The sequence below is a fragment of the Chitinophaga varians genome (assembly GCF_012641275.1).
In the GTDB taxonomy this organism is placed as follows: Bacteria; Bacteroidota; Bacteroidia; order Chitinophagales; family Chitinophagaceae; genus Chitinophaga; species Chitinophaga varians_A.
In genome coordinates this window covers 2,998,426-3,056,096 of sequence record NZ_JABAIA010000001.1, presented here as the reverse complement: position 1 = coordinate 3,056,096, position 57,671 = coordinate 2,998,426, and the positions used below count along the sequence as shown (strand labels likewise).

The following is a 57,671-nucleotide window of genomic DNA, read 5'->3' as shown; positions in this document are numbered from 1 at the left end:
TTATGGCCTGCCCTACTGTGAAAAAAGTAATCGTATGTACCCGTACCCGCACTCCGGTGAGCATGCTCAAAGGAAGAGACGTATGGTGGGAAGATGAAATCAAACAAGTGGAAACCATGGGCAACCCCTCCTGCCCTGCGGAAGAAATGGACGCGGAAGACATGCTCTTCATCCTCTATACTTCCGGTTCTACCGGCAAACCCAAAGGTGTGGTACATACCTGCGGCGGTTATATGGTGTATGCCAACTACAGCTTCGTTAATACCTTCCAATACAAACCGGGAGAAGTATTTTTCTGTACTGCCGACATCGGCTGGATCACCGGTCATAGCTATATCGTATATGGACCGCTCAGCGCAGGCGCTACCACTCTCATGTTTGAAGGGGTGCCTACCTATCCCGACGCCGGCAGGCTTTGGGAAATCGTGGACAAATTCCGCGTCGATACTCTCTATACCGCTCCCACCGCTATCCGTAGCCTGATGGGATATGGCCTCGGCCCTGTCAACCACAAAGACCTCAGCTCCCTCAAAAAGCTGGGCAGCGTGGGCGAACCTATCAACGAAGAAGCATGGCACTGGTTTAAGGATAATATCGGTAAAGGCCGCTGCCCGATCGTTGATACCTGGTGGCAAACAGAAACCGGTGGTATCATGATCACGCCCATAGCAGGCATCACCAAAGAAAAACCCGGCTTTGCCACCTTACCGCTGCCTGGGGTACAACCCATCCTGGTAGATGAAAACGGCCAGGAAGTGAAAGGCAACGGCGTGAACGGCAACCTCTGTATCAAATTCCCGTGGCCCGGCATGCTCCGTACTACCTACGGTGATCACGACCGCTTCCGCAAAACATATTTCTCTACCTACGAGAACCTCTACTTCACCGGCGACGGCTGTACCCGCGATGAAGACGGCTTCTATCGTATCACTGGCCGCGTAGACGACGTGCTCAACGTGAGCGGTCACCGTATCGGCACCGCTGAAGTGGAAAACGCCATCAACATGCACGCCGGCGTTATTGAAAGCGCAGTCGTAGGCTACCCGCACGATATCAAAGGCCAGGGCATCTACGCCTACGTGATCATGGAAAGAATGACACATGAACCGGAGCTGTCTAAAAAAGACATCGCACAAACAGTGTCCCGCATCATCGGCCCTATCGCCAAACCGGATAAGATCCAGTTTGTAAGCGGCCTGCCTAAAACACGTTCCGGTAAAATCATGCGCCGTATTCTGCGGAAAATAGCGGAAAACGACCTCGATAACCTCGGTGATACCTCTACCCTCCTCGACCCGGCCGTGGTAGATGAGATCAAAAAAGGTAAACTGTAGCTATTTACGAATTTTCTGATTTCGATATTTAAAATGCAGCGGAGATCACTGATCTTCGCTGCATTATTTTTATACCCACATATATCATAGACAAATAGTTAAATCCCATGCGGCGTTTCTTCAAAAAAGCCCTCTATGCCCTCCTGTTTCTTGTGCTGCTGTTCAATTGCATCACGGCTTTTCATGCCTATAAATTCACCCACTTCTCCGAAAACAACCGCCATCGCAACAAGCGGCCGGAAGAGATGAGCATCGGTGAAAAATTAAACATGATATTCTTCGGCGTCAGGCTCTCCAAATCCATTACCAGCGCACGCCCCAATATTGCTTATGACACCGTACAGCTGCTGACGGCCAACAGGCTGCACCTGGAAGGATGGTGGATGCCAGTAACACAGGCCAAAGGCACCGTTATTCTCTTTCACGGATATGGCGGCAACAAAGGTTCACACCTGCCGGAAGCTTATTGGTTCCGGCAACTGGGCTACAATACTTTTTTGATAGATTTCCGTGGTCATGGTAACAGTGACGGCACTGCCTGTACCATCGGATACAAAGAAGCGGAAGATGTGAAACTGGCATGGGACTATGTGCTGTCCCGTTCCAACAAGCCCGTCACCCTCTGGGGAATGAGCATGGGCGCGGCAGCCATCATGAAAGCAGTGCCGGAATTTCACCTCACTCCGCAGAAAATTATCCTCGAATCGCCATTCGCCACCCTTCTCGACGCCGTTAAAAGCCGTATGCGGGCTGTGCATCTGCCGGCAACACCGCTATCCCAGATGCTCACCTTCTGGGGCGGCCTGGAACTGGGCTTCTGGGGCTTCGGCCATAACCCGCAGGATTATGCCCGCCACATTCAGGTGCCGGTGCTTTACTGCTGGGGGCAACAGGACATCAGAGTTACATCCGATGAAACGAGACGGGTGTTCGGTCGCCTGGCTACCCAACAAAAACAACTGCATATTTTTAAGGATGCCGGGCATCAGTCCTTCTGTCAGAAAGATGGCGCTGTATGGAAACAGCTGGTGAAAGATTTTATGGCACAATAAAAAAGCGCGCACCATCCGAGTGGAGCGCGCTCTTCACAGGATCTGACCCGCCGTATATATTGGAGTCATGGTACATTGAACCTGTACCACTAGATGCCGTACACAATGATTGCAGTATAAAGGTACTCCCTTACGCTGCCATTGGAAAACACCTGCTACCCTCCGCAAAAACCTTTCCTTTTTAAGGACGAATCACTACGGGCGTACCTACTTTAACAATTTCATATAATTCATTTACGTCGCCATTCTTCATGCTTACACAGCCCAATGTCCAGTTGATACGGCTATCCACGTAATTATCCCGGATACCGGCGCCATATTCCACGCCGTGTATGCCAATACCTCCTCCCATACTCGCACCCTGGGACAAGCTCCCTTCGTTCTGGCGTTGAGAAAATTTCTGTTTTGAATCTTCATTAGGATAATCCAGCAACATAAAGCGGCTCCATCGGTTGTCGATCCTTTTGGCCTGGATATGGAACGTTCCTTCCGGTGTTTTGCGATCGCCTTCCACCAGCTTATCTCCCTGGTCTTTGTTGCCAAAAACCACTTTGTAAATTTTTCTCAGTGTTACATCTTCATACAGATACATCCGGTAATCACTTTTGTCTACCAGCAGGAAAATTTTGTCCGGATTAATATTGCTGGTGGTTAACCGTACATTGTACAGATCAACGCTGCTCCCAACAAACCCTGACAACGGCAGCAGCAATAGTATTACTGCGTACCCGTAAATTCGGCACTTTTTCATAGGGTGGTTAAATAATCCTGATAACGTCGCAGGGTAGTTATTTATTGCAGTGTTACAAAAAAAAGCGCAGCATACAAATGAGCTGTATGCTGCGCTGGCATTGCCTTTAAATGATATTAATAACCAAAAATATCTTCCAGGGAAAGTGTTTTCACCTCACCGATTTTTTTCAGATCGTCCATGTTGACTTTCTTGCCGGAAGCCACTACACAGTATGTATAAGGTTTGTGTGCGATGTTGGTATCGTGGAATTTCTTCACATCATCGAAATTCATTTTATCAATAGACTCGTACACCTGTTTGCGGATATCTGTGCTGAGGCCCAGTTTCTGCGCAGCCAGATAGCTGAAGATAATACCATCATTGGTGATACGTTCTGTTTCGATATCCTGCTTCATAGATTCCTTGGCGGTTTCCAGCAGCTTATCAGAACGCGGAATATCGTTCAGCAGGTCATTCATACCTTTAATAGCGTCGTTCATTTTATCCGCCTGGCTGCCTACATAGGCAATCTGGGAATAGCGCTCTCCCTTTTTGTCCGGAGATACGAACATTGCATAGGTAGAGTATGCCAGTGCTTTTGATTCACGAATGGTCTGGAATACGATAGATCCCATACCTCCGCCGAAATAGTTATTGAACAGGGAAATAATACCTGTATTGGCCGGATCATAAACTGATTCATTGCCAACCCAGTTTACTTCTGTCTGCACCATATCATAGTCGGCAAACAACACCTGGTTAGCTGTCTGTGAAGTTTTGCTGAATTTCACGGCAGCTGGTGCTTCCTTAAAGCTGGCAGGCAGCGTATGTAATTTCTGTACATCGGCTGCAGCAGTAGCCAGTGGCTGAGGGCCATAATAGATAATAGTATGCTTGTAAGAAGGCAGCTCGTGCAGCAGTCCTGTCAGTTCCGTAGCGGAAACAGCGTCCAGGTCTGCCTGGCTCAACTGATTGTTGAACGGATTGTTAGCGCCGTACATAGCGTAGTTCACCACCCCTTTCATGATGGCAGACTTGTTCAGTTTGGCATCAGAGCGGGACTTCTGTAACCGTCCCTTCAGGGCAACCAGTGCCTGGTCGTTAGGTTTACAGCTGGTCAATATGTGTTCAAACAAAGAAACTGCTTTATCAAAATTCTCCTGCAAACCACTGATAGTGATAGTGGTGTTTTCAGGAGAAGTGCTCACGTTAAAGTTGCACGCAATATTGTAAAACTCTTTGCTGATTTGCTCGGTAGTATACTTGTCTGTACCCAGGAACTGCAGGTATTGTGCTGCCAGGGCCAGTTTCTTGTTGTTCCAGGAGCCCATGTCAAAACGGTAGTACAAACGGAACAGGCCATTGTCCTTGTTCTGCACGTACATCATGTTGGTGGTGCCTACCGGGGCAGTCTGAATATCTTTCTCATAATCCAGCCATTGTGGTTTTACCGGTGTGGCAGGGATGGCAGATACTTTCTGCAGGAAAGCGGATTGCGCCTCACGGTTTACTTCTACCGGGGTGATCGCAGGTTTTTCCACTTTCTGGATGTTTTTATCCTCGCCTTTGCGTTTGTATACCGCCACATAGTTGTTGGCGAGGTATTTATTAGCGTAATCAACGATCTGCTTTTTAGTGATCTTACCCATGTCATCTACATAAGACACATCATGTACCCAATTGGTACCGCGGCTTTTAATGAAAGCGTCCATGATGGAAGTAGCGCGATTGTTGTTGCTTTCCAGGCCTTGCAGTTCAGCCAGTTTGGAGTTGTTCACGATTGCTTTTACCAGGGACTCGTCGAAAGATCCTTTTTTCAGGATGTCCAGTTGTCCGAGCAAAAGGTTTTTTACATCGTCCAGTGTCTGGCCCTGTTTGGCTTTACCGGACAAAATCAGGATGGAATAGTCTTTCAGTCCCAATACCTGCGCGCCGGCGCTCAGTGCTTTCTGTTGTTTGTTAAGGTTCAGGTCCAGCAGGCCGGCTTTACCGTTCTGCAGGATGCTGGAAAGTACGCCCAGGACCAGGCTGGACTGGGTGTCGAGTGCGCCGGGCAGACGGAAGGCGATATCAATGCTTTCAGCGTCCGGGCCAAACACTTCTTTCACAACAGGAGCTTTGAAGGGAGCTTCCGGAGCTGGTTTATATTCCGCTACCGGTTTCGCTTTCATATAACCGAACTGCTGGTCGATGGTTTTGATCACGTAGTCCGGGTCAAAGTCACCTGCCATAACAATGGCCATGTTATTAGGCACATAGTAAGTGTTATAGAAATTGCGGATAGCTTTGAGATTAGGGTTTTTCAGATGTTCTACCGTACCGATGGTAGATTGCTGACCATAGTTGTGGGTAGGGAACAGGGCAGCCAGCAGGGTTTCGTATACTTTACGGCCATCGTTGTCCAGTCCGCGGTTTTTTTCCTCGTACACCGCTTCCAGTTCTGTGTGGAAGAGACGGAACACGGGATCGCGGAACCTTTCCGCCTGTACGGTCAGGTATTTGTCGATCGCATTGGAGGGGATATCTTCCTCGTAGATGGTTTCTTCCACCCAGGTATGCGCGTTGGTGCCCTGAGCGCCCATGGCGGTCATCATTTTATCGTATTCGTTGGCGATCGCATATTTGGCCGCGATGCCGGAAACGCTGTCGATTTGATGATACACCACTTTCCGGGCTTCCTGGCCGGTGGTTTTATTGTATTTGTCGTACAGGCTTTCGATCTGGTCGATATAGGGTTTTTCCTTTGCCCAGTCGAGAGAGCCATACTGCTGGGTACCTTTAAAGAGCAGGTGCTCCAGGTAGTGGGCCAGGCCGGTATGGTCCTTCGGGTCGTTGTTGCTGCCGGCGCGGGTGCCGATCAGTGTCTGAATACGGGGTTCCTTTTTGTTGACACTTAAAATAACGGTGAGGCCATTTTTCAGGGTATAAAAACGGGCTTTCATGGGGTCGTCTGTTACGTACCGGTAGGGATACCCGCCGGAGGTAGCTTCTTTCCACTGAAATTTTCCCTGAGCCATGGCCGTTGGCAGACTTCCTGCAAACAACAACAGCGATACAGCTAGTTTACGCAGCTTCATAGAAATTTGTTAGGTTGGTTTGAAAATAGTCACCAAATATAACGGAAGGAAAAAAAATACAGCGGGCTCACAAAAGATAATTCTATGAGCGGTAACACAAGACAAGGTTCAACCGATTGAAAACCGGAAGGGGCAACAAGGTGACAAAGCCAATTATTTAATTAAATATCAGGGAGTTAGGTTGTTCATTAAAAGAGCGGCGCGCTTTCCTAACACGAGGCTGTTCCAGAGGGAATCCGCCTGGACAACGGCAGTATGGTGTTTTTTGGCCACTGCCGGCTTTACCATTGGTTTATGAACGGCAGAAACCTGCCGGATAGTGGCGGGAATTACCTTCTGCGGCACCGCAACAGGAATGCTGCTGAAGGAAGGCATATCAACTGGAAGCTGGCCTTCAGCAGATACTGCCGAAGCCTTTACACCGAGCAGGCGTTTATCACAGGAATGCACCCACGCAATACAACCAATGCATGCGAGCAGGGCGACAAAAGAGCGCATAGATAGAATTTTGGTCAGGTCAAAAAATTTAAAACCCGTTTAACCGCAACCCGATAGAAAACGGATATTGTTGTAATCCGTAATCATGCAAAGGCGTAAGGGCGAAGTTGCCGTACAGCTTTACCGGGCCATAACCCAGTTCGCTGGTCAGTCCGAAACGCCATTTGTTAAGGTTGAAATCATCGGTTTTCCTTACTTTTCCTCTCTCCTCACTGATCTGTTTGGTCCTGGATTTGATCAGATATCCGCCAGAGACGCCCAGGCTCACCTGAAACGCGCGATTAGGGCGGGCCGGGTTAGAATTAAAGTTTAGCATTACCGGGATCGATATATATTCGGCAAACAACTTATTCTTTGAGAATTCTACTGTATCCCTGATTATCCTGGTGATATAACCGGGTTGATAAGTAATATTCCGGGCGTATCTGAAATTATTCATTTCCAATCCCAGAGCATATAACAAGTTAAGTTTGTGTTTTGTTATATTAAGCCGCTGTTCAAATAACCAGATATTAAAATTGATCGATTTTCCGGTGATAAGTTTAAATTCAGCGGGTGTTAAAGGTTCACTTCCTTCTCTTGGCGCAAAAGTGGCCAGTCCCACAGCGGAGTAGTCATATGCTTTACCTGCGGGCATTGCACCATTATAAAAGCTGGTAGTATTGGGGTAATAAGAAATGTAGCTGGCGCCGCCATACTCACTCCTGTCAATGTAATTGTTAAATCCGATGTCGAAAACAAACCACCTGGTCTGCAGGTTTTTTTTCAGCCGTGCGCGGGCGTAAGCGGTGTCACTGTATATTTTGTAGGAATTGCGACCTTTTTCGTTCTTCCCTTTGATCAGGATGAGCCCCTTGATCCAGAAAGTGTCCGGAACGGGAGCAGCTGCCGGCGCTGTGGCCATATTGCCCTGATGGCTGGTATCAACGTTTTGCCCCTGCGCCCATCCCACACATAACATCAATATTAAACAGAGTAAAACTTTATGCTTCATAGTTTTATTTATTCCTTTTACGGGAGAAAAGTTTAGCAACATTCGTCACCTTGTCCAGAATACGGCTATCGCTTCCGCTGACGGACAGGATCAGTTCCCCTTTCACAGCGGCAGGAGCCGCCGCCGGGGCAGACACCTTAGCAGGCGAAGCCGGTATATTGGCTGCAATAACGGTTTCCCTGGCATGACTGGCGGAAGGTGTATTATCAGCCGGAGATGCCGCGGCCAGCGTCGTATTCTGCAAGTGTTTTTCCACCACTTCATCTGAAGTGTTGCGAGGCGATGGCAGGGTGGAAATTACCGGCACATCGGCTGGTACAGGGACTACGGCTACGGTATTGTTATTTTGTGACTGCGGGGATGCCTGGGAGGGTTTCTCCGGAACAACTTCCTTCTTCCTGGTGGCGGTGCGGTTAGCCGGCGTATGCGCCACTTCCGGTGGAGCAGGGATTGCATGCGCTTCAGCAGGTGTTTTTGTTTTCGCTGGTGCTGGCTGGGCTACAGGTGCCGGTGCTGGCTGGGCTACCGGCGGTTTCACCGCCTCATGCGTTACTGTACCTGCAATAGGCTGACTATCATGGTGATTACCAGCGGGCAATAACCAGATAAGCAGGCCTGCCAATACAGCGGCAGCGGTAGCACCCCACCAGTAAGGGGCCATTTTAATGGTTTTACGGGAGCTGCGATACAGGCTGGCTTTGTTTTCAAATATGATGGTATTGTCCGGTTCCAGCTTAACCACCTGCAGCAGTGCCATTTCCTGACGACCTTCCGGATGTTCCTTCAGCCAGGATTTTAACCGGACTGTTTCTTCCTCAGACAACTCTCCATCTACATAACTCAGCATCATAGAGGCATAATCATCTGCGGCAGCTGCCGGGGAGTGACGGTACAAGGCTGCCTTCTGATCAAATATCACGTGCTCGTCAGGCACCACACGGGCGCCTTTCAGCAGGTCCAGCTCAGCCTGTATATGAGGATGTTTTTGCAGAAACTGTTCGAGCGCAGCTTGTTCCGCGTCGTTCAGTTCGTCATCCACGTAACTGAGCAGGTAAGACTCATAATTTGATATGTTGATCTCTACAGCCAAAAAAAATTGCTTATTATTAACCAATTAACAATTATAAAAATTTATATGACGTTTTCCATCTTTACAAGATAATTTTTTAAATGTATCCTGGCCCGATGGAGGTAAACCTTTACCTGGGAAGGATTAAGCTGCATGATTTCACCAATTTCCTCATAGCTGTAACCCTCGTAATCTTTTAGCAGCACCAATGACCGTTGCACCTCACTCAGATTAGCCAATGCTTTGGCAATCACCTCTTTAGCATTATTAATCCGGTGGTCGGACACTTTCATCTCATCCTTGAATTCGTCTACCAGCGTCACCCGCTTTGTCTTACGTACATGGTCGATCATATTATGGTACGCCACTGTAAACAGGTACGACTTAGCCTTTTCAAAAGGCACGTCCTGGCAGTGCTTCCACAATATTTCGAATGCGTTCTGTACTACGTCCCTGGCGTCTTCCGCGTGATCCAGATTTTTGATGATAAAGCGGAATATATTGTCCGAATACAGATCCACACATTTATTGTACTCCTTTTCCGTCATTCCGGTGGTGCGGGATTTTAGTGCTAAGTTCCGACTTTTACTTTAATACCTATCATGGTCCCCATCCAGCTTACCCACACCTAATTGTCAGTAACATCCGATTTTTCGATTTGCACAGCAGGAACAGTTTCTTTTAAACTGATCATCAACCTATTACTTAATACACTATTTTTATATCTCTTTCACACAGGTTAAATTTTCAGTTTTCCACTACATGGCATCTTCAGGCATGATAGTATTATGACGGAATGCTGTTGGTAAATGTTACACCTTGGTCAAACTTTTTACTCCCTGGGCCGTTAACTGTGGATGCGACGGAGATTCGTAATACTTTTATCATCTATAACTTTGCAAAAGCGTTATTATCAAACATCGTACTTACTATGAATAAGAAGTTTACGTCCCGCTTACGGGAAGAACTGGAAGAAATCAACAAAGCCGGCCTGTACAAGAGAGAGCGTATCATTACATCTGAGCAGGGAGCTGAAATACAGGTGGGCGGTAAGACTGTCATAAATTTTTGCGCCAATAACTATCTGGGACTGTCTTCCCATCCGGCTGTGGTCAAAGCGGCAAAAGACGCTATCGACACGCATGGTTACGGTATGAGCAGTGTCCGCTTTATTTGCGGCACTCAGGACATTCACCGGGAACTGGAAGAAAAGATCTCCAAATTTTTGGGGACCGAAGACACGATCCTGTACGTAGCAGCCTTCGACGCCAATGGTGGCGTATTTGAGCCGCTGTTCGGCGAAGACGACGCCATCATCTCCGACGCCCTGAACCACGCTTCCATCATCGACGGCGTACGTTTGTGCAAAGCCAAACGTTTCCGTTATGAGCATAACAATATGGCCGACCTGGAAGCTAAACTGAAAGAAGCCCAGGACTGCCGCAGCCGTATCATTGTTACAGACGGTTCGTTCAGCATGGACGGCACCATTGCCCAGCTGGACAAAATCTGCGACCTGGCGGATAAATATGACGCCATCGTTATGTCTGATGAGAGCCATTCTTCCGGCTTCCTCGGCAAAACCGGCCGTGGTACCCACGAGTACCGCAACGTTATGGGCCGTGTAGACATCATCACCGGCACACTTGGTAAAGCTCTGGGCGGCGCTTCCGGCGGCTTCACCAGCGGTCCAAAAGAAGTGATCGATATCCTGCGCCAGCGCAGCCGTCCTTATCTGTTCTCCAACTCCGTGGCCCCCAGCATTGTAGGTGCTTCCATCGCCGTACTTGATATGCTGAGCGAAACCACTGAGCTGCGTGACAAACTTGAGTACAATACCCAGTATTTCCGCAACAAAATGACGGAAGCCGGTTTCGATATCAAGCCCGGTGATCACCCGATTGTACCTGTCATGCTGTACGATGCAGTACTAAGCCAGCAAATGGCGGAAAAACTGCTGGCAGAAGGTATCTACGTGATCGGTTTCTTCTTCCCTGTAGTGCCTAAAGGCCAGGCCCGTATCCGTGTACAGCTCAGCGCTGCCCACGAACAGGCCCATCTCGATAAAGCTATCGCCGCCTTCACCAAAGTGGGAAGGGAACTGGGCGTGATCAAATAATTTATGGGTTAAGCAATAAGTCTATTACATGGCAGGCAGCCATTTGAATAAGCAACCTTATTACAATTAAATATATATTGTAATATATCTTATTCAAATGGCTGTCTGCTTGTTGTCCGTAATCTTCTGTTCCTAATCTAATCTTCCCTACTTTTGCACCTGATTATTTACTAAATCATGATACCGATGAAACGATTTGGCTGGATACTGTTAGCACTGTGCCTTTTCATGGCCGCCTGCGCACCGAATAATGTCAAGGAAGAAAAAGGCTGGGAGAAATATTTCACCCAATACAAGGTGGAAGGCACCTTTATGTTATTCAACAATGCACAGGGAACATTCAGGGTGTATAACCTGGACCGCGCCAAAGAACGTTTTCTGCCCGCATCCACCTTCAAAATTTTCAACTCGCTGGTAGGCCTGCAGACCGGCGTCATCAAAGATACCGGCATGGTTATTCCATGGGACGGCGTTACCCGCAAATACCCCGCATGGAACCAGGACCTGAGCATGCAACAGGCCTTTAAAGTGTCTGCTGTGCCCTACTTCCAGGAAGTGGCCCGCCGGATTGGCAAAACCAATATGCAGGCGTGGCTTGACTCTGTCAAATATGGCAACATGAAAATCAGCCGTATCGACACTTTCTGGCTGGATAACTCGCTACAGATCTCTCCTGATGAGGAACTGGGCTTTGTCAAAAAACTGTATTTCGACCAGCTGCCCTTTGCTAAAACCAATATGCAGAGCGTGCGTGACGTGATGCTGATGGAAAAAACACCCAAATATGAGCTGTCCTACAAAACCGGCTGGGGCACCAACGGCGCCAAACAAATTGGCTGGATAGTAGGCTGGGTGGAAGAAAACAGGCATCCCTCCTTCTTTGTGCTGAACATAGAAACAGAAGATCCTAACTTCGACATGGTCAAAAACCGGATGGATATTCTCCGTAATATTCTCACCGAAGCCGGCTATTTCAAAGGAGAAATGTAATTGGCCCGCTATCTAAGATAATTTGGCCATTCAGTTATTTCAACCGGTACCTGAATGGCCAAACGATTTTAAATACCTGCCTGTATTTGGTTAAAAAAAACCTAAACCCCTCTTCCCGCTCTTGTAATACGTGACAAAAAAATTATTTTTGAGATCTTGCCAACGCAAGCGATCTTAAAACTGCATATGTTACGTTTTCAGCATAGTGAATATTTATGGGCACTGACGCTGTTACTGGTGCTGCAGCTGGCTTTCCTGGGTATATCCTGGTGGAAACGCCGCTCCATACGCCGTATCGGTGATCCGGCCCTTGTAGAAAAACTGTTTGCCGGCTATTCCCGTAAACTGTTCGTATTCAAGTTCCTTTTGATTTTCCTCGCCTTTTTCTTTGGCGTGCTGGGGCTCGCCAATCTGCAAAAGGGCAGCCGCATGGAAAAAATCACCCGGAAAGGCGTGGACGTTGTGATCGCGCTGGACGTGAGCAAGAGTATGCTGGCCAATGATATCCAGCCAGACAGGCTTACCCGTGCCAAACAGCTCATCAGCAAACTGATGGACAAACTCGACAATGACCGTGTAGGCCTTGTGGTATTTGCCGGCAATGCTTACCTGCAAATGCCGCTCACCATCGATTACTCTGCCGCCAAAATGTACCTGAGCACCGTATCTCCGGATATGATCCCTACACAGGGCACCGCCATCGGCCAGGCCATCCAGGTGTCTGATGAAGCCTTCAACAAAAAAGAACGCAAACATAAAGCGCTGGTAGTTATCTCCGATGGGGAAGACCATGACGAAACAGCCTTGCAAAAAACCCGGACAGCCTTTGATAACGGCGTGGTTACCAATACGATCGGTATTGGTTCCGTAGCCGGCTCCCCGCTTCCTGACCCCGAAACAGGCAGTTACAAAAAAGACCGCGAAGGCAATACCGTGATTTCCAAACTCAATGAAAATGAACTGAAAGGAATCGCCGCCGCCGGGAAAGGCATATACCAGCACCTGGACAACAATACAGACGATGTAGTGAATACACTGGTGAACAAGATCGACAGCATGGAGCAGAAAGAATTCGGAGAAAATGTATTCACAGACTATAACAGCTATTTTCAATACTTCCTGGGCATCTGCCTGGCGTTACTGTTGATTGAATTCTTCATTCCGGAAGTACGCCATCCACGTGTTCCCAGGGAAACCACAGTAGCCTAATTATCAACAGATCATGAACATTACTTTTATAAAACAGGGTTGCTTTATGGCTGCATTGCTGCTCACCGGCGTTACCGCGCTGGCACAGAATGGCGCCAGTAAGTTTATCCGCAAAGGCAATGAACTGTATCAAAAGCAGCTGTTCAGCGACGCTGAGGCCAACTACAAAAAGGCGCTCGAGCAAAACGGGCAGTCTGCCGTAGGCAGCTATAACCTGGGCAACTCCCTCTATCAGCAGAAAAGATACGATGATGCCCGCACCCAGTATGCCAATAGCCTGAAAATCGCGGACAACAGCCGCATCAAGTCAGACGCGGACTACAACATCGGCAATACCTTTATGGAAGCTAAAAAGTGGGAAGAAAGCATCAAATCCTACAAACAGGCCCTGAAAATAAATCCTGCTGATGAAGATGCCCGCTATAACCTCGCTTACGCGCAGGCCATGCTGAAAAAACAACAGCAGGATAACAAAGACAATAAAGACAACAAGGATAAAAACAAAGACAAAAACAAGGATAAAAAAGACCAGAACAAGGACCAGAATAAAGATCAGAACAAAGACAAAGACCAGCAGGATAAAGACAAGAAAGACCAGAACAAAGACCAGCAGAACAAAAACAAGGACCAGAATAAAGACAAAGACCAGCAGGAACAACAAAAACCGGAACCACAGCCCAGCAAACTGAACAAACAGGAGGCGGAAAGGCTGTTACAGGCATTGTCCCAGGAAGAAAAGAAGCTGCAGGACAAAGCCAAAAAAGTGAAAGGACAAACCGTACCGGTGGAAAAAGACTGGTAAATACTTAATTATACACTCAACAAAGAACAAAATCCGGCAGTATTGATGATTCTGCCGGATTTTTTTATATAAAAAAACCGGAACAGGATTATTCCGGCCATTTTACCTAAACCTACAACAGTTACGCATGGTAACAGTACTCTTTAGTGTTAAAATAAGGGGAAGATGCCTGCCACCTGACTGGTTACTCTTTACCTAATTTCCAGCCTGACGGTCGTTGTATTCATCTTACGTTGCCGGCAAGCATCACCCCGAACTTTAAAACACACTATTTTAAGCAGCGCACAGCGGCAGCCGCCTGTTATTCTCATTGATCGCTGGCATCGACCAGAGGGTTTGCCACCCATCCGGTCCCCTGAATTGTTTGGGAGACGGGAAGACTTACAGCACAGTTAACACAATTTGGCATCCTAGCATGATTTCCTGTTTAACGTCAGCGGGTAGAACAATTCAATACGCAAAACTACGTGTGGGAGGGCCAATCTACTAGGACAATTCAGCTATTGACTTGGACTATTTGAACATAATGTCCCGGAAGTCCTGGGGAGAGATGCCAGCGTTGTTTTTAAAGAACCGGCTGAAATAGGCAGGATCTTCAAAACCAAGCTCATAGCAGATTTCTTTGACGCTTTTATGGCTGAAGGCCAGGTTCCGCTTTGCTTCCAGGATAATACGGTCGTGCAGCAGCTCTGTCACGGTGCGGCCGGTAGTTTCTTTGGTGATTTCATTCAGCCTTTTGGGCGTCAGGGCAAAGGCATTGGCATAAAAGGCCACCTGATGTTCGCGGGTATAGTGTTTTTCCAGCAGGCGGCGGAGTTGTACCACCCGGGAATCGTGATGCAGCGGCCGCATGGTGTCGGTCGCATTGCGTTTTTTCTCCCTTTCCGCCAGCAGCAGGAAGGCATTGAGATAGTGTTTGATAATACTGCGGCTATTGGTCCCTGGCGCGCGGTGTTCCCGGTTCATCAGGTCTACCAGCCCCAGTAGCGACGGCGCCGTGTTTTCCCCGATATAGATGGGTCCGTAGCCGTGCCAGTTGTCAAAGAGGTTGGAAAAGTCGTACAGGGTTTCCTTGTCGTGTTTGTTGGCGAAATAAAAACGTTCTGTAAAGAAGATCACGTGGCCTTCCCGCTCACAGTCCAGCTGGTGCACCTGTCCGGGCCGCAGCAGGAACAACATATTATCTTCCATTTCATACCACACAAAATCGACCATGTGGCGGCCTTTGGCTTTGGTAAACCATAAAACCTGAAAATGGTGATGCCGGTGTGGCTGGTGGGTGAAATCCATAGCAGCCATCCCCAGCGGGGCAATGTTGAAATGTGATTTCATCGGCCATTCCTGATAGGGAATGTCCATGCTTTTATCATTCGACATAAGTGCTTCAAATTTAAACGAATGGCCCGCTTTTGACGGCACCGTTCGTGGAATTTAATGTAGCTTTAAGGTGTGGGGTAATTGCCCCTCAGGTTTATTAACTTTGCACCTGCAGAAAACAAAAACGTATGCAGCTTTATTGCAACTCATTGACAGAATATAAGCGACTGGCCACACTGGAAGTAAAGGTAGGTGATCTTCTCATTGGCAATTTCCATCCTATCCGGATCCAGACGATGACCACCACCGATACCATGGACACGGCCGGCACAGTAGCCCAGGCCATCCGGTGTATCGAAGCCGGCGCTGAGCTGGTGCGTATTACCGCTCCCAGCAAAAAAGAGGCAGAAAACCTGCTGAACATCAAAAATGAACTTCGCCGCCAGGGTTACCATACCCCGCTGGTAGCAGATATACACTTCACACCTAATGCCGCCGAAATAGCCGCCCGCATTGTGGAAAAGGTGAGAATCAATCCCGGTAACTATATCGACAAAAAGAAGTTTGAAACACTTGAATATACCGACGCAGAATACCAGGAAGAAATAGACCGTATCCGGGAACGTTTCACCCCGCTGGTGAATATCTGTAAAGAACATGGCACCGCCATGCGTATTGGTACCAACCACGGCTCCCTCAGCGACCGTATCATGAGCCGCTATGGCGATACCCCAATGGGCATGGTGGAAAGCGCCATGGAATTCCTGCGTATCGCTGAAGACCTCCGCTTCCGCAACATTGTCCTGAGCATGAAAGCCAGCAACCCACAGGTGATGGTACAGGCTTACCGCCTGCTGGTACAAACTATGCAACAGGAGCTGGGCCATGCCTATCCGCTGCACCTTGGCGTTACAGAAGCCGGCGACGGAGAAGACGGCCGTATCAAATCGGCCATCGGTATCGGCACCCTGCTGGAGGACGGTGTAGGCGATACCATCCGGGTATCCCTGACAGAAGATCCGGAATTTGAGCTGCCCGTATGCCGCGATATCGTAAAACGCTACAGTGGCAACCGTACCGAAAAACCGGCTACCTCCCGGCCGCTGGGCACCCTGCCCTACTCCCCGTTCTCCTACAAACGCCGCGAAAGCATCGTAGTAGACAACACCGGCGACAAACAGGTGCCCGTAGTAGTGGCAGATTACCGCAGATCCAGTGCCATACAGCCTTCAGACCTTAACGCGATCGGCTATACGTATGATGAACCATCTGATAAATGGAACATCGCCGATGCCGCCGCAGACTATATTTATACCGGCACGCAGGTACCCTCTTTTGCCCTGCCCGGCACCCTCCAGGTAGTCCTTAACGCCGACAAGTGGCAGACACTGGCCGACAAAGCCGCGTACGTGCCCTACTTTGCCACCCGCGCCTACCTTGACGCCATCGCGGCAGGACAAACCGGTAAAAAGAATTTTGTGGCCATTAACTGTGACGACCTCGATACTGTTGATATCAGTGACTTATTAACACAACTGCGCCAGCCTGCTGTCGCCGGCGCTACCATATTGGTAGCCCATGCCTCCGGCAGCAACGCCATGGCCAGCATCAGAAGGTTCTTCATTCTGCTGACAGCAGAGCAACTGACAGTACCGGTGGTCATCCACAGTGTTAGTCCACAGGCAACTGCCGATGAGCACCTGATCCATCATGCCACCGAAGCCGGCGCGCTCCTGCTGGACGGTTTCGGCGACGGCCTCTGGCTGACCAACCAGGACCAGGACACGGCACAGGCCGGACTGCTGAACAACATCGCCTTTGGCATTTTGCAGGCCACCCGGACCCGCATCTCCAAAACGGAATACATCTCCTGCCCTTCCTGCGGCCGTACGTTGTTTGACCTTCAGGAAACGACTGCACGCATCAGGGCCGTCACCCACCACCTCAAAGGCGTGAAAATCGCCATCATGGGCTGTATCGTAAATGGTCCCGGAGAAATGGCGGACGCGGACTTTGGATATGTAGGCAGTGGCGTTGGCAAAATCACCCTTTACAGAGGTAAAGAAATCGTAAAACGTGGCCTGAACAGCGATGTGGCTGTAGACGAGCTTATCAGCCTGATCCGGGAAAACGGTATGTGGGTGGACAAAAACTAATTATTAAATATTGCTTAAAAATATAGGGTGAAATGTGTTCGCATCAATAAAAAAGCTTAATTTTTGGTAAAACATTTCTTATGAAAAAGTTGCTTACAGGTGTTCTGGCTATGTTCATGGGCTTAACTGTTGCCATGGCCCAGGCTCCTGCCTCCACCACCCAAAAAGAAGCTAAAACCAAGGCTAAAACTGAGCAAAAAGCTGCCAAGAAAGAAGCCGAAAAGAAAGAAGCTTCTGTTAAGAAAGAAGCAGGACAACCCGCTCCTCAGGCTTCACCGGTAGCAAAAACAGAGCACGTTACCAAGAGCGGCGCTCCTGACAAGCGCTTCAAGGAAAACAAAGGCACTACTACAGCGCCGGCAACAACAGGACCGAAAAAGAAAGACGGTACACCTGACATGCGCTACAAATCAAATAATCCAAACGCAGGAAAGAAAAAATCCTGATTCATAACATCATCTTCCGATAAGGATTAAGCCACCTCCCGGTGGTTTAATCCTTATTTTTTTACCTTTAGCCCCAACAACCAATAACTGCCCGCTAAAAACCTTACTTTTATTGCATGTTCGATTTCAGACTCAGGGTATTTCATACCGTTGCGAAGCGGCTCAGCTTCACCAAAGCCGCAGAAGAATTATATATCTCCCAGCCCGCCGTTACCAAACATATTCACGAGCTGGAACAACAACTGGGCATGGCTTTGTTTGAAAGGATCGGCAACCGTATTAAACTTACCCGTGCCGGCCAGCTGGTCATGCATCATGCTGAGATCATTTTTACTGATTACCGCAATTTGGAATATGAAATCAACCAGCTGAAACACACGCAGGGCGGCCTGTTGGCCATCGGTGCCAGCACTACCATCGCACAATACCTGATCCCGCCGCTGCTGGCCAAATTCAACCAGCGCTACCCGGACGTGAAAACCTCGCTCACCAACGGTAATACAGAGCAGATAGAACAAGCACTTTTTGAAAAAAGCATCTTACTGGGTATTATAGAAGGCAGCTCTAAAAATCCACTACTGAAGTATGTAGAGTTTGCCCGCGATGAAATTGTGCTCATCGGAAACCCCAAACACAGCTATGGCAACGGCGAACCACTCAGCGCCGCTGAATTGCGGAACATTCCCCTGCTTATGCGGGAACATGGTTCCGGCACACTGGAGGTGATCACAGATGAACTGAAGCGCCTGAAGCTGAAGATCACGGACCTGAACGTGGCCATGTATATGGGCAGCACGGAGAGCATTAAATCTTACCTGCATCACTCTTCCTGTGCCGCGTTTATCTCTTTACAGGCCGTGCAAAGAGAAGTGGAAGCCGGAGAGTTTGTTGTGCTTCCCATCAAAAATTTCAAGCTGATCAGAAAACTGCATTTTACTTACTTACAGGGTCTTCAGGACAAGCTCGCCCAGCTTTTCATCAAGTTTGCCCGGCAGCATGTAACCGAATAATTTACCGCAAAAAGTCTTTTTCCAACAGCTGCCAACGGAGCATGTTGTCCTGCATGCCGGTTTGCCGCATGCCCAGGTGTTGCAGCACTTTTCCGGAAGCGATGTTGTTCACTTCACATTCTGCCTCTATACTTTTTACGAATGGCTGCTGAAAGGCCCAGGTGACCAGTGCGGCCGCGGCCTCCCGCATATACCCCTGGTTGCGGTGGGCTGGCAGCAGGGAATAACCTATTTCCACCATGCCATTTTCATCGGGGCGGCCTTTAAAGCCGATGTCTCCCAGTACCGTGTTGTCTGTTGCGGACACAATGGCCCACAATAGCCAGGGGAACGATTTCGGGTCGTGTTGAAGTAATTCAATCAGGTGTGGCAACAGTTCTTTCAGTTCTGCCTGCGGCCATTCAGGCGGAATGGATGCATTCAGCATGGTGACAGCCTGCGGGTCCTGCAGATAGATCGCAGTAATCAGTGGCAGGCGGCAAGGGCATACCAATAAACGGGATGTGATCAGGGGTAACATATACGGATGATTAAAAAAATAACAAGGGACCGTTAAGGTTTATGTAGTTGTAATTGCGCCATGTCCAATTCTTCACCGGCTTTCAGCGCATGTATTTCCAGCCGAGCCTGGTCTTGTGTCAGCTCTTTCAGCCGTTGGGGCGTGCCTGTAAGTGAAGGCATCGTACCGTAATGGCAGGGGATTACGTGTTTCACTTTGAGCAGGCGGATGGCAAAGGCAGCTTCCAGGGGCCCCATGGTAAAGCGGTCGCCGATAGGCAGGATCGCGATATCCGGCTCATAGATTTCTCCCAGCAGGGCCATGTCGCCGAAAACGGAGGTATCACCGGAATAATAAACGGAGACATCATCGCTCATCCAGATAATGAATCCGTTGGCCGCATGGGTATATCCGATTTTACCGTCCGGCATCCATACCTGTGCAAAATGGAAGGCGTTGGTCATCGTGATTTTTGTTTGCAGGAAGGAGATGGTGCCTCCGGCATTCATCTGTTCAAAGACATGTTCCGGTACGCCTTGTTCCTGCAGGAAGAGGCGGACGATGGGGTTGGCGATCACTTTAGGTGAATGGGACCGGATCAGGTCAATGATTTTACTGTCGAGGTGGTCCCTGTGGCCGTGGGTGATCAGGACCAGGTCAATTTGTTCCGGGATGGTGTAATCGGCCGGCAGAGCCGGATTGCCGGTAAACCAGGGGTCTACGAGAATGATATGGCCTTCCGGGGTGGTAAGCTGAAAACTGGCATGTCCCAGGAATTTGATTTTCGAATGCTGCGTGCTCATAGTCATCTGGTTTTTTACCTATCTAAATATACTATTATCTGTGCATACGAATAAATGAAAAATCCTGCCCGGAAAATTACCAGGCAGGATGAATTTCGTATAAAACGGTAAGCTTATTTACGTTGTAAGGAGTAGATGATAGCAGCGGATTTGCCTTCGAAGTTTACGTTAGCTCTCCAGGTCATGGAGCTGCCGGCTTCTGTGCATTCCATCAGGTAGCCGTCTGCCACGTTTTTAGCTTTTACGCCGGAGTACAGTTTTTTGAACCCGAACATGGTCACATTTCCCTGTTTGCTGATTGTCCATACGATTTTCTGGGTAGCAGGGCTGCAGCCGTCTGCTGTAGAGGACAATGTATAAGAACCATTTGCATTATTGTCGGGCAATACCCACTGGCTGCCGATGAAGCATTTCGCATTGGCCTCGTCAAAAACGGTTACTTTGGCATTATCAGGAATACCTTCATAACGGATATCGGTCAGCACCCAGTTGCCTTTTACAGCGCCTTTGTTAATGTTGGTGGTTACGCCCTGTTTAGGAGAGCAGGAAGTACCCAGGATTGCGACCAGAGCCAGAAACAATGCTGCGAATGATAAATTTTTCATGGGAATAATAATTTGTATGTTTTAATGCCTTCTCTGCATTCAACAGCTGTGCTACAATAAGGTTTAAACAGCCTGAATACAGCGGCAAGTTCAGCATTTGCAAGAAACGTACCAAATGAATATGTAAACGGTCAGTGACTGGCGGGCAAAAGGGCTTCTGCCGGGGTTTTCAGCCTGATCAGCACTTCTTCCAGCTGATTGGTCCGTTTGTAGAGGTACCATGTACTGGCGGCCAGGGACATGGTCAGTACACAAAGGGCAAGAAATGCGCAGCGCCACCAGATGCTGACGGTTATTTTACGGTTCCATCCGGGCCTGATATCAATGTAAACGGGTTCGTGCGGAGGTTGTTCACCGCCTCCGCCATTGTCATGTTTAAAATAGTATTCCTGGTGTTTATACCGCCGGGCATCTTCCATGACCCTGTCTTTCAGCCGGACCGGCGGTGGTACGGCTTCAGCCATGATATTATTTTCGAGGCGAAGTTCAGCTGCGGCTATTTCCTGTTCGAGAATGGGGTGTAACCTTCTCATATACGTCAATTCCCTCTCCTGCTCAGGTGTGGCAAGGCCGAGTAAATAACGTTCAATTACTCCACTATCAATGTAGTTTTTTAAGTCCAAAGCAATGATTTAAAAAACCGTATACCATCAAACATGATGGATAAACAAAATATCTACGAACCTCCACTGCCGGTTGGATTGTAAAATTGAGAAAATAATTTAAATAAAGGATTGCCGCAGGTTATATTATATATAAAAAATATTTTCTTTTTGCTCATGTATAAACACGGTGGCGGCAGCATGCTCTTCCTGCCTTTCTTTTTCCTGGCGGTATTTCAGATAATAGAGGATGGCAAAAAAGAGAAAGATTTTAGACAGGATAAAAATAATAATAAAGAATATCTTCCACCAGCGATGTACGGAGATATGGCTACCATCTTTGGGCTGGATATTGATGAACGTGTAATTGGACTGTGCATCTGCCTGTGCACCGGCATATTCCCAGCGAACCTTTTGGAGTACCCGTTCCCGTATTTCCACAGGAGGTAACACGGCTTCATCAAAGCAGGCCTTTTCCAGCCGGCGTTCCACCAGTTCCACCTCTGTGTCCAGCTCAGGAAACAGCTTTCTCATATGCTCCAGCTCTTCCACTTCCGTTTCAGAAGCGAGGCCCAGCACATAAGACTCGATGATGCCGCTTTCGATATAAAATTTTAGTTCCAATGTTCTTTCAAGAATTTTCGGAAGGCTTTCATTGCTTCCCCCAGTATTTCATTTACCTGCCCTTCTGGTACACCCAGCATACGGGCTATAGTTGCGATTGATAATCCTTTAAAATAACTCAGCCTGAACACCTGCTGTTCTGAAGCCGGAAGAATGATATAGAACTGCTGCAGGATACCTTCTTCTTTCTTCATCAGTTCTGTCCCTGTGAGCGCGGTTTCCGGGATGGCTTCCTTGATGGCCAGTTCCCTTGTTTTGCGTAATAACCAGGCAAATAAAGTGCGGAAGCCTGAAGAGTGGAACGCATTAATATGTTGGAATGCCCACGCAAAAACCTTGACTATAACATCGCTGGCCCTATCTTTTATAGGCACCAGCTGTAGCACAACCCCATACAGTGCGCCGGCGTAACGGTCATATAACAGCTCTTTTGCTGCAGGATCCCCCAACGCCAGCCGTTCTATAAGCATTTGCTCACTTATATGTGTCAGATCTCTCCGCAAACAGTTGTGCTTACATTTATAAGTTCGCTAATTTATGAAATTATATGAATTGACCACGCTACGAGTTATTCACACATAGAGCTGAAATGGACAAATTTCTACAGGACCATCTTGTATAGCCAGTAAGGCTGTCCAAATATCGGCGGCAGTTCTTTTATGAGTGAAAAGCCCAGCTCATCATACATTTTGCGGGCAGCCGGCATTATGGTGCTGGTATGAAGTCCCAGTATTTTTTCGCCGGAATGCCGGGCATCTTCAATCGCCAGCTCCATTAACCGGCGCCCGATGCCCATCCGGCGGAAAGCAGGGTCCACTCCCAAACGGCGGATATAAGCCCATTCTGCCGGATAGATAGCGGTAGCCTGACCGGAAGGCACCATAAAAACCACGCCCACCAAACGTTCCCCGGAACGGCATACAAACGTGTCTGCCTGTTTCATCAATGCCGCCAGCTTATCTATATCTGACTGGTTTTTATGCATGGTATGCCAATGTTCCGGTCCCAGTACCGGCGCAAATTCACCATAACTTAACAATGAGAGGTCCCGTATCGCAGTTACGTCTGCCGGGATAGCCATTTCATAAACAAGGGTGTCCATTTGTTTTCTTTTCCAGTGTTTGCTTATCCAACAAATAAGCATGGCTGGTTGTTGGATAAAACAGCGGCATATAAAAATACAACATGATATTACTCATAAATAATCTATCAAACGCTCGATAAATTTGCTCAAACAACACCACCGAGAATGTCTTATACTACGATCCAGAGTGCTATCCAGCTGATCCAGTCAGGCCACACCGTTTTTATCCATACCGCAGCAGCCACGCCACGGGAGCTTGTCAACGCCATGTCCAACCGCAGCAGTGAACTGAAAAATGTCCGGCTGGTAAGCATCCATACCGAATGGGACGCACCTTACGCCTCCCCTGAACATTCCCACGCGTTTGATATCGATACTTTCTTTGTCGGTAAAAATATCCGCCAGGCCGTCAATGAAGGGAGGGCCAATTACATCCCTATGTTCCTCAGTGAAGTGCCCCGGTATTTCCGTACCCTTGCATCAGGCATCGATGTGGCACTGATCACCGTATCCCCGCCGGACAAAAACGGCTACTGCACCCTCGGCGTATCCTGTGATGTGTCTAAAGCGGCTATTGACACCGCACGAATCATTATCGCGGAAGTAAACGCCAATATGCCCCGCGTGCTCGGCGACGGCGTGATCCACATTTCCCGTATCACCGCGGCCATAGCAACTGATTATCCCATCTATGCGCAGGCCGTATGGCCGCCCAGCGACCCAGAACTGGCCATCGGAGAACATGTGGCTTCCCTGATAGATGACAGGGCCACCCTGCAAATGGGCATCGGCGGTATCCCCAATGCCGTATTGCAATGCCTGCATAGCCATAAGGACCTGGGCATCCATACAGAAATGTTTTCCGATGGTATCATCGACCTGGTGGAAAAAGGTATTATCACCAACCGCTACAAAGCTATCCACCCCGGCCTGCTGGTATCCAGCTTTGCCATGGGAAGCCGCCGGCTGTATGACTTTATGGACAACAATCTTATCATCCGCCTGATGGACGTGGAATACGTCAACAACCCCACGACTATACGTAAAAATCCAAAGGTCACTGCCATTAACAGTGCCATAGAAATCGATATCTTTGGACAGGTATGCGCCGACTCAATCGGGTTCCGGCAATACAGCGGTGTAGGCGGCCAGATGGATTTCATGCGGGGCGCGGCCCTGTCTGCCGATGGCAAACCCATCATCGCCATCCCGTCTGTCACCGGCAGAGGCGTTTCCCGTATTGTATCCCGGCTGCAGCCCGGCGCCAGTGTAGTGACCACACGCGCCCACGTGCATTATGTGGTGACCGAATACGGCATCGCACACCTGTTGGGAAAAAACCTGAAACAACGCGCACAGGCGCTTATCAATATTGCACATCCCGATCACCGGGAGCAGCTGCAGAAAGACGCTTTTGAAATATTCAAGGTGTTCTGATACAGATAACTGTCAGGATTAAAAGAAGGGCCTATGAAATTTTTTTTATGGGGAATATTCATTTGTCTCAGCACGCTGCCTGCCGTACAGGCACAGATTACCCAGAATGCCACCAGACAGCTACGCATAAACGAAGATGATGATTTCTTCAATGTATGGGGAAGAGGGACCGACCGGGGTTACAGCAACGGCACGGCTATCGGTTACGTATATATGAAGAAGAAAAAATCCACTTTCATAGACAAATGGATCTTTCCCAAGGCCGGCCCCTATTCGGTGAATGTCTTTGAGTGGGACCTGATGCAGGTCATGATCACCCCCGATCAGATCGCAGACTCCACTTTTGATCCCGGCGATTTCTACTATGCAGGCGCACTCTTCGCCACACACGGTCTCACCTCCTATAATCCGGCAAAAAAGTTTCTTGTCCACACCGAACTGGTTTTCGGCGTACTGGGCCCCTGGGCGGGGGCAGAACAAACGCAGCGCCTCGTTCACCGGCTCATTCATTACCAGGAACCGGAGGGATGGGGCAACCAGGTGCCCAACGCTCCGCTGTTGAACTACAATGCCTATTTTGAAAAAATGTTGTGGAACCCAGTCAAAAGCGTGGAAGCCCTTGGAGGCATCGAGGCGCAGGCCGGCACGATGATGACATCACTCGGTGCATGGGTGTATGGGCGTTATGGACTGATCAACCCCTACTTCGGCGCACTGGACCTGAATGCGGCCACACGCCGCAAGTTCCAGCTGTATATATTTGCCCGGCCGCGTTTTTCCCTGAATTTATTCAACGCATTGTTGCAGGGAGGTATCTTCAAATCTACCGACACCAATTTCGAGGAATTGTCCAACCAGCAGACCTCACATATGCGGCGGTTCACCATCGGCATGGACTATGGTGTGGGCATCGGTATTGGCCGCACCAGCATCCGTTACACCCAGCAAACAGCCACGGCATGGATGAGCGGCACCGGCAAACACTCTGTCGGAAATATTACCTTGTTAATTCCCCTTTCCAAAGCAACCTATTTCCCGCAATGATGTTATCTTACTAAAAAAGAAAAACCACATGAACAGCCGTCTGTCTTTTTCCGCAGCCATCGTCTTGCTGCTGGCCTCCTGTGGAGGTGCTACCCGTAACAGTACCGCCGATAGTGTCGCCGTTAATGACACCGCACTGAACGTACATCCTGATAACGGCAGCAGCCTGGATGTACAGCCATTGAATGGCTATTTTGTTAAAAACACGATTCAGGTAAACGACAGCCTCACTTTCTGGCTGATTGACAATCCTGCTACCTTCGACAGCCTCTTTGGCGTTGCCAAAACCATGAACAACAAAATTGACCGCCCCGATTTTGGCACCCATGTAGTGGTGGCCGCTACTATGCCGGCCACTTTCTATGGCACGCAGATACAGCTGGCATCCGCCACCACAGACGATCTGACCAACAATGCAGAAATGCATTTCGTAGCGGCAGGACAGGCGGAAAAAAGTTCCTCCAGCATAGTGCCGCTGTGGATTGGCATCATCCCAAAAACAGGTCAGAGCAATATTAAAGTGTATACCGGCGATCAGCTGAGCACGACGCTGACCACCAAAGAATAGCCGTTATCCGAAAAGCTCCTGCACTACACGGTGCCGGTAAGCAAAAATATGCTCCAGCTGACGCCGCACAAACAGGGTGTGCGCCAGGCGGCCCAGCCATCCCAGTGGCAAGCGGTAGTGCACCGTGTCTGTCATCTCCACCCCTCCCGGCACTTCCCTGAAGTGGTGCTGGTGGTGCCATAGCTTGTAGGGGCCTACCCGTTGTTCATCCACAAAATATTCCCCTTCCCGTACGTGCGTGATTTCCGTCATCCATTCCAGCGGGATGCCCGCCAGCGGGGAAACAGTATAAGTGATGACCTGGCCCGGATATACTTTCCTTTCATCCGGCGGCGAGGTAATACGGAAACGTAAATTAGACGGCGTGATCCGCGCGAGACCATTGGGATTGGAGAAAAAGTCCCACACCTGTGGCAGCGGGGCTGGTATAAACTGGGTGCGTTGCAGCAAAAAGATACTGGCCATGGGATAAAGGTACGCCATTGACGCCCATCCCTGTAGGTGATCAAAAGAAAAGTGAAGCTTTCCGCCGTTTTCGTAAGTTTGCAACATATTTTTAATCCGACCGGAAATATGTATCAATATATCAGGAGCTGGGCATTCTGGCTGATATCCTTTATGATTGCTGTTTCGATGACCCGTTGTGCCAACATAGTGCCACCTGGCGGAGGACCGCGTGACAGTCTCCCTCCCACCCTGGCGGCCGTGAACCCGCCGGATTCCTCCCTGCATTTCAAAAACAAGAAGGTATATTTTGTGTTTGACGAGTTTGTGGAGCTGGACAACGTGAATGACAAGCTCATTGTGTCTCCGACGCTTAAACGCACGCCTATCGTTACTGCCAAACTGCGGACGGTGACCATGGAACTGAAAGACACCCTTCAGGAGAACACCACTTACACCTTCAACTTTGCAGATGCCATCCGGGACATCAATGAGCGTAATGCTATTCCCGACTTTCAGTATGTAGTGTCTACCGGCAATTACCTGGACAGCCTCCAGATGAAGGGCCATCTCATAGATGCCGAAAACGGTGTACCTGACAGTAATGTGGCCGTGATGCTGTACCGTAACCTGGAAGACTCCATTGTATCCAAGGAGAAACCTGTTTATTATGCCAAAACCCGCCCTGACGGCTCTTTCCGGTTTAAAAACATGGCTCCCGGCACCTATAAGCTGTTTGCGCTGAAGGAAGAGGACCGTGACCTGCAATACAACCAGCCATCCGAAATGATCGCTTTCGTCGAAAAGCCGATCGTTATAAAGGAAAAGAATATTGAAGGGGTGAACCTGTTACTTTTTATGGAACGTGACAGCACCATTAAAGAGCCGCTGACGCCAAAGGACTCCCTGGACCTCGCCCTGGACCAGGAAGAGAAGGACAGGGAAAAAGAAAAGGAGAAAGAGAAAAAGAAAAAAACGCCCAAGCTGCAAATCACGCCCACACTAGACGGTGGCATGCAGGAGCTGCCTGCGCCCTTACAGCTGACCTTTAACCTTCCTTTGAGAACGCTGGACAGTGCCCGGGTAATTTTAGCGGAAGACAGCACTTTTACCCCTGTCACTTTCCATACACAGATGGACAGCACACATACCAAGCTGTCTGTGCTTTACTCCTGGAAAGAAGGCACGCCGTACCGGATGATTTTTCCGGCAGATGCCGCCACGGATACCACCGGGCAACAATTGCCCAAGGCTGATACCATCAGCTTTAAGTCCAAGAAATCAAGCGATTACGCCATTTTTGGGGTAACGCTGAAGATCAGTGACAGCACACGGCAGGCCATCAACAGTGACACCATGCATTATGTGATACAGCTGGTGCAGGACAAAACCATCAAATATTCCGGCACTGCTGTCAACGGCACCTGGCTGCAGAAATTCATCACTCCCGGCGAATATGAAGTCCGGGTACTACTGGATGCCAACGGCAACGGCAAATGGGACCGCGGACAGTATTACAAAGAGCCCAAACGGCAGCCTGAACGGGTAATCCTCGTGCCAGGCAAACAGAACCTGAAAGCTTACTGGACCGTCCGGCCAACGATAGAAATATAATTATTGCCGTTGTGCCGGCTCCTGTGGCCAGTACAGCGGCAATATCCCTAACTTTGCATTATGGTATTCTCGTCCGCTCTGATAGAAAACGCTGTCAATGAATTTGCCAAGCTGCCGGGCATCGGAAAAAAAACAGCCCTGCGGCTGGTGCTGCACCTGTTGAAACAGGAAACGGCACAGGTACAGCAGTTTGGTGAAGTGATAGCCCGTATGCGGCAGCAGATCCGCTTCTGCAAAGTATGTCACAATGTTTCCGATGAGGAAATATGTGCCATCTGTAGTAATCATTCCCGTCACCGGCAGGTTGTATGTCTGGTGGAAAGTATCCGCGATGTGATGGCCATTGAAAACACACAGCAGTTCAACGGCCTGTATCATGTGCTGGGCGGCATTATCTCTCCTATTGATGGTATTGGTCCTGAACAACTGAATATCCAGTCGCTTGTAGAGCGGGTGAAAGACCAGGGCGTAGAAGAGGTGATCATGGCGTTAAGTCCTACCATTGAAGGAGATACCACCATTTATTTCCTGTCGAAGAAACTGAAAGATTATCCTGTGAAAATCACCACCATTGCGCGGGGTATTGCTTTCGGCGGGGAACTAGAATATGCGGATGAGATGACGCTGGCCCGGTCTATTTCCAACAGGCTGCCGCTGGACAGCTACGTCAAACCCTGATCATTTGGTCATTTTATCATTTGGCTATTGTGATTAAAATAATCAAATGGCAAAATAGCAAAATAAAATACGGGCGTTCAATAACGCCCGTCTTCGTTTAACCTGTAATTCCACGTTATGAAAAAGGTCAGTGTACGTCTTTTTCGGGCGTACCCTGAAATATGGTATGATTGGTTTCTGATTCTTTTTCGCGCAACTCTTTCCAGCGTTGCATTTCATATTTATTGAGAAAACATACCTTAAACACTGCGGGCTCACTTTCATCATTCATCTCAGGGACTGGTTGCAGGCCCAGACCTGCCAGGTGCTTCCTGAGCGCATGGATATGTTCTGCTATTGTCATGACAAAAAAACTTTTGTTGTTGTAATAAAAACCGGGAAGAACTTAAGGAAAAACAGTGTGCTGTTAACAGCAGCAGCAGCGCCCCGAGGGACAGCAGGCATAGGGCTGGTGGGAGGCCATGGCCGGGTTCAACAGTATGTTCAGCTTTTGTTGTTGCATGGTGTTTTTCTATTACCCTACAAATATAGTAGACTTTATAGACTTCTACCAAATAAAAATATTAATATAGACAAAATCTATATAAAAGACCATTAATATCAACCAGGGAAGAAATGCCGTCCCATACAGGACCTGACAGGCAAATAACCTGTTTTTACAATGAAAATAGCGTATCTTTACAGGATATACGGGGTGGATTTGTTTATTGTTCGACCCTGTTAGATTTTAACAGCAACTAATAAACAGCAAAGAAAATCATGAAATCTTTACAAGACTGCGCTAATGAGCGTGTGCTCATCATCGACGGTGCCATGGGCACCATGATCCAGCGATACAAACTCCAGGAAGCTGATTACAGAGGTACCCGTTTTGCCGACTATCATATGGACCTCAAAGGCAACAATGACCTGCTCAATCTCACTCAACCACAGATTATCGAAGCCATTCACAAGGAATACCTGGAAGCAGGCGCCGATATTATCGAAACCAATACCTTCAGCAGTACGTCTATTGCCATGGCCGATTATGATATGCAGGCCCTGGCTTACGAGCTGAATGTGGCAGCGGCCCAACTGGCGAAAAGGGCAGCTGCGGAATACACCGCTAAAAACCCGGACAAGCCCCGTTTTGTGGCAGGAGCCATCGGTCCGCTGAACAAGACCCTTTCGCTCTCTCCCGATGTGAACAACCCCGGTTACCGCTCCGTTTCTTTTGATGAAGTGGCGGAAGCCTATGAAGAGCAGATAAAAGGCCTTTCAGACGGCGGCGTGGACATCCTGCTGATTGAAACGATTTTTGATACGCTTAATTGTAAAGCGGCCATATACGCCATCAAAAAGTATTTCCGGGAATCCGGCAAACCAGAGCTGCCGGTAATGATTTCCGGTACCATTACGGATGCATCCGGACGTACCCTGAGCGGCCAGACGCTGGAAGCGTTCTATATCTCGGTGATGCACGCCAATCCTTTCTCCGTAGGCCTTAACTGCGCCCTTGGCGGCCAGCAGATGCGCCCTTACGTGGAAGAACTGTCCAACATCGCCAGCTGCTACGTCAGCTGCTATCCCAACGCCGGCCTTCCCAACGCATTCGGGGAGTACGACGAAGAACCGGAAGATACCGCCTGTATCATTGAAGATTTTGCCAGTTCAGGCTTTGTGAACATTGTGGGAGGCTGCTGCGGCACCACGCCGGACCATATCCGCCATATTGCACAGCATGTAAAAAACATCGCACCACGCCGGAAACCCGAGCTGGTGGACACCCTGGCATAACCCTCTAAACAGCGAAATCAATCATGAGCGCAAGCACACATTCCAATACGGTCAACGAAACGATAGTCATAGAACCGGAAAACACCCAACAACGGGTCATCCGACCATATATGCGGCTTAGCGGCCTTGAACCACTCGTGGTAAGGCCCGAAACCAATTTCATCAACGTCGGTGAACGTACCAACGTAACCGGCTCCAAAAAATTTGCCCGCCTGATACGGGAAGGCCTCTATGAAGAAGCCTTGTCCGTTGCCCGTCAACAGGTGGAAAACGGCGCCCAGATCCTGGACGTAAACATGGACGACGCCCTGCTCGACGGGGAACAGGCCATGGCCACCTTCCTGAAACTACTGGCCGCCGAACCGGATATTTCCCGTATCCCCATTATGATCGACTCCAGTAAATTCAGCGTTATTGAAGCCGGCCTGAAATGCGTACAGGGCAAATGTGTGGTAAACTCCATCAGCCTGAAAGAAGGAGAAGCCAAATTCATTGAGCAGGCCTACATCTGCAAAAGCTACGGCGCCGCAGTGGTGGTCATGGCGTTCGATGAACACGGCCAGGCCGACACCGAAGAAAAACGGGTCAGCTTCAGCCATCGTGCCTATAAAATACTGACCGAAGTAGTGGGCTACGATCCACAGGACATCATCTTCGACCCTAATATCTTCGCTATCGCTACCGGCATAGAAGAACATAACAACTATGCGGTGGAATTTATCAACGCCACCCGCCGGATCAAAGAACTGATGCCACTGGCCAAAGTAAGCGGCGGCGTCAGCAACGTGTCCTTCTCTTTCCGCGGTAACGAAACCGTGCGTGAGGCCATGCACTCCGTGTTCCTCTTTCACGCCATCAAAGCCGGTATGGACATGGGCATTGTGAACGCCGGCATGCTCCAGATATACGACGACATTGAACCACAGCTCCGCGAGCTCTGTGAGGACGCCATACTAAACCGCCGCGAAGATGCCACAGAACGCCTGATACAATTTGCCGAAACGGTGAAAGCCAAAGGCAAAGTGATTGAAAAAGATGAGACATGGCGCCAGGGATCTGTGGAAGAAAGGCTTAGCCACGCCCTGGTAAACGGTATCACCGAATATATAGATGCCGATACGGAAGAAGCCCGCGTCAAATACCCCCGCCCGCTCGACGTCATCGAAGGCCCGCTGATGGATGGCATGAACATCGTAGGCGACCTGTTTGGCAGTGGTAAAATGTTCCTCCCGCAGGTAGTAAAAAGTGCCCGCGTGATGAAAAAATCGGTAGCCATCCTTACTCCTTATATAGAAGAAGAAAAACTGCGCAACCAGGCCATCAACGGCGGAGAAATCAAGTCTGCCGGAAAGATCCTCCTGGCCACCGTTAAAGGCGACGTACACGATATCGGTAAGAACATCGTAGGCGTAGTACTGGCCTGTAACGGCTACGAGATCATCGATCTCGGCGTAATGGTGCCCGCAGAAAAAATATTGCAGACCGCCCGCCAGGAAAAAGTGGACATCATCGGCCTCAGCGGCCTGATCACGCCCAGCCTGGACGAGATGGTGCATGTGGCCCGCGAACTGCGCCGCCAGGAATTCGATATTCCGCTGATCATCGGAGGCGCCACCACCTCCCGTACCCATACGGCAGTGAAAATCGCACAGGAATACGCCCATGGAGTGGTCCACGTACTGGACGCCTCCCGCAGCGTGACCGTTACCGGCAGCCTGCTCAATAAAGCCCTGAAAAAGGACTTCCTGGCCTCTGTGAAAACCGAATACGAAAAGCTGAACGAGTCCTTCAAAAATAAAAAACCGGTCAAACAGTATCTTCCTTTTGCCACGGCGCAGGAAAACAAAGCCCCGATCAAATGGGACGCCTTCACCCCCGTGAAGCCGAAGTTCACCGGTGTAAAGGTTTTTGAAGACTACGACCTGGCAGAAATAGCCAAATATATCGACTGGCAGCCTTTCTTCATTGCCTGGGAACTGCACGGAAAATTCCCGCAGATCCTGACAGACGAAGTAGTAGGCACCGAAGCCAGCCGACTTTACAAAGATGCGCAGGAGCTGCTCGCAAAAGTGGTCAGCGAAAAATGGCTGGGCGCCAAGGCGGTGATAGGCCTTTTCCCGGCCAATGCCATCGCCCCGGACACCGTACAGGTTACGCCCGAGCAGGCAGACATAGCACCCGTCAAACTCGAATTCCTTCGCCAGCAGATCAAAAAAGCACCGGGACAGCCCAACCAGTCCCTTGCTGACTATATCGCCCCTGCCTCCACCGGCAAAACCGATTATATCGGCGGATTCGCCGTCACAGCGGGTATTGGCATCGAGAAATGGCTGGATAAATTCAAAGCGGAGCACGACGACTACAACAGCATTATGCTGAAAGCACTGGCCGACAGGCTGGCGGAAGCGTTTACAGAGCTGCTGCACGAGCGCGTGCGTAAAGAGTTCTGGGGGTATGCCAGTGATGAGCACCTCAGCAATGAGGCCCTGATCCAGGAAGAATACATGGGCATACGTCCGGCGCCGGGTTATCCCGCCTGTCCTGAACATACAGAGAAATACAAGCTGTTTGACCTGTTGAATGCCACCGAAAACACCGGTATCACCTTAACCGAATCATTGGCCATGTATCCTGCCGCCAGCGTAAGCGGATGGTATTTTGCCAATCCGGAAGCCCGCTATTTCGGTCTCGGTAAAATTGAAAAAGACCAGGTAACGGACTATGCAGCCCGTAAAGGCTGGACGGTGGAAGAAGCCGAAAAATGGCTCCGTCCCAATCTGGAATACGACATTTAATCCAACACATGAGAATCATATCGTATAATGTGAACGGCCTCCGTTCCGCTATGAACAAGGGTTTCACCGAATGGCTCCAAACTGATCCTGCAGACGTGATCTGTCTGCAGGAGATCAAAGCCCATCAGGATAATGTGGACTTCAAACAATTTGAAGCGCTGGGCTACGAACATTACTGGTACCCGGCACAAAAGAAAGGGTACAGCGGTGTTGCGGTACTGACGCGTATTACACCCGACAAGGTGTATTACGGCAGCGGACATACTCAGAGTGATGAAGAAGGACGCTTTATCCGGCTGGATTTCGGCGATCTGACACTGATCAATACCTACTTCCCCTCCGGCACCAGCGGGGATGTTCGTCAGACTTACAAATACCAGTGGCTGGAAGAATTGTTCGCACATCTGGACGAACTGAAACAAACCCGGCCAAACGTAGTGCTGTGCGGCGATTACAACATCTGCCACAAGCCTATCGATATCCATGATCCTGTCAGCAATAAAAATTCCACCGGTTTTCTGCCGGAAGAAAGGGCATGGATGGACCGTTTCTTTGAAAGCGGTTTTGTGGACAGTTTCCGGCATTTTAATGCCAACCCGCACCAGTACAGCTGGTGGAGCTTCCGCGCCAATGCCAGGAACAATAACAAAGGCTGGCGTATTGACTATATCAATGTGACCGCCCCGTTAAAGGAGAAGCTAAAGCACGCCACCATCTATCAGGAAGTGAAACATTCAGACCACTGTCCGGTGTTCCTGGAACTGTCTTTATAGGCAGGTTTTACAGTCACGGGACAGGTGGATTTTATACCCGCAGCAACATTTATGATCATATACAACGTAACGGCCAAAGTGGCCACAGATACGCATTCTGCCTGGTTACAGTGGATGCGCGAAGAGCATATTCCAGCGATATTAAGCACCGGCCTTTTTAGTGATTACCGTATGTGCCGGCTGCTGGAGCAGGATGACGCGGAGGGGCCTACGTACGTGATACAGTTCTTTACCTCCAGCCTCGAGCACTATCAGACCTTCCAGGCCGTACAGGCAAACGCGCTACGGCAAAGGGGCTACGACCTGTTTGGCGACCGTTTTGTGGCCTTTCATACCGTTATGGAAGTCATTTAAACCATGCTTAACAATTAAACTTATCCACAGGAAATTCACTATTTTCAAGGCCTCCGGAGTTTGGTACAATACTTGGAAAAGCCCCGCTTCTACAGCCTAAAAGTCCGGAAATCAGCTATGGGACAACGTTTTACGAGAGCCTGCTAAAGTTCATCTCTTTAGCAGGCATCCACCCAATCAGCTGTAACCGTTACCTGTAGCGTTTTTCAGCCGATAAAAATTTCTATAAAAAAATTGTAAAAAATTTGGTAATCTGATAAAACGCGCTATATTTGCTCACATCAAACATTTTTTCACTAGTTAAATCTTACTAACTATGAACAAAGCCGAATTAATCGACAAACTTGCTAAAGACGCAGGAATCACTAAAACCCAAGCTAACGAAGCGCTGGACTCTTTCACTAAAGCTGTTGCTGATACCCTGAAAAAAGGTGGTAAAGTAACACTGGTAGGTTTCGGTACTTTCTCTGTTTCTAAACGTGCTGCACGTAACGGTAGAAACCCACAGACTGGCCAGATCATCAAGATCAAAGCTAAGAAAGTTGCTAAGTTCAAAGCTGGTAAAGCTTTATCCGACAAGCTCTAATCAGTTAGCACAACTTATTCAAGCAAGGAACAATCATGTTTCTTGCTTTTTTTTTATATAGAAGTCCTGCTGTATGCTATTTCCGCGATTTAGCGTATTTTGCAGCCTGATAACATCCTTTTTAATAAAACAACAAACTTCAAATTATTCGTTATGGGTAGAGGAGATGTAAAAACCAAAAGAGGTAAAATCTTCAGCAAATCTTTCGGTAAATCCAGACCAGCAAGAACCAGGAAAGCCGCTGCTGCAGCTGCTCCTAAAGCTGAGAAAAAAGCATAAATATTTACGGATTTTTTGATTTAGGGATTTCCTGATTTCGTGTATGAACGACAGGAATCCCCCAAATCAAAAAATCCGTAAATCAGAAAATCACTGACAGGCTCAGGGTGCCAGCCTTTCTATCTTCCAGCTGCCACCAGTGGTCTGTGTATACAGAATACGATCGTGCAGGCGGCTGCTTCTCCCCTGCCAAAACTCTACGGCTACCGGTTTTACGACATAACCGCCCCAGTATTCAGGCCGTTGAGGCGTTTCCTTTTCATATTTTGCGGCGGTTTCATCTACTTTTTCTTCCAGGAAACGGCGGTCAGGAATAACCTGGCTCTGTGGCGATGCAATAGCGCCAATCCGGCTGCCCAGCGGACGGCTATTGTAATATTCATTACTTACCTGCTCTCCCGCCCTGGATACGATCCCTTCTATTCTTACCTGGCGTTCCAGTTCGCGCCAGAAGAACAGCAGCGTTACATACGGATTCTGCGCCAGCTCGTGCCCCTTACGGCTTTCGTAGTTGGTAAAGAACATAAATCCCTCTTCATCGAAATTTTTCAGCAGCACAATCCTGGCGGAAGGGCGCCCATCCGGTGTGCTGGTGGCCAGTGTCATGGCATTAGGCTCGTCAACCTCGCTGGAAGTGGCGTCATTCCACCATTTGCCGAACTGTTGCAAAGGAGACGGGGCCACATCCTGTTCATCGAGGGAAGCCAGTTTATAATCTTTCCGAAGGTCTGCTACTTTCTGGTTTAACATGATCGTAAATATTTAATTGGTTCAAACCTGTCAACAAAGGTATGGAAGGATAATAGTAATTTTGGGCGACCTGATATAAATCATAGTATGAAAAGAGCGCTCCTATTACTATTACTGGCTGGCGGCCTGTTGCCTGCCTGCCACAACGGTAACCAAGAAAAGGCCCAACACGATACAGCCAGCGCGGTAGTTCCCCTGTTGAGCACACCTTATTATTACACGCAGTTAAAGGGCGCAGTGGATGGCCGCCAGATCACCATGGAGTTATTGAAAACCGCTCCCAACCTGTTTCGTGGCTATTACTATTACGACAGTACCGGTCTGCCTATCAGTATCTGGGGCAGCCAGGACGCTGACCAGGTAAAGATTTATGAAGATAACGGGAGCCGGGAAGAAGAACGTTTTTTTGGTGGCTCTCTGGGCGACGATGGTACGTTTAAAGGCGTATGGCATGGAGACAGCACCTCCTATCATTTTGAGCTGCATACCGACCTCCGGAAGGCCCAGCGGCTGCAGGTATACTATGACGCCGATTCCGTGAAGTTACTGCCTTCATTCCCCAATTCACCGCTGGGCATCGCGTCTAACAGCATCCTATGGCCAGACTCAGCCACGGATTCCACATTAGCCGCATTTCTCCGGAAAGCGATCGCTGGTGATATTAAGCTCAACGATCCACGGCAGTTTGTAAAACGGGCCATTGATTCCTTTGTGACCAGTTATCGTATAGCCGCCAAAGATGCCGACAGCAGCGATATCGCCGATGGCGAGTCTGCCTCCTGGAACTGGACCACCGAAAGCGATATGAAGGTGGTATACAATTCCTGGCCTTTGCTGGTGATAGAGAAATATGCCTACGATTTTACCGGCGGCGCCCATGGCAATTCCGGCGCTTTTTACCAGACGCTTGATCTGGCCAAAAGGAAAGTGGTAACGCCGGACGAGTATTTTAAGCCTGGTTATAAAGAAGTGTTGTCTCCGTTACTGGACAAGGCTTTCCGTAAGAAATTCCATATCGATGAGGACGAATCGCTTGATCAGAACCTGCTGGTGAAGACGATTGTGCCCAACAACAATTTTATTGTAACGGGCAAGGGCGTGGCATTCAGTTATGTGCCTTACGAGATAGGGCCTTATGCATTGGGGCAGGTGACGCTGTTTATTCCGTTTACGGAGCTGAAAAGCATCTTAAAATAATTACGAATTACGAATTACGAAAAAGAGCGAAGACCACCAGTTGATCTTCGCTCTTTTTCGTAATTCGTAATTCGTAATTATTTTAGTCCTTTACCAGGGTACCAACGTTTTTGCCCATGATCACGTTCAGGAGGTTTCCTGGTTTGTTCATGTCGAATACGATGATTGGCAGTTTATTTTCCTGACAGAGGGTAAAGGCCGTCATATCCATGACGTTAAGAGATTTCTGATATACTTCAGAGAAAGTGATGGTTTCGAACCGGGTGGCGGTAGCATCTTTTTCCGGGTCGGCGGTGTAGATACCGTCAACGCGGGTCCCTTTGAGGATGACGTCCGCCTGGATTTCGATAGCACGGAGGGAAGCTGCGGTATCGGTTGTAAAGTACGGGTTACCGGTGCCTGCTCCGAATATAACCACGCGACCTTTTTCCACGTGGCGGATAGCGCGGCGGCGGATATAAGGTTCTGCGATCTGTTCCATTTTAATAGCTGACTGGAGGCGGGTATAGAGCCCTATTTTTTCCAGTCCGCTTTGCAGGGCCATACCATTGATCACGGTGGCCAGCATGCCCATATAGTCTCCCTGGGCTCTTTCGATACCGGTTTCGGCTTCATTCATTCCACGGTAGATATTACCGCCGCCGATCACGATGGCTACCTGTACGCCGAGGTCGGTAACTGCTTTGATATCGTAGGCATACTGGGTAATTACCTTATGATCAATACCATAATTTGCATCCCCCATAAGGGCCTCACCGCTCAATTTGAGCAAAATACGCTTATACTTTGGCAACATGACGCTATAAAATATTGTAAGATTGTGATTTGCTAATGTAATTACGGTATCCTAAGATACAATTTAAAAGCAAAAACCTGCTAGTGAAAGCAAAATGCCGGGTGATTTTGTTGTAAGCAGGAGATTGCGGGCGCCTGATTTTGCAGTGCGCAAAAAAAAGGAGAGAACCAAAATTCTCTCCTTTTTTTCAATATGATTGTATTAACCTAAAGCGATTCGTTTAAAGCCGAATACTTTCAGGTCAGCGTCTACAGACTTCAGGTAATCTGCTACGGATTTGTTGTTGTCCTTCACGAAGGCCTGTTGCAGCAGGGTACTTTCCTTGAAGAATTTGTTCACTTTACCGGCAGCGATTTTTTCAGCCATTTCAGCAGGTTTGCCTTCAGCTTTCACCTGTTCAACAGCGATTTCTTTTTCACGGGCGATAACATCAGCAGGAACGCTGTCAGCGTCAACTGCGATTGGGTTCATCGCAGCGATCTGCATAGCCACGTCTTTACCTGTTTCTTCAGATACAGGTTTAGAGAAGGCAACGAGAACGCCCATACGGTAGTTACCGTGGATGTAGGCAGTTACACCGCCAGCTTCCACGAATTCGAATTTATTCAGGGTGATTTTTTCACCGATTTTAGCAACCTGGTCGTTTACTTTATCAGCAACGGTAGCACCGTCCAGCTCAGCAGCATTCAGGTCTTCGATGGTTTTGATACCTTTAGACAGGGCCAGTTCAACGATAGACTGTGCGAATTTCACGAAGTCTTCGTTTTTCGCTACGAAGTCAGTTTCGCAACCCAGGCCTACGATAACGCCGGATTTACCATCAGCAGCAACTTTAGCGATGATAACACCTTCTTTAGTTTCGCGGTCGGAACGCAGTGCAGCTACTTTCTGACCTTTTTTGCGCAGATAGTCTACTGCTTTTTCAAAGTCGCCATCACTTTCCACGAGTGCTTTTCTGCAATCCATCATACCCGCACCAGTTTGCTGACGCAGTTTGTTTACATCAGCTGCTGTAATTGTTGCCATGAGCTATATTGATTTATGAGTATTAATAATTGATTAATTCTTGTTGGGTTATCGGGTTATTTAAAATGCAGCGAAGTAATCTTCGCTGCATTTTAAATAACCTAATATTTCAATATCAAAATCAGAGAATGATATTATTTACCGGCTGGTTTTCTTGGACCGCCGCCGCCAGCGTTGGAGGGACGACGTTGTCCGCCACCCTGGCCACCGCCACGGTTACCACCGCCGCGATTAGCGCCGCCGCCCTGGCCGCCACGGTTGCCACCCTGGCCACCGCCACGGTTACCACCAGCGCCCGGACCACGACCACCGCCCTGGCCTTGAGGTTTACGACCTCTTTCGCGGTCTTCGCCACCTTCCACGTCAAATCTGCGGGCTTTGTCGTCTGCTTCTTCTTCCTCTTCTACTTCTTCAGATTTTTCAGTAGCTCTTTCAGACAGGCCTTCTGCGATAGCAGCGCAGATGTAGCTGGTGATGATAGCGATAGATTTAGTAGCATCGTCGTTCGCAGGGATAGCGAAGTCAACTTTGCTGGGATCGGAGTTGGTATCTACCATACCGAAGGTAACAATGCCCAGGCGTTTTGCTTCCGCCAGTGCAATATGTTCGTGGCTGATATCCACCATGAACAGAGCGGCTGGAACACGTGCCAGTTGGGCAATACCACCCAGCACTTTTTCCATTTTCTCTTTATCACGGCTTAAAGTCAGACGTTCTTTTTTGGTGATGTTGTCGAAAGTTCCGTCCTGCAGCATTTTTTCAATGCTCTGCATTTTCTTCACGCTCTTACGGATAGTAGAGAAGTTGGTGAGCATACCACCTAACCACCTTTCAGTAACGTAAGGCATGTTGATGTTACGCGCAGCATCTGCTACGATTTCTTTCGCTTGCTTTTTAGTAGCAACGAACATGATCTTTTTACCGCTTTTAGCGATGGATTTCAGGGCAGCTGCTGCTTCCTGTAAGCCTTCTACGGTTTTGTTCAGATCAATGATATGAATACCTTTCTTTTCTGCGAAAATATAAGGCAGCATTTTAGGATTCCATTTCTTCTTCAGGTGACCGAAGTGAACACCTGCCTCCAGTAACTGCTGCTGCAATGAGGTATTATTTTCCATGTTTATATTGCTCAATTAAAAGGATCAAATAATGTTTAGCGATAATGGCTAAGTACTCAAAATTAGCGTTTAGAGAACTGGAAGCTTCTTCTTGCTTTCGCTTTACCTGGTTTCTTACGTTCTACGCTTCTCGGGTCACGTTTCAGCAGACCGGCTGCTTTCAGTGCGGGACGGAACTCGATGTTCACTTCGCACAGTGCACGTGCAATACCCAGTTTAATCGCTTCTGCCTGTCCTTTGATACCACCACCCTGTGCATTGATCTTCACGTCAAATTTATCCAGCGCGTCGATAGTTTTGAAGGGTAATTCAACCTGGTTTTGCAGGTAGATCAGAGAAAAGTAGTTTTTATAATCCTTGTCGTTTACGGTAATGGCACCGGTACCCTTTGCGATATACACACGGGCAACAGCTTCTTTACGACGACCTATTGTATTTTTTTGCTTTTCCATGTATCAGAGAAAAATTAGAAAGTTAATGGTTTTGGTTTCTGCGCTGCATGAGGATGTTCTGCACCTGCGTATACAAACAGTTTTTTGTACATTTTACGACCGAGACGGTTTTTAGGCAACATACCTTTGATAGCCTTCTCAATCATAACCTCAGGACGGCGACGGATCAGGTCCTTTGCCAGTTCAACTCTCTGACCACCTGGGTAACCAGTGTAGTGCATGTATTCTTTTTCCGCCATTTTATTGCCGGTCAAAGCGATTTTTTCCGCATTGATCACGATGATAAAATCACCACAATCAGTATGAGGCGTATAGTAAGGCTTGTTCTTACCTCTCAGGATAGCTGCCATTTTCGCACAAACTCGTCCGAGAGTCAGGTTGGTAGCGTCTACTATATGCCACTCACGCTTTACGTAAGCGTCGTTAGCCGATTTAGTTTTAAAGCTTAATGTGTTCATTGTTGTATACGATAAAAATTACGTCTTGTAAACAATTCCCCCTGTAACGGGGAGTGCAAAGGTACATTCACTATTCTGAATAACCATACATTTTACGTGATTTTTTGTAAGACACCTTTGCAATTGATTGATTTTCAATAAAAAATTTGAATAAAAGTTATTAACACCTATTAAAAACGCCTGCCGCGGGGACATTACGGACGCCGCCATACCAACAGCCCTCTCCCCCATCCTTTTGCCGGGTTACCAGACAGAAACCTGTCCTCTAAATATTTATGTAGATACATTGTTTATATATCAAATAATAAACATTCAACAGGAGGCGAGACATAAAAAAGAGCTTCCCTTCCGGAAAGCCCTTTTAATATTTTCAGCTATTAGAATAAAGTTATCGCCGGTCCCGCGCACCCATATATATTAAAATATACTGGAACAGGGTGGCCAGAGAGGCCAGTGCCGCCACCACATAGGTCATAGCCGCCCACCAAAGGGCATTTTTAGCCTTATCATGCTCCTGCGGGCGCATTACCTGGCTACGGTCCAGCCACGCCAGCGCACGGCGGGAAGCGTCAAATTCCACCGGCAGCGTAATCAGGGCAAACACAGTGGTGATACCGAATAACACAATCCCCGCCAGCAACAGCTGCGGAAATACATTAATCAGCAGGATACCGCCCAGCAGCACCCACTGTACCAGCGAAGCGCTGAACTGTACGGCCGGCACCAACCGGGACCGCAGGCCCAGCCAGGGATAAGCCGCCGCATGCTGTACCGCGTGCCCGCACTCGTGCGCCGCCACGGCCGCAGCAGCCACATTGGCCCCTGCGTATACGTCGGGGCTCAGGTTGACCGTCTTATTCGCCGGATTATAGTGATCTGATAAAAAACCGTCTACAGACAGTACCTGAACATCATAGATGTTGTTGTCCCTCAGCATTTTCTCTGCAATCTGCCTGCCGGTAAACCCGGATGAGGTCGGCACCTCACTGTAGGCCCGGAACTTACTTTTTAATACATAACTGACAAGAAAGCTGATCCCCACAAAAATCAGCGAAACAAACATGATTCCTGGTGTCATACTCATACTTTTGATGCTTCTGAACGCACAAATTTCTGTCCAGATGCCCCGTTTTAAGTTTTATTTAAGAGTTTTCCTGCCAACCCTGCCTTTTACCTTTCATACAGAAATTTAACACTGTCATTTTGTCTTTTTTGAAGAAAATCACCTGAAATTACGGCCGGTTTGGCAGAAGTCGCCGATGATCTTATGATATTTTTTTCATATGCAAAAATCATCAACATCAATCCTATTTATCAACATTTTACGAGTTGCCAATGAAAGTAATATTGGACAATTTATGGCCTGAAACAGGCATTGGCAGCCACTTTCTTACATTACGAAAATCAATCAAAAGTTATTCACATCAATCAAATAAACTTTTTTATTCTGAAGCCATTTTGTAATTTAGACCTGAATTTAATGGGTTAGTAAGTAGAAAGAGTCAACGGAATCTTCCGTTTGGCTCTTTTCTCTTTTAAAGACATGATTACCCCCTTTTTTAACCCTTCACGTTAACATTTCACCCCTGTTTTTTCTAAAACAACTTACTTTGTAACATCCTGTTTCAAAAAAATTATGAGTAAAATAAGAACCGCTTTTTTTTGCCAGCAATGTGGATACGAATCTGCAAAATGGAATGGTAAATGTCCCAGTTGCGGACAATGGAACACCTTCGTGGAGGAAAGAGTACAGAAAGATATTCCCGGCAAACAACACGACTGGAAAAATAACGATACCGGCAATGTCCGGCACCAGAAAATCATTAATCTGGCTGAAGTAGTCACCAACGAAGAGAAACGCCTGCTGACACCAGACAATGAACTGAATCGTGTACTCGGAGGCGGTATAGTGGCCGGCTCACTGGTACTGGTAGGCGGTGAGCCTGGTATCGGAAAATCCACGCTCTTCCTGCAAAATGCACTACAGCTGAAACAAATAAAAACACTTTATATCAGCGGGGAAGAAAGCGAGCAACAAATAAAAATGCGGGCCGACCGCATCAAAAGCACCAATGATCAGTTCTATCTTCTTACGGAAACGTCTACACAAACTATCTTCTCTGAAATAAAAAAACTGCAGCCGCAACTTGTGATAGTGGATTCCATCCAAACACTGCACACTCCCCTGATTGAATCAGCACCCGGCAGCGTTTCACAGATCAGGGAAACAACTGCTGAATTGCAGCGCTTCGCCAAGGAAAGCAACACACCGGTTTTCCTGATCGGACATATTACCAAAGACGGCTCCATCGCCGGACCGAAAGTACTGGAACATATGGTGGACACCGTACTTCAGTTTGAAGGCGACCAACACTATGCCTACCGCATACTGCGCACCATTAAAAACAGGTTTGGCTCCACTGCTGAACTGGGTATTTATGAGATGACCGGCACCGGTCTCCGGCAAGTGACCAACCCTTCAGAAATACTGATCTCCCAACGCGACGACCTGTTGAGCGGTGTGGCCATCAGCGCCACCATGGAAGGTCTCCGGCCACTGTTGGTAGAAGTGCAGGCGCTTGTTACCCAGTCGGTATACGGCACACCGCAACGTACCGCCACCGGCTTCGACCTGCGCAGGTTACAACTGCTGCTGGCAGTACTGGAAAAACGCGGCGGCTTCCACTTCGGCGTAAAAGATGTTTTCCTCAATATCGCCGGCGGTATCCGCGTGGAAGACCCGGCCATCGATCTGGCAGTGCTTTGCGCATTGCTTTCTTCTTATGAAGACAATGCTATTGCCAATAAAATATGTTTCGCCGGAGAAGTAGGCCTGAGCGGTGAAATCAGGGCTGTCAACCGTATTGAACAACGTATTGCGGAAGCGGAAAAACTTGGTTTTCATAAAATATTCATCTCCCGTTATAACAAAAAAGGAATAGATCTCACTAAATTCAATATAGAAGTAGTGCCGGTAGGAAGAGTGGAAGAAGTATACCAACAATTATTCTGACACCTTTATATAAGGCTCATGTTTACCCGTTTGTTATCCCCATTGGTCAACTTGTTTTATCCGCATTGCTGTGAAATTTGCGGACAGGAACTGTTTTCAGCAAATGACCTGTTGTGCCTGCACTGCCAGGACTGCCTGCCGTTAACAGGTTTTCACCATCATGCAGACAATCCTGTGGCGAATATTTTCCGTGGGCGCATGCCCGTCACTTATGCAACCGCTGTCTATTATTATAGTCAGGCTTCAGGGTTACAGCGGCTTGTGCACCAGTTTAAATATCACCAGCGAAAAGATATTGCGGACTGGCTGGGAAAACAGGCCGGTCATGTGTTACAGACCGGTGGATGGGCCGCCACGGCAGACTGCCTGGTGCCAATGCCATTGTATCACCGCAAGGAGAAAGAACGCGGCTACAACCAGGCCGCACTGCTGGCTACGGCCATCGGCGCAATGATGGACAAGCCCGTGCTTTTGCAGGCGCTGCAACGGGTGCAGTACACAGATACCCAAACACGGAAGAGCCGTATCAGTCGCTGGGAAAACGTAAAGACCGTATTTAAAGCAAACCCAGCATTACTAACGGGAAAGCACGTACTCCTGATAGACGACGTGATCACCACCGGCGCCACCACGGAGGCTGCCGGACAGGCGCTGCTGGAAGCCGGCGCCACAGTGGGTGTTTGTTGTCTCGCCTGGGCCTCCGGCTAACAAAAAGTTAATTCTTTTTCTTCCCGGGGATGTGTATCTTTACACCGTAAAGTCCGCTGCAGGCTGACTAATTAACCACCGATCAATCCCTCTAAAAAATATTTTTATGTTGAGACTGGCCATACTTTCGGTCCTTCTGCTATTTGCAGGTCCGCGCATCTATGACTTCAAGGTAGATGCAGTAGACGGGGGTAAAATTGAATTCTCCCGTTTTAAGGGTAAAAAAATAATGATTGTCAACACTGCTTCTCTCTGTGGTAATACGCCACAATATGCAGGTTTGGAGAAAATATATCAGAAGTACCAGGACAAACTCGTAATCGTAGGTTTCCCGGCGAATAACTTCGGCTCACAGGAGCCCGGCACCAATGCAGAAATCAAAAGCTTCTGCACCAAACAGTATGCTGTTACCTTTCCCATGGCCGCCAAAATATCAGTAAAGGGAGATGATATCCACCCACTGTATAAATGGCTGCTGGACGAAAGTAAAGCCAAACACCTGGAGCCGGCAGACGTTAAGTGGAACTTCCAGAAATATTTGCTGGATGAAAAAGGGAATCTCATTGCTGTGTTTTCACCCAAAACACAACCGGATGCGCCAGAAGTGATTGCTGCCATTGAAAAGTAGCATTGCTTCACACCTTTTGCCAACTTAGTGTAATAAAATACTGCACGCCTGCGTATATACGTTAGCGTGCCTGAGAACATTACAACAAGTGGATACATAATACAGATGAAATACCATTCCGAACACCGTAGTAAAACCGTGGTCCCGGTTTTAACGGCTATCCTGTTATGCATGGCAGCCTGCCAGCACAGCATCGATACGCCCATTTTATCATGCCCCGAAATGACGATGACAGGTACCGTTCAGAACACCACTCGTACCCTGAACCTCTCCACCAGCACATTGTTCAGGCAGCAGTTGGACAGTGGCGGCGTTAAATTTCTGAGCATGGAGGCTGTCTCAGACAGTTTTAAGTTCGTGCTTAACCTGATGGACGGTCCTTATTCAGATCCTGCCATCAGCAACGACAGCCTCAAACTGAAAACATATGTATACTCCAAATCCCGCAGGTTGCAGGGAGGACTGGTAGTGGCGGCAATGAACAATGTTGGAGACTACACGTATCTGAACACCGATACTTCTGCCATCACCCTTACTTTTATTAATACCAAACTAAAAAAAGTAAGCGGCACCTACTATTTCGAGGCGGAAGGCCGCAAGATTACCGGCTCCGGCACGTTCCAGAATGCTTGTTATGTGACGTTACCCTAAGTGAGGATTAGCCCCTTTTCAGTATCTTGCACCCATGCTTTTTTCGGAGATCATAGGACAAGCAGCAGCACAACAGCAGCTGATACAATCGATACAACAGAACCGCCTCAGTCACGCGATGATACTACTGGCTCCCGAAGGGGCCGGCGGGTTGCCCCTGGGACTGGCTTTCACACAATACCTGGTATGTGAGAACAAGCAGGCACATGACGCCTGTGGCCAGTGCCCGTCCTGTCTGAAAGCGGCGCAGCATATCCATCCTGATATTCACTACTCCTATCCGGTGATACCCCGAAAACCCGGTGACAAGCCGGTGAGCACGGATTATATTTCCGAATGGCGGGAGTTTGTGACCACCAATCCGTATGGCAATGCATATGACTGGCTGCAGTTTATCGGCGCGGAAAACAAGCAGGGCAATATCACTGCCAATGAGTGCTCGGACATTATCCGTAAGCTGAACCTGAAAAGTTTTGAAAGCGGTTATAAAATCCTGCTGATGTGGATGCCGGAATACCTGGGCAACGAAGGTAACCGGCTGCTGAAGCTGATAGAGGAACCTCCGGCCAATACCCTGTTTATCCTGATTGCAGAAAACCAGGAACAGATCCTGGCCACGATCCTGTCACGCACCCACCTGATAAAAATAAATCCGCTCTCCCGGGAAAACATGGAAAAAGCCCTGACTGAGCGGGCGAAGGTACCGGCTGCCAAGGCCCGGCAGATTGCCACCATTGCGGCAGGCAACTACCGGGAGGCTATCTTTTTACTCCAGCACTCCGATGACGACTACCATGAACTGCTGCGTAACTGGCTCAATTACCTGTTCACCGGTAACCGTGTAGCCCTGCAGGAATGGATAGAAGGTATTTCCAGCGCCAAAACCGGCCGTGAAAACCAGAAGCAGTTTCTGCGGTATTTCATCAACCTGCTGGAACATACCGTCCGCCTTCAGTATATAGACAAGGCGCAGCTGGCTTTTTCAGACGAGGAAGTGGATTTTGCCACCAAACTGGCTAAACTGGCCAATCTGGAACAAACCAGGCAGATTGCTGATGTATTAGACAACGCGTATTATCACATTGAACGCAATGCTAATGCAAAAATGCTATTTCATGCATTGTCTATCAAGCTACAATATATATTTAAAAAGAAACCTCTACCTGTTCTGTAATAACCGGAAAGCCGCTCCCCTCTTGTCATGGCATTTCCTTACCTTTGTCATCTCCCGTCCTTTTTGTTTTTCTGAAGGGAAAAATGTATTTTAAAGGATTGGAGTAACCTGAAATGCTTATTTATAAAATTTAAACTATTTATTAATATGGCTTGTGCCGGATGTGGTACGGGTGTGGAAGGAAAGCCGTCAGGATGTAAGAGTAATGGAGGATGCAGTACGGGAGGTTGTAACCGACTGAATGTATTTGACTGGCTGTCCAATATTCCGCTTGGCGATAGCTTAGCACCATTCGATATTATAGAAGTTAGTTTCAACAACGGGAGCCGTAAGGACTTCTTCCGCAATGTTACCAGGCAGCACCTTGACAAGGGTGAGATGGTAACCGTAGAAGGTGTCAGTGGTTTCGATGTTGGCACAGTGAGCCTCACGGGCGAGCTGGTAAAACTTCAGATGAAGAAAAGACGTGCTGAAGACACCCCCGAGATCAAAAAAGTATTACGTCGTTCCAGCAATGACGACCTGCAAAGGATGGCCGATAACAAGGCCCGCGAAAAAGATGCCCTGATAAAATCCAGGGCCATCGCCCGTAACCTGGGCCTCGAAATGAAACTGGCAGAAGTAGAAATACAGGCCGATGGCCGTAAAGCCACTTTTTTCTACACCGCAGACGACCGTGTCGATTTCCGTGAGCTGATCAAGGTATATGCCTCTGAATTCCGCGCCAAGGTGGAAATGCGCCAGATCGGCGCCCGCCAGGAAGCCGGAAAAGTAGGTGGCATCGGTAGCTGCGGACGCGAGCTCTGCTGCTCAACCTGGTTGTCTGACTTTAAAAGTGTCAACACCACGGCTGCCCGGTATCAGAACCTGTCCATCAACCAGGCTAAACTGTCCGGACAATGCGGCCGCCTGAAATGCTGCCTCAACTACGAACTGGACACCTATCTCGATGCGCTGAAAGAATTCCCCGACGATGCTGATACCATCGAAACCGCAGGCGGCGTTGCCAACCTGCAGAAACGGGACATCTTCAAAAGCCTCATGTGGTATTCCTACGAAGGCAGCAACAAACAATATCCGCTCACCATCACCAGGGTAAAAGAAATCCGCCAGCTCAACCGGCAGGGCGTGAAACCTGAAGAACTGAAAGCGGTGGAAGTAGTGACGGCCAAACCTAAGGAAACCGACCTCGGTTTCGCTGACGTGGTAGGCCAGATCAGCCTCAAATCGCTGGAAAAAACAGTCCAGAAACGTAAGCAGAAGGACAAAGACCGCCAGAAACAGCAAAAAGCCGGAGAACAACAGCCGAAGCAGGGCGGACAACCCAAAAACGAACCGAAACAGGAACAAAAGTCAGCCCAACAGCGGCATGAACGCCACGAACGCCATCATCCTGACCGTAACAGGAGCAAACAGGAAACACGCGGCGGCGGCGGCAATCAGCAACGCCAGGGACAAGGCCAGCAAGGCGGACAACCCAGACAAGGCCGTGAACAACAACCCCGGCAGGAACAGGGACAAAAGCCACCGCAAAACCAGGGAAACCAACAGGGACAAGGAGGCGGACAACCTAAACAGGACCGTCGCCCCCCAAGGCACAAACCCAGGCCCAAACCGGATAACAATAACAAAGGATAAAAAAAAGACAACCGTAACGGTTGTCTTTTTTTTGCTTAATTAAGTAGATATATAAAACTAAAAGGCCGCCCAGATGAGGCAGCCTTTGTTAACAATTGGTTTTTGCTTATGAGAAAAACTTAATAATATTTTGATCATTCTCTCCTCACCAATTCAACAACACGGCTACCTGTGGCCTACTTCGCCTACGACTCGTTTTCAAACATCAGCTTATAGTAGTGCAGGTTTGTGGCTTCATCATATCCACGCTCAATCATTTCGCGGTTACCATGAATATACACATGGAAATTGCGGTCCAGTTTCAGTATGCTCTTAAAAACCTTTTGTTGTTTTTTTACTGCCGGGGCCGAAATATCAAATTCATCAGGGATCTCCTGTTGATACGCTTGCTGGTACTCGTTCCTGAATTCCTTAAATGATGCAATCGCGTCCGGATGGCCTAATACTTCCTGTGCAAAATCTTCCAGCTGGAACTGTTCTTTTTCCTTAAAATATGCAGCTGATTTATTTAATAAATCTACCTGATCTACACGGTCCATCTCATATTCGGTTGGCAGCTTGTTGTGAATAAACTGTTTACACATATTCACAGCAGTCTCCGTCTGATGGTAGCTGTCTTCACGGCGCTGCACCTGTAAAAACGCGTCTTTCCAATAAACTGCTTCTGTTTGTTTGCCGGTACTGTCAACTACGCTGACTTTAAAACCGTTATCCTCTTCTGTATTAAATATCAGACAACCTTTGTCAAGTTTATTTATATTAATACCATCTTCATAGTCCACCTGATAATTCTCATCAGACAAAAACACTTTCAGATAGGTATCCCGGTTTTCCGATTTAAATATGCCTATGGCCGCAACTTCTTCACCATCCACCTGACATTTGCTAAAGTACGCTATATAAAGCTCTCCGCCTTTCACTTTGGGATGGGTGGAATGTTTATATAGATGTTTGGCTATATTAACAGACTGCTCTTGAAATTCATTCTCGTCAGTAAATATACGGCGACAATATTGAAATATTTCATTCAATTGTAAATCTGCCTCATGATAAAAGCGGAAAAATTCCGCTGAATTCGCAAACGGCTGTATAAAATAGGTACACAGCAGCTGGGCAATCGTCTCACCTTCCAGCTTCAATGGCGCCTTTGAAAAAAGAAGCGGCTCATCATTAGCGGAGTTGCCTACCTTATGAATCGTAAGCTGAGCAAGGTCTTTGAATTCCGAAACATGAATCATGGGCGCAAAATTAAGAAATAAGTTGACAGTCCCGCTCGACGATAGCCCCCACCCCTGTCGCTGCCCTTTCCCGTATGCAGATCTCCGTTAAAAAATCGGTAATTCTTGAGTAACTTAACCCTTCAAATATTCTAGCTCATGAAAAGACATCTCTCTCTGATGGCGCTGATGGCCTGCCATGGCCTTTCCACGTTAGCCCAACATACTGACCGCCCGCTTTATCAGGCCCGGGACCTTACCGCCGAAAATATGTTCTCCGTTAACATTGAAGGCCCCAACTTCGATAAAGCCGGTAATTTCTATGTGGTCAACTTCCAGCGGGACGGCACTGTGGGCAAGATCAACACCAAAACAGGCGCAGGGGAAATATTCGTGAGCCTGCCCGACAGCAGTGTAGGCAATAGTGTCAACTTCAACAGCAAAGGAGATATGTTTCTCCCCGACTTCAAAGGACATAACGTGTTACGGGTAGACATGAAAACCCGCAAAATCAGCGCATACGTGCATTCCAGCCAGTTTAACCAGCCCAATGACCTCTGCATCAATAAAAAGGATCAGATCTTCGCTTCAGATCCTGCCTGGGCCTCCAGTGGCGGCCAGATCTGGCGCATAGACCCCAACCGCAAGGCCGTACTGCTGGAAACCGGCATGGGCACTACAAATGGCATTGAACTGAGCCCGGATGAAAAAACACTTTACGTCAACGAAAGTGTCCAACGCAAAGTCTGGAAATATGATGTGGACAAAAACGGCAACATCTCCAACAAAACACTTTTCACCTCTTTCCCTGACTTTGGCCTCGATGGCATGAAATGCGACAAAGCTGGTAACCTGCATATAGCCCGCTGGGGCAAAGGCGTGATTGCTGTCTTCTCCCCCAAAGGAGAACTTATCCGCGAAGTTCCTCTCAAAGGCAAAAACTGCAGCAACCTTATCTTCGGTGATAAAGACGGTAAAACAGTATATGTTACCCTACAGGACCGTAAGTGCGTGGAAACCTTCCGCACAGATATTCCCGGGAAACGTTATTAATACTATCAATCAAAGCAAAGGCCCATTGACCAATGTCAATGGGCCTTTGCTTTGATTATATATATCCGGCTAACGCACAATCAGCAGCCAGCCTTTGTTTTTAGCGACGGGTATCTGCGCGTCTTTGGCAAACGTACGGCCCTGCTGGAAATTACGTACGTCCGGCGCCGTGATCACCGCCTTTGCAGGATCTATGCCCAGTGCTTTCCAATCGATATTCAACTGTACCGTGGTATCTTCTTTGGCCCAGCTGGCAAGCGATATCAATACCGCACCGTCTTTCCTGTAGATGGTTGCCGGCACCAGCGGGTTATTGGTTTTAACCGGGTTATTGTCTACCCAGTAACCAATCATTTTAGTGCCCTGCATACCGAAATCATCCCACACTTTCCAGATAGGCCGCGGATCTGCATTGTCAGACCATGGCATACGGCTGGTCATGCCATATACCATGCCCCTCCACGGATTACCGCCGTCCTGCAACATCTCACCCATAAGGCCGAAAGGAATGCCGCTCACTTCTGTGAGGAAGAAATCAGGGCTGTTGTTTTCATAATCAAAATACTCTCCAAACCAAAGCCTGTTCAGGTAAGGGAAATGTTCCATATAGAGCATGCCGCTGTTGATAAAGCCATCTGATTTATTATACTGATTGGCAGAATGCAGGTCTATAATACCCGGATGACCGTCCTGAGTGAGCACTCTTTTAATACGTTTCATTGTCACCCGGTCGAAGGCCACATCATCGAGGTAGATGCCGTCGATGCCCACGTTTTGCACCAGCCAGTTCATACCTTCCACATAGTAGTTGTGCCAGCGGTTCATGCCACTGTTGATAATAGCGGCGTCTTTAAACTCAGGAACAAACCACGCCGCGATATAGTCACTGTCGATGTGTTCCTGCAGCCAGGAGAAACCGCCGCCTTTGCCGGGGCTATACACCTCGTGGCCCAGGCTGCGCAGCGGGAAGGTTTCCCAGGCATGGTTGGACAGCTCGCGTACGGTGTTATATATCTTAACTTTCAGTCCTTTCTGATGGGCCGCATCAATATAATCCTTCATCTTCTTCCATTCAATGAACGGATAGTTGATCCATGGATTGATATCATTGCCATGGTGGATGTTGACCACAGTAGCGCCGGTAGCTTTGATGCTGTCCAGGTTATTGTATTTATGATAGAAACGGGTGCTCCACTGGAAGTCTGTGTTTACAGGATGGAATGGCGTGATGATCAGGTGGAAATTAAAATACAACGTATCTCCCTTATGCAGCGTACGTTCACCACTATACGCATTTACCAGGATAGCTTTCCCTTTTTCTCCGATCGTGATACCGCCTTTTTCTCCATTGCCCCATGAAACAGGTAACAGTAGCGGCTTCTGGAGATAAAAATTGGTATTCAGCGGCCGTACATAGTGTTCATCGCGAAGCGTAAACTGCAAGCCGGCATTAACATCGCCGAGCCAGGCGCCATCCTGGTTTTTATGTTGCACGTCCCACTTCCAGTCTATTTTTTCAGGGCGCAGGCCTCCTTTCTGATTGAGCCCTATCATGTATTTGGCCGCTCCTTTTTCGAAAGGCAGGTGAAGGGTGATATCTTTCAGGGAAACGTCTTCCAGGGCGGTCACTTTCACGGTATAGTCCATATAGCCGTCAAATTCAAGTGCTGCCAGCACGTCCATTTGCAGGCCGGAAGTGGTATTGGTGGCTTTCCAGCTGATTTTGCCGGCTTCACGGCCGGTAATCTGCCAGCCATTGTTTTTCCATTTCAGGTCTTTGCCATCTGCCGCCGCGATGAAGTGGAAGTGTACGGGTTCAGTAAAGATATTCTTCGCCTGGTTGGACAGTGATGTCATTTCAGGGGTGAAGAAGGTCTGTATCTGTGCAGGGAAACCATCTTTATGGATACCTACCTTACGGCCCAGGAGGCTGATGACACTGTCTTTCATCTCCAGCGGCGTATAGGGCGCTATGACCGCATTATCCTGTGCCAGCGTGGAGTTGAGCCATTTCAGGCGGGTTTGTTTCCATGGTTCGTTAAACCCGCTGTTGACGGCCGTTTTACCGGTCACGGTGAGTGTCAGTCTCACCGGCATGGCAGGCATGCCTTCCGGGTGAATGGTGACGATGCCCTTATATACGCCCGGAGCGGCATCTGCCGGCACATCGATACCGCACCACATGGCCTGCACCGTGCCTTCCGGCACGTTGACAGCAGCGGTAAAAGGCTGCGCGTCGTAGGTGGTCCCATGAGTATTAATGCAATGCAGCTGAGACGCGGGAATCGTTTTTCCGTCTGTCGTCTTAAGATCGTTGAAGCTGACCTGTACCTGCTTCAGCGCATGGAGGGCGTAGATGCCCAGCTGGAAAGCGTAGTACTCTCCTTTGTCGGCCTGACCGGCAAAGGACTGTGAAGGTCCTTGCTGTATCCAGCGTTGCGGCAGGTCGCGGGTCATGCGGACAGGAAAAGTGCGGTCTTCGGGGAATACGAGGTAACCGGCGCCGGGGTGACGCAGCAGCAGCTGTTTCATTTCAGCAGCGGTAGCTATCACTTCCATCGGATAAAATGTGTTGAAGGTATCGATGGCTTCCAGCTCTTTTACCGTTGTATTGGGCCTGGGCGGTACAGCGATTGTTTTCGCCCAGCTATTGCTGCCGGCGGGTTCCGCTGGCAGGTATACCCCTTTCGGGTAATTGGCCCTTCCTTCGTTTTTATAAGGGAGATAATAGATATAATAGGTCCCTTTGCCGGACACCGGATCAAAGACGATGTCCCCTTGTTCGCGGTTGATGGACACGGGAAAGACGTTACTGACCGGCTGTTTGGTCTGCGCGTCCTGCACAATGATACGCTTTAGTTCCGGGTGCTGGTCACGGCGGCGCCACGGAATAACTACGCGGGCCGGTCCGGCGGTACCGTTGAAAGTCACTACTGCCCGGTGGTTACCGAGAGAATCGGCATCCCAGTTATTGTTGCCGGCGGTGTACTTTATCTGCTGGGCGTTAACCGCGCCGAGGAAAGTAAAGGTAAAACCTGCCAGCATCAAGCCTTTCCGCACGAGGCGGTCATGGTGGTTAGATTGATACATCAATAATTATTTTACATTTTTCATATGGTCACTGCGGGGCTGAATTTACGCAGGATGGCGGTTATTTTCACCGATAATTACATAAATGGGAAAGCCCCGTGGTACGGGGCTTTCCGGCTATTGGTTATTGTATGGGATTTTGTATCAGGTTGGGGTCCAGCAGGATTTCCGATTCAGGGATAAAATGTACCACTCTGGCATCGGTGTATTTGATAGTTTGCGGATGTTCCGGCTGTACGCCCGGATAATCACGGAAAACATTCCTGTTGTTGCGGAAGAGATCGAACACGCGGTGTGTTTCGAAGGCCAGCTCCAGCCGGCGCTCGTCCAATACCACGTCCAACGCGGAGGCATACCCTTGCATGTTGGCGGAGGAAAACAATGCGTTGCCGCTCAGGCCCGCACGGGTCCGGATGATATTCACATCAGCCAGTGCTGCATCGTTTTTACCCATTTTGGCATTGGCTTCCGCGCGTATCAGGTACATTTCCGCCAAACGCAGCACTACCGGGGAACTCAGGGTAGGCACGTTGTCCTGGTTGGAGTATTTCAGGATGTACCATTTGGGAACGTTGTTACGGGCGGCCATTACCTTATTGCCATTGGCATCAACAGAATCCTGGCCAGACTGCGCTTTCAGATATACCGGCTGTACAAAGGCATGCCGTACGTCCTGCGGAAATCTATCCAACAGGGTGCGATAGGACTGGGAGGCATACATCTCACCATATCCCATACCACCGGGCGACATATAATACATGGAGCCGATGGAACTCCAGGTACGGTCATCCTGTAAGGTATGGTGAATCGCGAAAATGGTTTCATTATTGTTTTCGTTGCTTTTGGTAAAATAACGGGGCAGTTCAGCGGTGCTGAGCAGTGAATATTTACCGCCAGTGATCACGGAATCCGCATAGATGGCAGCAGAATCGTTACGTCCCATATAGAGGTATGTTCTTGCCAGCAATGCCATGGCAGCGCTTTTGGAGGCGTAGCTGTTACTGTTGTCATCGTTCATCAACGCCTTCGCGCGGGAGAGGTCAGCTACCAGCTGGGCATACACTTCTTTCACTGTGTTACGTTTAGGCGTTGCCGTTATATCGTACTTTGTAATAACGGGAACGCCTAAGTTAGTTTCCGGGCTTTGGCTGTATGGACGGCCAAAAGAGCGAACCAGCGCAAAGTGGACAAATGCGCGGATGAACAGGTTTTCACCGATCAGTTGATTTACTGCGGGCGACTTTCCTTCCGACATTACCTCCAGCAGCCTGTTACAGCCGTTAATAGCTTTATATCCCATACGCCACAGTTGGCCGGTATTACCCTGGTTGGTAAGATGGCCATAAGTGTAAGAGTAAAACAGCGGGTCAGTGGTAGCGCCGCTCAGCGCCACATCGTCGCTGGGGAACTCTCCCATCTGGAAATAGTTGCGGGTAAAGTTTTCCTCTTTGAGCAAGGCATAGTTGCCGGCGGTAGCGGCAGGCCATTTGGTTTCATCTTTCAGTACACCGTCGTCGGGTATAGCGCTGTATGGTTCTTTATCGAGCGAACAGGAGGCGGTAAAAGCCACCAGTGAGAGCCCTGCAATATATTTGGTTATCTGCTTCATGATAATATCTTTTTTTGCACCCTGTTAAAAATTGATTTCAAGTCCGGCAAACCATTTGGTACTGAAGGGATATTTAGTCCCGTTGATACCGCGGTCGTCAACTTCCGGATCGATGCCGGAAAACTTGGTAAGGGTCCACAGGTTGTCACCGCCCACGGATACACGCACATTGCTCACCTTCACACGGTCCAGCCATTGTTTGGGCAGTGAGTAGCTCAGGTTTACGTTTCTCAGGCGCAGGTAGCTGCCATCTTCCAGGAAACGGGAAGAGGGTTTATGCGCGTTCTTATTGCCGCCGATCACATATTTCGGATGTGTGGCGTTATCGCCGGGATTCTGCCAGCGGTTCCAGTTTTTATCCAGCTGCATCAGGTTATAGGTGTAGTAGGCGCCATCGTTGTCCATCAGTTCACGGGTGCTGTTGTATACGTCATTACCGGAAACAAAGGCCAGGAAGGCAGACAGCTGGAAGTTTTTGTAAGACCATACGTTACGCATGCCGCCAAAGAATTTAGGCGTGGCGGAGCCTACGATCTGCAGAGTAGCGTCGTTATAATTGCTGGTAGTGGTAACGGTTTTCTTTCCGTCAGCATCGGTGGTGACCTTCTCCCAGGTAGGGTTGCCGTTGCTGGGATCTACACCGGCCCATTTACGCATGTAGAAGCTGCGCATGTCCTGGCCTTTTTGCAGGATAAAGTAGCCGCTCAACGGATCGATGATGTAGTTTTTGCCACCATAGAGATCACGTACGGTGTTTTTGTTGAAACCGATATTGAAATCGGTGCTCCATTTAAACTCACCCACTAGGTTATCTGTGCTCAGGTTGATTTCAATACCCTTGTTGCGCACACCGCCTACGTTCTGTGAAATGTAGCTGTAGCCGGCGGTACCAGGCAACGGTACATTAAACAACAGGTCTTTGTTGTCTTTCTGATAAATATCTACGCTGAGGTTGATCCGGTTGAACAGCCCCAGGTCAAACCCGATGTTGGTATTGTATGCTTTTTCCCAGGAAAGGTTAGGCACATTGTAAATGCTGGGATATGCACCAGGGAAACCATTGTACTGCGTATTGATAGCGTAGGCGCCGATAGCAGCATAGTCACCGATTTCAGCATTACCAGTGGTACCATAGCTGGCCCTTACTTTCAGGTTGGTAATAGCTTTGATGGATTTAATGAAGTTTTCCTCAGAGGCAGCCCAGGACACACCAAAAGCATAGAAGTTACCATACTGCTGGTTGGCGCCGAACTTGGAAGAACCGTCCCTTCTGAAGGAAGAAGTGAAGTAGTATTTATAATTGTAGTTATAGTTAGCCTGAATAAAATAGGAATTGAACACACGGTCTATTTTGGTGCCGCCGATAGACATAGGGGAAGAGGTGGCGCCCAATACGTCTTTACCGGCCAGGATACCTTTTCCTTTGGCATTGATATTACCCCAGTTAACCTGCTGGAACTCTGCACCCACCAGTCCATCGATATTATGCACCTTATTGACGGTGTAACGGGCTTTCAGCAGGTTGGAGCTGATATATACGGTAGTGTCCAGGTAATAGTTGTACAGGTTGCCACGGTCATCAGCGCCGGCGGCAGTTCTCACGTCACCATTGCTTTCGTTGCGGTCGTGATAGTACTGCGCGCGGTTGGTAGTGCTGAAGGACAGCCATTTGGTAATGTCGTATTCCAGTTTCAGCAAGCCTTCGAGGGACTGCCGGGTGTG

At 48.6% G+C, this 57,671-nt stretch carries 55 protein-coding genes (2 of these 55 only partly in view); 28 read left to right on the top strand and 27 right to left on the bottom strand.

Going from position 1 to position 57,671, the window contains the following annotated elements:
* On the top strand, positions 1 to 1,334 hold the 3' portion of the coding sequence (gene acs / locus HGH92_RS12510) for an acetate--CoA ligase (protein WP_168871046.1). Its footprint begins 580 nt before the window's first position; only the last 1,334 of its 1,914 coding nucleotides appear in the window; its start codon lies off the left edge, out of view; the stop codon is at positions 1,332 to 1,334.
* Between the two features lie 107 nt (positions 1,335 to 1,441).
* The gene (locus HGH92_RS12505) at positions 1,442 to 2,386 is read left to right on the top strand and encodes an alpha/beta hydrolase (RefSeq protein ID WP_168871045.1); all 945 of its coding nucleotides are present in this window, start codon (positions 1,442 to 1,444) and stop codon (positions 2,384 to 2,386) included.
* 181 nt (positions 2,387 to 2,567) lie between these two features.
* Here HGH92_RS12505 and HGH92_RS12500 read toward each other — a convergent pair whose 3' ends face one another.
* From HGH92_RS12500 to HGH92_RS12475, 6 genes are all read right to left on the bottom strand, one after another.
* Positions 2,568 to 3,137 carry a murein L,D-transpeptidase family protein gene (locus tag HGH92_RS12500; RefSeq protein ID WP_168871044.1) on the bottom strand — a complete coding sequence of 190 codons (570 nt, stop codon included), beginning with the start codon at positions 3,135 to 3,137 and terminating at the stop codon, positions 2,568 to 2,570.
* 116 nt (positions 3,138 to 3,253) lie between these two features.
* Positions 3,254 to 6,196, bottom strand: a complete 2,943-nt coding sequence (locus tag HGH92_RS12495; RefSeq protein WP_168871043.1) for a M16 family metallopeptidase — start codon at positions 6,194 to 6,196, stop codon at positions 3,254 to 3,256.
* Positions 6,197 to 6,364: 168 nt separating this feature from the next.
* Positions 6,365 to 6,694 carry a hypothetical protein gene (locus HGH92_RS12490; protein ID WP_168871042.1) on the bottom strand — a complete coding sequence of 110 codons (330 nt, stop codon included), beginning with the start codon at positions 6,692 to 6,694 and terminating at the stop codon, positions 6,365 to 6,367.
* A 28-nt stretch (positions 6,695 to 6,722) separates the two neighbouring features.
* A complete protein-coding gene (locus HGH92_RS12485) occupies positions 6,723 to 7,688 on the bottom strand; it encodes an outer membrane beta-barrel protein (RefSeq protein ID WP_168871041.1) in 966 nt (321 codons plus the stop codon).
* A gap of 4 nt (positions 7,689 to 7,692) precedes the next feature.
* A complete protein-coding gene (locus HGH92_RS12480; RefSeq protein ID WP_168871040.1) occupies positions 7,693 to 8,778 on the bottom strand; it encodes an anti-sigma factor family protein in 1,086 nt (361 codons plus the stop codon).
* A gap of 41 nt (positions 8,779 to 8,819) precedes the next feature.
* Positions 8,820 to 9,305, bottom strand: a complete 486-nt coding sequence (locus HGH92_RS12475; RefSeq protein ID WP_168871039.1) for an RNA polymerase sigma factor — start codon at positions 9,303 to 9,305, stop codon at positions 8,820 to 8,822.
* Between the two features lie 383 nt (positions 9,306 to 9,688).
* Here HGH92_RS12475 and kbl point away from each other — a divergent pair, with 383 nt between their 5' ends.
* From kbl to HGH92_RS12455, 4 genes are all read left to right on the top strand, one after another.
* Positions 9,689 to 10,876: a glycine C-acetyltransferase gene (kbl, locus tag HGH92_RS12470; RefSeq protein WP_168871038.1), complete on the top strand. Its 1,188-nt coding sequence runs from the start codon at positions 9,689 to 9,691 to the stop codon at positions 10,874 to 10,876.
* 186 nt (positions 10,877 to 11,062) lie between these two features.
* Entirely contained in the window at positions 11,063 to 11,866 is an 804-nt protein-coding gene (gene blaOXA / locus HGH92_RS12465; RefSeq protein WP_168871037.1) for a class D beta-lactamase, read from the top strand.
* 186 nt (positions 11,867 to 12,052) lie between these two features.
* A complete protein-coding gene (locus tag HGH92_RS12460) occupies positions 12,053 to 13,075 on the top strand; it encodes a VWA domain-containing protein (protein ID WP_168871036.1) in 1,023 nt (340 codons plus the stop codon).
* Positions 13,076 to 13,121: 46 nt separating this feature from the next.
* Entirely contained in the window at positions 13,122 to 13,877 is a 756-nt protein-coding gene (locus HGH92_RS12455; protein ID WP_168871035.1) for a tetratricopeptide repeat protein, read from the top strand.
* Between the two features lie 513 nt (positions 13,878 to 14,390).
* Here the strand turns inward: HGH92_RS12455 and HGH92_RS12450 are convergent.
* Positions 14,391 to 15,254 carry a helix-turn-helix domain-containing protein gene (locus HGH92_RS12450; RefSeq protein WP_168871034.1) on the bottom strand — a complete coding sequence of 288 codons (864 nt, stop codon included), beginning with the start codon at positions 15,252 to 15,254 and terminating at the stop codon, positions 14,391 to 14,393.
* 128 nt (positions 15,255 to 15,382) lie between these two features.
* Between HGH92_RS12450 and ispG the strand changes: the two genes are divergently transcribed.
* From ispG to HGH92_RS12435, 3 genes are all read left to right on the top strand, one after another.
* Positions 15,383 to 17,350: a (E)-4-hydroxy-3-methylbut-2-enyl-diphosphate synthase gene (ispG, locus tag HGH92_RS12445; protein WP_168871033.1), complete on the top strand. Its 1,968-nt coding sequence runs from the start codon at positions 15,383 to 15,385 to the stop codon at positions 17,348 to 17,350.
* Between the two features lie 80 nt (positions 17,351 to 17,430).
* Positions 17,431 to 17,796 carry a hypothetical protein gene (locus tag HGH92_RS12440; RefSeq protein ID WP_168871032.1) on the top strand — a complete coding sequence of 122 codons (366 nt, stop codon included), beginning with the start codon at positions 17,431 to 17,433 and terminating at the stop codon, positions 17,794 to 17,796.
* Between the two features lie 116 nt (positions 17,797 to 17,912).
* Positions 17,913 to 18,806 (top strand): LysR substrate-binding domain-containing protein, encoded by an 894-nt coding sequence (locus HGH92_RS12435; RefSeq protein WP_168871031.1) that lies wholly within the window; start codon positions 17,913 to 17,915, stop codon positions 18,804 to 18,806.
* Position 18,807: 1 nt separating this feature from the next.
* Here HGH92_RS12435 and HGH92_RS12430 read toward each other — a convergent pair whose 3' ends face one another.
* From HGH92_RS12430 to HGH92_RS12400, 7 genes are all read right to left on the bottom strand, one after another.
* Entirely contained in the window at positions 18,808 to 19,326 is a 519-nt protein-coding gene (locus HGH92_RS12430) for a GNAT family N-acetyltransferase (RefSeq protein WP_168871030.1), read from the bottom strand.
* A 32-nt stretch (positions 19,327 to 19,358) separates the two neighbouring features.
* On the bottom strand, positions 19,359 to 20,108 hold the full coding sequence (locus tag HGH92_RS12425) for a metal-dependent hydrolase (protein ID WP_168871029.1): 750 nt from the start codon (positions 20,106 to 20,108) through the stop codon (positions 19,359 to 19,361).
* A 113-nt stretch (positions 20,109 to 20,221) separates the two neighbouring features.
* Entirely contained in the window at positions 20,222 to 20,713 is a 492-nt protein-coding gene (locus HGH92_RS12420; RefSeq protein ID WP_168871028.1) for a lipocalin family protein, read from the bottom strand.
* A 131-nt stretch (positions 20,714 to 20,844) separates the two neighbouring features.
* Positions 20,845 to 21,246, bottom strand: a complete 402-nt coding sequence (locus HGH92_RS12415; protein WP_168871027.1) for a hypothetical protein — start codon at positions 21,244 to 21,246, stop codon at positions 20,845 to 20,847.
* A gap of 216 nt (positions 21,247 to 21,462) precedes the next feature.
* On the bottom strand, positions 21,463 to 21,939 hold the full coding sequence (locus HGH92_RS12410; RefSeq protein WP_168871026.1) for a hypothetical protein: 477 nt from the start codon (positions 21,937 to 21,939) through the stop codon (positions 21,463 to 21,465).
* Positions 21,930 to 22,409: an RNA polymerase sigma factor gene (locus tag HGH92_RS12405; RefSeq protein ID WP_168871025.1), complete on the bottom strand. Its 480-nt coding sequence runs from the start codon at positions 22,407 to 22,409 to the stop codon at positions 21,930 to 21,932. The genes HGH92_RS12410 and HGH92_RS12405 overlap by 10 nt, the downstream gene beginning before the upstream one ends.
* A 131-nt stretch (positions 22,410 to 22,540) precedes the next feature.
* Positions 22,541 to 23,041 carry a GNAT family N-acetyltransferase gene (locus HGH92_RS12400; RefSeq protein ID WP_168871024.1) on the bottom strand — a complete coding sequence of 167 codons (501 nt, stop codon included), beginning with the start codon at positions 23,039 to 23,041 and terminating at the stop codon, positions 22,541 to 22,543.
* 147 nt (positions 23,042 to 23,188) lie between these two features.
* Between HGH92_RS12400 and HGH92_RS12395 the strand changes: the two genes are divergently transcribed.
* From HGH92_RS12395 to HGH92_RS12385, 3 genes are read left to right on the top strand one after another with little or no spacing between them, the layout of a single operon-like run.
* Complete coding sequence (locus tag HGH92_RS12395) at positions 23,189 to 24,460, top strand: acetyl-CoA hydrolase/transferase family protein (RefSeq protein WP_168871023.1); 1,272 nt, start codon at positions 23,189 to 23,191, stop codon at positions 24,458 to 24,460.
* Positions 24,461 to 24,493: 33 nt separating this feature from the next.
* Positions 24,494 to 25,504: a lipid A deacylase LpxR family protein gene (locus HGH92_RS12390; RefSeq protein WP_168871022.1), complete on the top strand. Its 1,011-nt coding sequence runs from the start codon at positions 24,494 to 24,496 to the stop codon at positions 25,502 to 25,504.
* Positions 25,505 to 25,532: 28 nt separating this feature from the next.
* On the top strand, positions 25,533 to 26,072 hold the full coding sequence (locus HGH92_RS12385) for a hypothetical protein (RefSeq protein WP_168871021.1): 540 nt from the start codon (positions 25,533 to 25,535) through the stop codon (positions 26,070 to 26,072).
* Positions 26,073 to 26,075: 3 nt separating this feature from the next.
* Here HGH92_RS12385 and HGH92_RS12380 read toward each other — a convergent pair whose 3' ends face one another.
* Positions 26,076 to 26,624, bottom strand: a complete 549-nt coding sequence (locus tag HGH92_RS12380) for an SRPBCC family protein (protein ID WP_247654874.1) — start codon at positions 26,622 to 26,624, stop codon at positions 26,076 to 26,078.
* A gap of 21 nt (positions 26,625 to 26,645) precedes the next feature.
* Here HGH92_RS12380 and HGH92_RS12375 point away from each other — a divergent pair, with 21 nt between their 5' ends.
* Positions 26,646 to 28,130 carry an Ig-like domain-containing domain gene (locus HGH92_RS12375; RefSeq protein ID WP_168871020.1) on the top strand — a complete coding sequence of 495 codons (1,485 nt, stop codon included), beginning with the start codon at positions 26,646 to 26,648 and terminating at the stop codon, positions 28,128 to 28,130.
* Positions 28,131 to 28,190: 60 nt separating this feature from the next.
* Complete coding sequence (gene recR, locus HGH92_RS12370; RefSeq protein ID WP_168871019.1) at positions 28,191 to 28,808, top strand: recombination mediator RecR; 618 nt, start codon at positions 28,191 to 28,193, stop codon at positions 28,806 to 28,808.
* A 127-nt stretch (positions 28,809 to 28,935) separates the two neighbouring features.
* Here the strand turns inward: recR and HGH92_RS12365 are convergent, their stop codons facing one another.
* Complete coding sequence (locus HGH92_RS12365) at positions 28,936 to 29,151, bottom strand: hypothetical protein (RefSeq protein WP_168871018.1); 216 nt, start codon at positions 29,149 to 29,151, stop codon at positions 28,936 to 28,938.
* A gap of 416 nt (positions 29,152 to 29,567) precedes the next feature.
* Between HGH92_RS12365 and HGH92_RS12360 the strand changes: the two genes are divergently transcribed.
* The 6 genes from HGH92_RS12360 (at position 29,568) to HGH92_RS34320 (ending at position 35,371) form a co-directional block, all read left to right on the top strand.
* Complete coding sequence (locus HGH92_RS12360; RefSeq protein WP_168871017.1) at positions 29,568 to 30,584, top strand: homocysteine S-methyltransferase family protein; 1,017 nt, start codon at positions 29,568 to 29,570, stop codon at positions 30,582 to 30,584.
* 23 nt (positions 30,585 to 30,607) lie between these two features.
* Positions 30,608 to 33,379 (top strand): methionine synthase, encoded by a 2,772-nt coding sequence (gene metH / locus HGH92_RS12355; RefSeq protein ID WP_168871016.1) that lies wholly within the window; start codon positions 30,608 to 30,610, stop codon positions 33,377 to 33,379.
* 8 nt (positions 33,380 to 33,387) lie between these two features.
* Positions 33,388 to 34,152: an exodeoxyribonuclease III gene (locus HGH92_RS12350; protein ID WP_168871015.1), complete on the top strand. Its 765-nt coding sequence runs from the start codon at positions 33,388 to 33,390 to the stop codon at positions 34,150 to 34,152.
* Between the two features lie 51 nt (positions 34,153 to 34,203).
* A complete protein-coding gene (locus tag HGH92_RS12345) occupies positions 34,204 to 34,506 on the top strand; it encodes a DUF4286 family protein (RefSeq protein ID WP_168871014.1) in 303 nt (100 codons plus the stop codon).
* Between the two features lie 316 nt (positions 34,507 to 34,822).
* Positions 34,823 to 35,092: an HU family DNA-binding protein gene (locus HGH92_RS12340; protein WP_012788562.1), complete on the top strand. Its 270-nt coding sequence runs from the start codon at positions 34,823 to 34,825 to the stop codon at positions 35,090 to 35,092.
* Positions 35,093 to 35,245: 153 nt separating this feature from the next.
* Positions 35,246 to 35,371, top strand: coding sequence for a 30S ribosomal protein THX (locus HGH92_RS34320; RefSeq protein WP_168871013.1), 126 nt, complete (start codon positions 35,246 to 35,248; stop codon positions 35,369 to 35,371).
* A 102-nt stretch (positions 35,372 to 35,473) separates the two neighbouring features.
* Here the strand turns inward: HGH92_RS34320 and pdxH are convergent, their stop codons facing one another.
* On the bottom strand, positions 35,474 to 36,121 hold the full coding sequence (gene pdxH, locus HGH92_RS12330; protein WP_168871012.1) for a pyridoxamine 5'-phosphate oxidase: 648 nt from the start codon (positions 36,119 to 36,121) through the stop codon (positions 35,474 to 35,476).
* Between the two features lie 87 nt (positions 36,122 to 36,208).
* Here pdxH and HGH92_RS12325 point away from each other — a divergent pair, with 87 nt between their 5' ends.
* Positions 36,209 to 37,318 carry a DUF3298 and DUF4163 domain-containing protein gene (locus HGH92_RS12325; protein ID WP_168871011.1) on the top strand — a complete coding sequence of 370 codons (1,110 nt, stop codon included), beginning with the start codon at positions 36,209 to 36,211 and terminating at the stop codon, positions 37,316 to 37,318.
* 82 nt (positions 37,319 to 37,400) lie between these two features.
* Here the strand turns inward: HGH92_RS12325 and pyrH are convergent, their stop codons facing one another.
* From pyrH to HGH92_RS12295, 6 genes are all read right to left on the bottom strand, one after another.
* Complete coding sequence (gene pyrH, locus HGH92_RS12320) at positions 37,401 to 38,114, bottom strand: UMP kinase (RefSeq protein WP_168808203.1); 714 nt, start codon at positions 38,112 to 38,114, stop codon at positions 37,401 to 37,403.
* Positions 38,115 to 38,315: 201 nt separating this feature from the next.
* Entirely contained in the window at positions 38,316 to 39,140 is an 825-nt protein-coding gene (gene tsf / locus HGH92_RS12315) for a translation elongation factor Ts (RefSeq protein WP_168871010.1), read from the bottom strand.
* 134 nt (positions 39,141 to 39,274) lie between these two features.
* Positions 39,275 to 40,258: a 30S ribosomal protein S2 gene (gene rpsB / locus HGH92_RS12310; RefSeq protein WP_168871009.1), complete on the bottom strand. Its 984-nt coding sequence runs from the start codon at positions 40,256 to 40,258 to the stop codon at positions 39,275 to 39,277.
* Positions 40,259 to 40,320: 62 nt separating this feature from the next.
* A complete protein-coding gene (gene rpsI, locus HGH92_RS12305) occupies positions 40,321 to 40,710 on the bottom strand; it encodes a 30S ribosomal protein S9 (RefSeq protein ID WP_168871008.1) in 390 nt (129 codons plus the stop codon).
* A 14-nt stretch (positions 40,711 to 40,724) separates the two neighbouring features.
* Positions 40,725 to 41,168: a 50S ribosomal protein L13 gene (rplM, locus tag HGH92_RS12300; RefSeq protein WP_168871007.1), complete on the bottom strand. Its 444-nt coding sequence runs from the start codon at positions 41,166 to 41,168 to the stop codon at positions 40,725 to 40,727.
* A 388-nt stretch (positions 41,169 to 41,556) separates the two neighbouring features.
* Positions 41,557 to 42,246, bottom strand: coding sequence for a zinc metallopeptidase (locus tag HGH92_RS12295; protein WP_168871006.1), 690 nt, complete (start codon positions 42,244 to 42,246; stop codon positions 41,557 to 41,559).
* A gap of 558 nt (positions 42,247 to 42,804) precedes the next feature.
* On the opposite strand from HGH92_RS12295, the gene radA reads away from it, so the two are divergent.
* The 6 genes from radA (at position 42,805) to HGH92_RS12265 (ending at position 48,980) form a co-directional block, all read left to right on the top strand.
* Positions 42,805 to 44,181 carry a DNA repair protein RadA gene (gene radA, locus HGH92_RS12290; RefSeq protein ID WP_168871005.1) on the top strand — a complete coding sequence of 459 codons (1,377 nt, stop codon included), beginning with the start codon at positions 42,805 to 42,807 and terminating at the stop codon, positions 44,179 to 44,181.
* An 18-nt stretch (positions 44,182 to 44,199) separates the two neighbouring features.
* Positions 44,200 to 44,889 (top strand): ComF family protein, encoded by a 690-nt coding sequence (locus HGH92_RS12285; protein ID WP_168871004.1) that lies wholly within the window; start codon positions 44,200 to 44,202, stop codon positions 44,887 to 44,889.
* Between the two features lie 106 nt (positions 44,890 to 44,995).
* Positions 44,996 to 45,517 (top strand): glutathione peroxidase, encoded by a 522-nt coding sequence (locus HGH92_RS12280; protein ID WP_168871003.1) that lies wholly within the window; start codon positions 44,996 to 44,998, stop codon positions 45,515 to 45,517.
* A gap of 105 nt (positions 45,518 to 45,622) precedes the next feature.
* Positions 45,623 to 46,168, top strand: a complete 546-nt coding sequence (locus HGH92_RS12275; RefSeq protein ID WP_168871002.1) for a hypothetical protein — start codon at positions 45,623 to 45,625, stop codon at positions 46,166 to 46,168.
* A gap of 34 nt (positions 46,169 to 46,202) precedes the next feature.
* Positions 46,203 to 47,342: an ATP-binding protein gene (locus HGH92_RS12270; RefSeq protein WP_168871001.1), complete on the top strand. Its 1,140-nt coding sequence runs from the start codon at positions 46,203 to 46,205 to the stop codon at positions 47,340 to 47,342.
* 147 nt (positions 47,343 to 47,489) lie between these two features.
* The gene (locus tag HGH92_RS12265; RefSeq protein WP_168871000.1) at positions 47,490 to 48,980 is read left to right on the top strand and encodes a stage 0 sporulation family protein; all 1,491 of its coding nucleotides are present in this window, start codon (positions 47,490 to 47,492) and stop codon (positions 48,978 to 48,980) included.
* A 185-nt stretch (positions 48,981 to 49,165) separates the two neighbouring features.
* Here HGH92_RS12265 and HGH92_RS12260 read toward each other — a convergent pair whose 3' ends face one another.
* Positions 49,166 to 50,218 carry a nucleoid-associated protein gene (locus HGH92_RS12260; RefSeq protein ID WP_168870999.1) on the bottom strand — a complete coding sequence of 351 codons (1,053 nt, stop codon included), beginning with the start codon at positions 50,216 to 50,218 and terminating at the stop codon, positions 49,166 to 49,168.
* Positions 50,219 to 50,356: 138 nt separating this feature from the next.
* On the opposite strand from HGH92_RS12260, the gene HGH92_RS12255 reads away from it, so the two are divergent.
* Complete coding sequence (locus HGH92_RS12255) at positions 50,357 to 51,250, top strand: SMP-30/gluconolactonase/LRE family protein (protein WP_168870998.1); 894 nt, start codon at positions 50,357 to 50,359, stop codon at positions 51,248 to 51,250.
* Between the two features lie 69 nt (positions 51,251 to 51,319).
* On the opposite strand, the gene HGH92_RS12250 is transcribed toward HGH92_RS12255, so the two are convergent.
* From HGH92_RS12250 to HGH92_RS12240, 3 genes are all read right to left on the bottom strand, one after another.
* A complete protein-coding gene (locus HGH92_RS12250) occupies positions 51,320 to 54,340 on the bottom strand; it encodes a glycoside hydrolase domain-containing protein (protein ID WP_247654873.1) in 3,021 nt (1,006 codons plus the stop codon).
* A gap of 124 nt (positions 54,341 to 54,464) precedes the next feature.
* Complete coding sequence (locus tag HGH92_RS12245; protein ID WP_168870997.1) at positions 54,465 to 55,949, bottom strand: RagB/SusD family nutrient uptake outer membrane protein; 1,485 nt, start codon at positions 55,947 to 55,949, stop codon at positions 54,465 to 54,467.
* 24 nt (positions 55,950 to 55,973) lie between these two features.
* On the bottom strand, positions 55,974 to 57,671 hold the 3' portion of the coding sequence (locus HGH92_RS12240) for a TonB-dependent receptor (RefSeq protein ID WP_168870996.1). It continues 1,347 nt past the right edge of the window; only the last 1,698 of its 3,045 coding nucleotides appear in the window; the start codon falls outside the window, past its right edge — the gene reads right to left on this strand; its stop codon occupies positions 55,974 to 55,976.

Excerpts from the sequence above, each read along its gene's own strand:
- HGH92_RS12505 (WP_168871045.1), top strand. The coding sequence starts at position 1,442 with ATGCGGCGTTTCTTCAAAAAAGCCCTCTATGCCCTCCTGTTTCTTGTG.
- HGH92_RS12500 (WP_168871044.1), bottom strand. The coding sequence starts at position 3,137 with ATGAAAAAGTGCCGAATTTACGGGTACGCAGTAATACTATTGCTGCTG.
- HGH92_RS12495 (WP_168871043.1), bottom strand. The coding sequence starts at position 6,196 with ATGAAGCTGCGTAAACTAGCTGTATCGCTGTTGTTGTTTGCAGGAAGT.
- HGH92_RS12490 (WP_168871042.1), bottom strand. The coding sequence starts at position 6,694 with ATGCGCTCTTTTGTCGCCCTGCTCGCATGCATTGGTTGTATTGCGTGG.
- HGH92_RS12485 (WP_168871041.1), bottom strand. The coding sequence starts at position 7,688 with ATGAAGCATAAAGTTTTACTCTGTTTAATATTGATGTTATGTGTGGGA.
- HGH92_RS12475 (WP_168871039.1), bottom strand. The coding sequence starts at position 9,305 with ATGACGGAAAAGGAGTACAATAAATGTGTGGATCTGTATTCGGACAAT.
- kbl (WP_168871038.1), top strand. The coding sequence starts at position 9,689 with ATGAATAAGAAGTTTACGTCCCGCTTACGGGAAGAACTGGAAGAAATC.
- blaOXA (WP_168871037.1), top strand. The coding sequence starts at position 11,063 with ATGAAACGATTTGGCTGGATACTGTTAGCACTGTGCCTTTTCATGGCC.
- HGH92_RS12460 (WP_168871036.1), top strand. The coding sequence starts at position 12,053 with ATGTTACGTTTTCAGCATAGTGAATATTTATGGGCACTGACGCTGTTA.
- HGH92_RS12455 (WP_168871035.1), top strand. The coding sequence starts at position 13,122 with ATGGCTGCATTGCTGCTCACCGGCGTTACCGCGCTGGCACAGAATGGC.
- HGH92_RS12450 (WP_168871034.1), bottom strand. The coding sequence starts at position 15,254 with ATGTCGAATGATAAAAGCATGGACATTCCCTATCAGGAATGGCCGATG.
- ispG (WP_168871033.1), top strand. The coding sequence starts at position 15,383 with ATGCAGCTTTATTGCAACTCATTGACAGAATATAAGCGACTGGCCACA.
- HGH92_RS12440 (WP_168871032.1), top strand. The coding sequence starts at position 17,431 with ATGAAAAAGTTGCTTACAGGTGTTCTGGCTATGTTCATGGGCTTAACT.
- HGH92_RS12435 (WP_168871031.1), top strand. The coding sequence starts at position 17,913 with ATGTTCGATTTCAGACTCAGGGTATTTCATACCGTTGCGAAGCGGCTC.
- HGH92_RS12430 (WP_168871030.1), bottom strand. The coding sequence starts at position 19,326 with ATGTTACCCCTGATCACATCCCGTTTATTGGTATGCCCTTGCCGCCTG.
- HGH92_RS12425 (WP_168871029.1), bottom strand. The coding sequence starts at position 20,108 with ATGAGCACGCAGCATTCGAAAATCAAATTCCTGGGACATGCCAGTTTT.
- HGH92_RS12420 (WP_168871028.1), bottom strand. The coding sequence starts at position 20,713 with ATGAAAAATTTATCATTCGCAGCATTGTTTCTGGCTCTGGTCGCAATC.
- HGH92_RS12415 (WP_168871027.1), bottom strand. The coding sequence starts at position 21,246 with ATGAGAAGGTTACACCCCATTCTCGAACAGGAAATAGCCGCAGCTGAA.
- HGH92_RS12405 (WP_168871025.1), bottom strand. The coding sequence starts at position 22,409 with ATGCTTATAGAACGGCTGGCGTTGGGGGATCCTGCAGCAAAAGAGCTG.
- HGH92_RS12400 (WP_168871024.1), bottom strand. The coding sequence starts at position 23,041 with ATGGACACCCTTGTTTATGAAATGGCTATCCCGGCAGACGTAACTGCG.
- HGH92_RS12395 (WP_168871023.1), top strand. The coding sequence starts at position 23,189 with ATGTCTTATACTACGATCCAGAGTGCTATCCAGCTGATCCAGTCAGGC.
- HGH92_RS12390 (WP_168871022.1), top strand. The coding sequence starts at position 24,494 with ATGAAATTTTTTTTATGGGGAATATTCATTTGTCTCAGCACGCTGCCT.
- HGH92_RS12385 (WP_168871021.1), top strand. The coding sequence starts at position 25,533 with ATGAACAGCCGTCTGTCTTTTTCCGCAGCCATCGTCTTGCTGCTGGCC.
- HGH92_RS12380 (WP_247654874.1), bottom strand. The coding sequence starts at position 26,624 with ATGTTGCAAACTTACGAAAACGGCGGAAAGCTTCACTTTTCTTTTGAT.
- HGH92_RS12375 (WP_168871020.1), top strand. The coding sequence starts at position 26,646 with ATGTATCAATATATCAGGAGCTGGGCATTCTGGCTGATATCCTTTATG.
- recR (WP_168871019.1), top strand. The coding sequence starts at position 28,191 with ATGGTATTCTCGTCCGCTCTGATAGAAAACGCTGTCAATGAATTTGCC.
- HGH92_RS12365 (WP_168871018.1), bottom strand. The coding sequence starts at position 29,151 with ATGACAATAGCAGAACATATCCATGCGCTCAGGAAGCACCTGGCAGGT.
- HGH92_RS12360 (WP_168871017.1), top strand. The coding sequence starts at position 29,568 with ATGAAATCTTTACAAGACTGCGCTAATGAGCGTGTGCTCATCATCGAC.
- metH (WP_168871016.1), top strand. The coding sequence starts at position 30,608 with ATGAGCGCAAGCACACATTCCAATACGGTCAACGAAACGATAGTCATA.
- HGH92_RS12350 (WP_168871015.1), top strand. The coding sequence starts at position 33,388 with ATGAGAATCATATCGTATAATGTGAACGGCCTCCGTTCCGCTATGAAC.
- HGH92_RS12345 (WP_168871014.1), top strand. The coding sequence starts at position 34,204 with ATGATCATATACAACGTAACGGCCAAAGTGGCCACAGATACGCATTCT.
- HGH92_RS12340 (WP_012788562.1), top strand. The coding sequence starts at position 34,823 with ATGAACAAAGCCGAATTAATCGACAAACTTGCTAAAGACGCAGGAATC.
- HGH92_RS34320 (WP_168871013.1), top strand. The coding sequence starts at position 35,246 with ATGGGTAGAGGAGATGTAAAAACCAAAAGAGGTAAAATCTTCAGCAAA.
- pdxH (WP_168871012.1), bottom strand. The coding sequence starts at position 36,121 with ATGTTAAACCAGAAAGTAGCAGACCTTCGGAAAGATTATAAACTGGCT.
- HGH92_RS12325 (WP_168871011.1), top strand. The coding sequence starts at position 36,209 with ATGAAAAGAGCGCTCCTATTACTATTACTGGCTGGCGGCCTGTTGCCT.
- pyrH (WP_168808203.1), bottom strand. The coding sequence starts at position 38,114 with ATGTTGCCAAAGTATAAGCGTATTTTGCTCAAATTGAGCGGTGAGGCC.
- tsf (WP_168871010.1), bottom strand. The coding sequence starts at position 39,140 with ATGGCAACAATTACAGCAGCTGATGTAAACAAACTGCGTCAGCAAACT.
- rpsB (WP_168871009.1), bottom strand. The coding sequence starts at position 40,258 with ATGGAAAATAATACCTCATTGCAGCAGCAGTTACTGGAGGCAGGTGTT.
- rpsI (WP_168871008.1), bottom strand. The coding sequence starts at position 40,710 with ATGGAAAAGCAAAAAAATACAATAGGTCGTCGTAAAGAAGCTGTTGCC.
- rplM (WP_168871007.1), bottom strand. The coding sequence starts at position 41,168 with ATGAACACATTAAGCTTTAAAACTAAATCGGCTAACGACGCTTACGTA.
- HGH92_RS12295 (WP_168871006.1), bottom strand. The coding sequence starts at position 42,246 with ATGACACCAGGAATCATGTTTGTTTCGCTGATTTTTGTGGGGATCAGC.
- radA (WP_168871005.1), top strand. The coding sequence starts at position 42,805 with ATGAGTAAAATAAGAACCGCTTTTTTTTGCCAGCAATGTGGATACGAA.
- HGH92_RS12285 (WP_168871004.1), top strand. The coding sequence starts at position 44,200 with ATGTTTACCCGTTTGTTATCCCCATTGGTCAACTTGTTTTATCCGCAT.
- HGH92_RS12280 (WP_168871003.1), top strand. The coding sequence starts at position 44,996 with ATGTTGAGACTGGCCATACTTTCGGTCCTTCTGCTATTTGCAGGTCCG.
- HGH92_RS12275 (WP_168871002.1), top strand. The coding sequence starts at position 45,623 with ATGAAATACCATTCCGAACACCGTAGTAAAACCGTGGTCCCGGTTTTA.
- HGH92_RS12270 (WP_168871001.1), top strand. The coding sequence starts at position 46,203 with ATGCTTTTTTCGGAGATCATAGGACAAGCAGCAGCACAACAGCAGCTG.
- HGH92_RS12265 (WP_168871000.1), top strand. The coding sequence starts at position 47,490 with ATGGCTTGTGCCGGATGTGGTACGGGTGTGGAAGGAAAGCCGTCAGGA.
- HGH92_RS12260 (WP_168870999.1), bottom strand. The coding sequence starts at position 50,218 with ATGATTCATGTTTCGGAATTCAAAGACCTTGCTCAGCTTACGATTCAT.
- HGH92_RS12255 (WP_168870998.1), top strand. The coding sequence starts at position 50,357 with ATGAAAAGACATCTCTCTCTGATGGCGCTGATGGCCTGCCATGGCCTT.
- HGH92_RS12250 (WP_247654873.1), bottom strand. The coding sequence starts at position 54,340 with ATGTATCAATCTAACCACCATGACCGCCTCGTGCGGAAAGGCTTGATG.
- HGH92_RS12245 (WP_168870997.1), bottom strand. The coding sequence starts at position 55,949 with ATGAAGCAGATAACCAAATATATTGCAGGGCTCTCACTGGTGGCTTTT.